At 62.2% G+C, this 55,411-nt stretch carries 52 protein-coding genes, 3 tRNA genes and 3 pseudogenes (2 of these 58 only partly in view); 41 read left to right on the top strand and 17 right to left on the bottom strand.

The genetic code is table 11. The features are described 5' to 3' along the window. The 7 genes from V8Z78_RS17680 to V8Z78_RS17710 form a co-directional block, all read left to right on the top strand. Nucleotides 1–612, top strand: the 3' portion of a protein-coding gene (locus tag V8Z78_RS17680; protein WP_349731823.1) for a head maturation protease, ClpP-related. The gene continues 231 nt to the left of window position 1, outside the view; only the last 612 of its 843 coding nucleotides appear in the window; its start codon lies beyond the left edge, outside the window; it ends in the stop codon at nt 610–612. A 63-nt stretch (nt 613–675) separates the two neighbouring features. Continuing rightward, a complete protein-coding gene (locus V8Z78_RS17685; RefSeq protein ID WP_349731824.1) occupies nt 676–1,914 on the top strand; it encodes a phage major capsid protein in 1,239 nt (412 codons plus the stop codon). A 42-nt stretch (nt 1,915–1,956) separates the two neighbouring features. Then, nucleotides 1,957–2,109: a hypothetical protein gene (locus tag V8Z78_RS17690; protein ID WP_256494444.1), complete on the top strand. Its 153-nt coding sequence runs from the start codon at nt 1,957–1,959 to the stop codon at nt 2,107–2,109. Between the two features lie 2 nt (nt 2,110–2,111). Then, on the top strand, nt 2,112–2,456 hold the full coding sequence (locus V8Z78_RS17695; RefSeq protein WP_349731825.1) for a head-tail connector protein: 345 nt from the start codon (nt 2,112–2,114) through the stop codon (nt 2,454–2,456). Then, entirely contained in the window at nt 2,453–2,782 is a 330-nt protein-coding gene (locus tag V8Z78_RS17700) for a phage head closure protein (RefSeq protein WP_349731826.1), read from the top strand. Before V8Z78_RS17695 ends, V8Z78_RS17700 begins: the two co-directional genes overlap by 4 nt. Further along, complete coding sequence (locus V8Z78_RS17705; RefSeq protein ID WP_349731827.1) at nt 2,779–3,369, top strand: HK97 gp10 family phage protein; 591 nt, start codon at nt 2,779–2,781, stop codon at nt 3,367–3,369. Before V8Z78_RS17700 ends, V8Z78_RS17705 begins: the two co-directional genes overlap by 4 nt. Continuing rightward, complete coding sequence (locus tag V8Z78_RS17710) at nt 3,362–3,703, top strand: DUF3168 domain-containing protein (RefSeq protein ID WP_349731828.1); 342 nt, start codon at nt 3,362–3,364, stop codon at nt 3,701–3,703. The genes V8Z78_RS17705 and V8Z78_RS17710 overlap by 8 nt, the downstream gene beginning before the upstream one ends. Before the next feature lie 198 nt (nt 3,704–3,901). On the opposite strand, the gene V8Z78_RS17715 is transcribed toward V8Z78_RS17710, so the two are convergent. Continuing rightward, nucleotides 3,902–4,303 carry an Arc family DNA-binding protein gene (locus tag V8Z78_RS17715; protein ID WP_349731829.1) on the bottom strand — a complete coding sequence of 134 codons (402 nt, stop codon included), beginning with the start codon at nt 4,301–4,303 and terminating at the stop codon, nt 3,902–3,904. Nucleotides 4,304–4,400: 97 nt separating this feature from the next. Here V8Z78_RS17715 and V8Z78_RS17720 point away from each other — a divergent pair, with 97 nt between their 5' ends. The 3 genes from V8Z78_RS17720 (at nt 4,401) to V8Z78_RS27170 (ending at nt 5,935) form a co-directional block, all read left to right on the top strand. After that, on the top strand, nt 4,401–4,565 hold the full coding sequence (locus V8Z78_RS17720) for a hypothetical protein (protein ID WP_349731830.1): 165 nt from the start codon (nt 4,401–4,403) through the stop codon (nt 4,563–4,565). 73 nt (nt 4,566–4,638) lie between these two features. Next, nucleotides 4,639–5,601 (top strand): phage antirepressor N-terminal domain-containing protein, encoded by a 963-nt coding sequence (locus V8Z78_RS17725; protein WP_349731831.1) that lies wholly within the window; start codon nt 4,639–4,641, stop codon nt 5,599–5,601. A 55-nt stretch (nt 5,602–5,656) separates the two neighbouring features. Continuing rightward, a complete protein-coding gene (locus tag V8Z78_RS27170) occupies nt 5,657–5,935 on the top strand; it encodes a zinc-ribbon domain-containing protein (RefSeq protein WP_502878858.1) in 279 nt (92 codons plus the stop codon). Here the strand turns inward: V8Z78_RS27170 and V8Z78_RS17730 are convergent. Further along, nucleotides 5,916–6,053 carry a hypothetical protein gene (locus tag V8Z78_RS17730; protein ID WP_349731832.1) on the bottom strand — a complete coding sequence of 46 codons (138 nt, stop codon included), beginning with the start codon at nt 6,051–6,053 and terminating at the stop codon, nt 5,916–5,918. The genes V8Z78_RS27170 and V8Z78_RS17730 overlap by 20 nt on opposite strands. Between V8Z78_RS17730 and V8Z78_RS17735 the strand changes: the two genes are divergently transcribed. From V8Z78_RS17735 to V8Z78_RS17795, 13 genes are all read left to right on the top strand, one after another. Beyond that, a complete protein-coding gene (locus tag V8Z78_RS17735; RefSeq protein WP_349731833.1) occupies nt 6,052–6,705 on the top strand; it encodes a phage tail tube protein in 654 nt (217 codons plus the stop codon). The two genes, V8Z78_RS17730 and V8Z78_RS17735, sit on opposite strands and share 2 nt — an antisense overlap. A 2-nt stretch (nt 6,706–6,707) precedes the next feature. Beyond that, nucleotides 6,708–7,103, top strand: a complete 396-nt coding sequence (locus tag V8Z78_RS17740; protein WP_349731834.1) for a phage tail assembly chaperone — start codon at nt 6,708–6,710, stop codon at nt 7,101–7,103. Nucleotides 7,104–7,111: 8 nt separating this feature from the next. Then, nucleotides 7,112–7,417: a DUF1799 domain-containing protein gene (locus V8Z78_RS17745; protein ID WP_349731835.1), complete on the top strand. Its 306-nt coding sequence runs from the start codon at nt 7,112–7,114 to the stop codon at nt 7,415–7,417. 3 nt (nt 7,418–7,420) lie between these two features. After that, nucleotides 7,421–8,236, top strand: a complete 816-nt coding sequence (locus V8Z78_RS17750; protein WP_349731836.1) for a phage tail length tape measure family protein — start codon at nt 7,421–7,423, stop codon at nt 8,234–8,236. Continuing rightward, entirely contained in the window at nt 8,199–10,352 is a 2,154-nt protein-coding gene (locus V8Z78_RS17755; protein WP_349731837.1) for a phage tail tape measure protein, read from the top strand. The genes V8Z78_RS17750 and V8Z78_RS17755 overlap by 38 nt, the downstream gene beginning before the upstream one ends. A 176-nt stretch (nt 10,353–10,528) precedes the next feature. Beyond that, nucleotides 10,529–11,476 (top strand): hypothetical protein, encoded by a 948-nt coding sequence (locus V8Z78_RS17760; RefSeq protein WP_349731838.1) that lies wholly within the window; start codon nt 10,529–10,531, stop codon nt 11,474–11,476. Further along, nucleotides 11,463–12,044, top strand: coding sequence for a hypothetical protein (locus tag V8Z78_RS17765; RefSeq protein WP_349731839.1), 582 nt, complete (start codon nt 11,463–11,465; stop codon nt 12,042–12,044). The genes V8Z78_RS17760 and V8Z78_RS17765 overlap by 14 nt, the downstream gene beginning before the upstream one ends. After that, nucleotides 12,041–12,445: a DUF6950 family protein gene (locus V8Z78_RS17770; RefSeq protein WP_349731840.1), complete on the top strand. Its 405-nt coding sequence runs from the start codon at nt 12,041–12,043 to the stop codon at nt 12,443–12,445. Before V8Z78_RS17765 ends, V8Z78_RS17770 begins: the two co-directional genes overlap by 4 nt. Then, complete coding sequence (locus tag V8Z78_RS17775) at nt 12,430–14,775, top strand: phage tail protein (RefSeq protein ID WP_349731841.1); 2,346 nt, start codon at nt 12,430–12,432, stop codon at nt 14,773–14,775. Before V8Z78_RS17770 ends, V8Z78_RS17775 begins: the two co-directional genes overlap by 16 nt. A gap of 138 nt (nt 14,776–14,913) precedes the next feature. Next, nucleotides 14,914–17,007: a sialate O-acetylesterase gene (locus V8Z78_RS17780; RefSeq protein ID WP_349731842.1), complete on the top strand. Its 2,094-nt coding sequence runs from the start codon at nt 14,914–14,916 to the stop codon at nt 17,005–17,007. A gap of 69 nt (nt 17,008–17,076) precedes the next feature. After that, a complete protein-coding gene (locus V8Z78_RS17785) occupies nt 17,077–17,286 on the top strand; it encodes a hypothetical protein (RefSeq protein WP_349731843.1) in 210 nt (69 codons plus the stop codon). Continuing rightward, on the top strand, nt 17,276–17,896 hold the full coding sequence (locus V8Z78_RS17790) for a glycoside hydrolase family protein (RefSeq protein ID WP_502878859.1): 621 nt from the start codon (nt 17,276–17,278) through the stop codon (nt 17,894–17,896). The genes V8Z78_RS17785 and V8Z78_RS17790 overlap by 11 nt, the downstream gene beginning before the upstream one ends. After that, on the top strand, nt 17,893–18,387 hold the full coding sequence (locus V8Z78_RS17795) for a hypothetical protein (protein ID WP_349731845.1): 495 nt from the start codon (nt 17,893–17,895) through the stop codon (nt 18,385–18,387). The genes V8Z78_RS17790 and V8Z78_RS17795 overlap by 4 nt, the downstream gene beginning before the upstream one ends. A 280-nt stretch (nt 18,388–18,667) precedes the next feature. Here V8Z78_RS17795 and V8Z78_RS17800 read toward each other — a convergent pair whose 3' ends face one another. From V8Z78_RS17800 to V8Z78_RS17810, 3 genes are all read right to left on the bottom strand, one after another. Beyond that, nucleotides 18,668–19,036, bottom strand: a complete 369-nt coding sequence (locus V8Z78_RS17800) for a hypothetical protein (RefSeq protein ID WP_012839614.1) — start codon at nt 19,034–19,036, stop codon at nt 18,668–18,670. A 101-nt stretch (nt 19,037–19,137) separates the two neighbouring features. Continuing rightward, nucleotides 19,138–20,208: an adenosine deaminase family protein gene (locus tag V8Z78_RS17805; protein WP_349731846.1), complete on the bottom strand. Its 1,071-nt coding sequence runs from the start codon at nt 20,206–20,208 to the stop codon at nt 19,138–19,140. A 50-nt stretch (nt 20,209–20,258) separates the two neighbouring features. Beyond that, a complete protein-coding gene (locus tag V8Z78_RS17810) occupies nt 20,259–21,044 on the bottom strand; it encodes a sulfite exporter TauE/SafE family protein (protein ID WP_349731847.1) in 786 nt (261 codons plus the stop codon). Nucleotides 21,045–21,089: 45 nt separating this feature from the next. Here V8Z78_RS17810 and V8Z78_RS17815 point away from each other — a divergent pair. Then, nucleotides 21,090–23,661: pseudogene (locus V8Z78_RS17815) on the top strand (ABC transporter permease). Nucleotides 23,662–23,674: 13 nt separating this feature from the next. Here V8Z78_RS17815 and V8Z78_RS17820 read toward each other — a convergent pair. Next, nucleotides 23,675–24,550, bottom strand: coding sequence for a LysR family transcriptional regulator (locus V8Z78_RS17820; protein ID WP_057093303.1), 876 nt, complete (start codon nt 24,548–24,550; stop codon nt 23,675–23,677). A gap of 216 nt (nt 24,551–24,766) precedes the next feature. On the opposite strand from V8Z78_RS17820, the gene V8Z78_RS17825 reads away from it, so the two are divergent. The 5 genes from V8Z78_RS17825 (at nt 24,767) to V8Z78_RS17845 (ending at nt 30,548) form a co-directional block, all read left to right on the top strand. Further along, complete coding sequence (locus V8Z78_RS17825; protein WP_502878860.1) at nt 24,767–26,251, top strand: MFS transporter; 1,485 nt, start codon at nt 24,767–24,769, stop codon at nt 26,249–26,251. Next, nucleotides 26,241–26,645: a group II truncated hemoglobin gene (locus tag V8Z78_RS17830; protein WP_003065899.1), complete on the top strand. Its 405-nt coding sequence runs from the start codon at nt 26,241–26,243 to the stop codon at nt 26,643–26,645. Before V8Z78_RS17825 ends, V8Z78_RS17830 begins: the two co-directional genes overlap by 11 nt. Before the next feature lie 94 nt (nt 26,646–26,739). Further along, on the top strand, nt 26,740–28,830 hold the full coding sequence (locus V8Z78_RS17835) for a bifunctional 2',3'-cyclic-nucleotide 2'-phosphodiesterase/3'-nucleotidase (protein WP_349731848.1): 2,091 nt from the start codon (nt 26,740–26,742) through the stop codon (nt 28,828–28,830). A 97-nt stretch (nt 28,831–28,927) separates the two neighbouring features. After that, nucleotides 28,928–29,515, top strand: a complete 588-nt coding sequence (locus V8Z78_RS17840; protein WP_003065903.1) for a LemA family protein — start codon at nt 28,928–28,930, stop codon at nt 29,513–29,515. 4 nt (nt 29,516–29,519) lie between these two features. Then, nucleotides 29,520–30,548: a M48 family metalloprotease gene (locus V8Z78_RS17845; protein WP_279088578.1), complete on the top strand. Its 1,029-nt coding sequence runs from the start codon at nt 29,520–29,522 to the stop codon at nt 30,546–30,548. 64 nt (nt 30,549–30,612) lie between these two features. Here V8Z78_RS17845 and V8Z78_RS17850 read toward each other — a convergent pair whose 3' ends face one another. After that, a complete protein-coding gene (locus V8Z78_RS17850; protein ID WP_349731849.1) occupies nt 30,613–31,269 on the bottom strand; it encodes a Smr/MutS family protein in 657 nt (218 codons plus the stop codon). Next, a complete protein-coding gene (gene radC / locus V8Z78_RS17855) occupies nt 31,266–31,958 on the bottom strand; it encodes a RadC family protein (protein ID WP_349731850.1) in 693 nt (230 codons plus the stop codon). The genes V8Z78_RS17850 and radC overlap by 4 nt, the downstream gene beginning before the upstream one ends. A 113-nt stretch (nt 31,959–32,071) precedes the next feature. On the opposite strand from radC, the gene V8Z78_RS17860 reads away from it, so the two are divergent. From V8Z78_RS17860 to V8Z78_RS17880, 5 genes are all read left to right on the top strand, one after another. Continuing rightward, on the top strand, nt 32,072–32,542 hold the full coding sequence (locus tag V8Z78_RS17860; RefSeq protein WP_003052041.1) for an FKBP-type peptidyl-prolyl cis-trans isomerase: 471 nt from the start codon (nt 32,072–32,074) through the stop codon (nt 32,540–32,542). Nucleotides 32,543–32,706: 164 nt separating this feature from the next. After that, nucleotides 32,707–33,696 (top strand): 4-hydroxy-3-methylbut-2-enyl diphosphate reductase, encoded by a 990-nt coding sequence (gene ispH / locus V8Z78_RS17865; RefSeq protein ID WP_003065908.1) that lies wholly within the window; start codon nt 32,707–32,709, stop codon nt 33,694–33,696. 183 nt (nt 33,697–33,879) lie between these two features. Then, nucleotides 33,880–35,196, top strand: a complete 1,317-nt coding sequence (gene serS, locus V8Z78_RS17870; RefSeq protein ID WP_003065910.1) for a serine--tRNA ligase — start codon at nt 33,880–33,882, stop codon at nt 35,194–35,196. A gap of 31 nt (nt 35,197–35,227) precedes the next feature. After that, nucleotides 35,228–35,317, top strand: a tRNA-Ser gene (locus V8Z78_RS17875). Nucleotides 35,318–35,319: 2 nt separating this feature from the next. Continuing rightward, nucleotides 35,320–35,396: transfer RNA gene (locus V8Z78_RS17880), tRNA-Arg, on the top strand. Between the two features lie 123 nt (nt 35,397–35,519). On the opposite strand, the gene V8Z78_RS17885 is transcribed toward V8Z78_RS17880, so the two are convergent. Together V8Z78_RS17885 and xsc are read right to left on the bottom strand one after the other, a co-directional pair. Then, nucleotides 35,520–36,485 (bottom strand): bifunctional enoyl-CoA hydratase/phosphate acetyltransferase, encoded by a 966-nt coding sequence (locus tag V8Z78_RS17885; protein ID WP_057093294.1) that lies wholly within the window; start codon nt 36,483–36,485, stop codon nt 35,520–35,522. Nucleotides 36,486–36,710: 225 nt separating this feature from the next. After that, nucleotides 36,711–38,522, bottom strand: coding sequence for a sulfoacetaldehyde acetyltransferase (gene xsc / locus V8Z78_RS17890; protein WP_003062707.1), 1,812 nt, complete (start codon nt 38,520–38,522; stop codon nt 36,711–36,713). A 134-nt stretch (nt 38,523–38,656) separates the two neighbouring features. On the opposite strand from xsc, the gene V8Z78_RS17895 reads away from it, so the two are divergent. Genes V8Z78_RS17895 through V8Z78_RS17905 form a run of 3 tightly spaced genes read left to right on the top strand, consistent with a single transcriptional unit; the run spans nt 38,657 to nt 42,151 of the window. Next, nucleotides 38,657–39,481: an IclR family transcriptional regulator gene (locus V8Z78_RS17895; RefSeq protein ID WP_057093293.1), complete on the top strand. Its 825-nt coding sequence runs from the start codon at nt 38,657–38,659 to the stop codon at nt 39,479–39,481. Continuing rightward, nucleotides 39,474–40,457 (top strand): AAA family ATPase, encoded by a 984-nt coding sequence (locus tag V8Z78_RS17900; RefSeq protein ID WP_349731851.1) that lies wholly within the window; start codon nt 39,474–39,476, stop codon nt 40,455–40,457. Before V8Z78_RS17895 ends, V8Z78_RS17900 begins: the two co-directional genes overlap by 8 nt. Next, complete coding sequence (locus tag V8Z78_RS17905) at nt 40,454–42,151, top strand: cobaltochelatase CobT-related protein (protein ID WP_349731852.1); 1,698 nt, start codon at nt 40,454–40,456, stop codon at nt 42,149–42,151. The genes V8Z78_RS17900 and V8Z78_RS17905 overlap by 4 nt, the downstream gene beginning before the upstream one ends. Nucleotides 42,152–42,303: 152 nt before the next feature. Here the strand turns inward: V8Z78_RS17905 and V8Z78_RS17910 are convergent. The 4 genes and pseudogenes from V8Z78_RS17910 to V8Z78_RS17925 all read right to left on the bottom strand — a co-directional run bounded on the left by V8Z78_RS17910 (nt 42,304) and on the right by V8Z78_RS17925 (nt 47,028). Continuing rightward, nucleotides 42,304–43,186 (bottom strand): annotated as a pseudogene (locus V8Z78_RS17910) (ABC transporter permease subunit). Continuing rightward, nucleotides 43,179–43,967, bottom strand: a complete 789-nt coding sequence (locus V8Z78_RS17915; protein ID WP_003062702.1) for a taurine ABC transporter ATP-binding protein — start codon at nt 43,965–43,967, stop codon at nt 43,179–43,181. The pseudogene V8Z78_RS17910 and the gene V8Z78_RS17915 overlap by 8 nt, the downstream one beginning before the upstream one ends. Nucleotides 43,968–44,033: 66 nt before the next feature. Next, nucleotides 44,034–45,041, bottom strand: coding sequence for a taurine ABC transporter substrate-binding protein (tauA, locus tag V8Z78_RS17920; protein ID WP_003062701.1), 1,008 nt, complete (start codon nt 45,039–45,041; stop codon nt 44,034–44,036). 564 nt (nt 45,042–45,605) lie between these two features. Beyond that, nucleotides 45,606–47,028: pseudogene (locus V8Z78_RS17925) on the bottom strand (NAD(P)/FAD-dependent oxidoreductase). A 754-nt stretch (nt 47,029–47,782) separates the two neighbouring features. On the opposite strand from V8Z78_RS17925, the gene V8Z78_RS17930 reads away from it, so the two are divergent. Together V8Z78_RS17930 and V8Z78_RS17935 are read left to right on the top strand one after the other, a co-directional pair. Beyond that, nucleotides 47,783–48,181 (top strand): nuclear transport factor 2 family protein, encoded by a 399-nt coding sequence (locus V8Z78_RS17930; protein WP_003062699.1) that lies wholly within the window; start codon nt 47,783–47,785, stop codon nt 48,179–48,181. Nucleotides 48,182–48,370: 189 nt separating this feature from the next. Continuing rightward, nucleotides 48,371–49,807, top strand: coding sequence for an amino acid permease (locus V8Z78_RS17935; RefSeq protein WP_349731853.1), 1,437 nt, complete (start codon nt 48,371–48,373; stop codon nt 49,805–49,807). Between the two features lie 55 nt (nt 49,808–49,862). On the opposite strand, the gene pdxR is transcribed toward V8Z78_RS17935, so the two are convergent. Continuing rightward, nucleotides 49,863–51,386, bottom strand: a complete 1,524-nt coding sequence (pdxR, locus tag V8Z78_RS17940) for a MocR-like pyridoxine biosynthesis transcription factor PdxR (RefSeq protein ID WP_039049719.1) — start codon at nt 51,384–51,386, stop codon at nt 49,863–49,865. A 276-nt stretch (nt 51,387–51,662) separates the two neighbouring features. On the opposite strand from pdxR, the gene V8Z78_RS17945 reads away from it, so the two are divergent. Beyond that, a tRNA-Arg gene (locus tag V8Z78_RS17945) sits at nt 51,663–51,739 on the top strand. Between the two features lie 101 nt (nt 51,740–51,840). Beyond that, entirely contained in the window at nt 51,841–52,407 is a 567-nt protein-coding gene (greB, locus tag V8Z78_RS17950) for a transcription elongation factor GreB (RefSeq protein WP_349731854.1), read from the top strand. Between the two features lie 132 nt (nt 52,408–52,539). On the opposite strand, the gene V8Z78_RS17955 is transcribed toward greB, so the two are convergent. After that, nucleotides 52,540–53,874 (bottom strand): lytic murein transglycosylase, encoded by a 1,335-nt coding sequence (locus V8Z78_RS17955; RefSeq protein ID WP_349731855.1) that lies wholly within the window; start codon nt 53,872–53,874, stop codon nt 52,540–52,542. Between the two features lie 120 nt (nt 53,875–53,994). After that, nucleotides 53,995–55,411, bottom strand: the 3' portion of a protein-coding gene (locus V8Z78_RS17960; protein ID WP_003062694.1) for a RelA/SpoT family protein. The gene runs 839 nt beyond the window's last position; the window shows 1,417 of its 2,256 coding nt (coding positions 840–2,256); the start codon falls outside the window, past its right edge — the gene reads right to left on this strand; the stop codon is at nt 53,995–53,997.

Genomic DNA, 55,411 nt, shown 5'->3' on the forward strand with positions numbered 1-55,411 from the left:
GTGGTGGTCAACATCAACAGCCCAGGCGGCGACTTCTTCGAGGGCATGGCGATCTACAACCTGCTGCGCGAGCACCAGGGCAAGGTCACGGTGCGGGTTCTGGGCATGGCGGCCTCAGTGGCTTCGGTCATTGCCATGGCTGGCGACGAGATCCTGATTGGTGACGGCGCCTTTTTCATGATCCACAACGCTTGGGCGGTGGCTGTCGGCAACCGTCACGACATGCTGGACTCGGCCAAGCTGCTGGAGCCTTTTGATGCCGCGATGGCAGCGCTGTACGCGCACCAGACGGGCATGAGCACTGCCGAGGCGGCCATCATGATGGACAAGGAAACCTGGATAGGCGCCCAGCAGGCTGTCGATGACGGTTTCGCCACAGGCTTACTGCCATCATCCGAGATCACCAAATCCACCCAGGCCAGCACGAAAAGCAAACCGTTGGCGCTGATCGAGGCCTCCATGGCAAAGGCGGGTTTCTCCCGCAATTCACGCCGGGACACCTTCAAAGCCCTGTTTTCTGGCACGCCGGGCGCTGCCGAAGATGCCACGCCGAGCGCTGGCCCTGAAGTCGCAGCCTCGCTGCAATCGCTGCTGAACACGCTCCGCGCGTAAGCAGCAACTCACCCAACCTACAGACCGCCTCAGGGCGGTTTTTTCGTTTCTGAAAGGGCCATCATGGCTAAGCACTATCCCGTTCCACGCGGCGTCATGGCCGTCCGCGCTGAAGGCGCAGCCCCCACTAATGCCGAAGTCAAGGCCTTGGTGGAAGGCGTGCAAGCAGCATTCGCGCAATTCAAGGCAGAGCACACCAAGCAGCTCGAAGAGGTCAAGGCTGGCCGCTCCGGCGCTGACCAGGAGGCCAAGCTGAAAGAGATCAATGGCGCTCTGGACGCCCTGCAGAAGGAAGTTGAGGACGCTCACACCAAGATCGCTGCAGGCCAGATGGGTAGCCCCGGCGCAGGTCTGCGCGACAAGGAGTACACAGAATCGTTCAACGCTCACATGCGCAAGGGCGATGTGCAAGCCGCTTTGAACAAGGGTACTGCTGAAGACGGTGGTTTCCTCACCCCGGTGGAGTGGGATCGCACCATCACCGACAAGCTGCGCGAAGAATCGCCCATGCGCGAGCTGGCCCAGATTCAGCCCACCAGCAAGGCTGGTTGGACCAAGTTGTTCAACATGGGCGGCACTGGCTCTGGCTGGGTGGGTGAAACCGATCAGCGCCCCGAAACCGATACGCCCACCTTGAAGTCCCTGGGCTTCGGGCACGGCGAGATCTACGCCAACCCAGCCGCCACTCAGCAAATGCTGGACGATGGCGAAATCAACATCGAGGCGTGGCTGGCCAGCGAGGTGCAGGCCGAGTTTGCGGAGCAAGAAGGCCTTGCATTCATCAGCGGCGATGGTGTGAAGAAGCCTGCGGGCATCCTCACCTATGTCGAGGGTGGAACCAATGCAGCCAAGCACCCCTTTGGCGCTATCCCTGTGACCAACAGCGGTGCCGCTGCTGACATTGGCTCCGATGCGGTGCTGGATCTGATCTATGGCCTGCCCAAGAAGTACCGCCAGAACGCGCGCTTCCTGACCAACAACCTGACTATCGCCAAGTTGCGCAAGCTCAAGGACGGCCAGGGCAACTACTTGTGGCAGCCCTCTGCCCAGGCCGGCCAGCCTGCCACCTTCCACGGCTACGGCCTGGCCGAAGACGAGAACATGCCCGATGTAGCCGCCAATGCGCTGCCCATCATGTTTGGCGACTTCAAGCGCGGCTATCTGATCATCGACCGAATGGGTGTGCGCGTGCTGCGTGATCCCTTCACCAAGAAGCCCTATGTGCTGTTCTACACCACCAAGCGCGTCGGCGGTGGCGTGCAGAACCCCGAGTGCCTGCGCGCTCTGAAGGTGGCGGCTTAACCGGGAAGGGGCCTCGGCCCCTTCTCCATTTAGGAGAAGATGATGAAAGCAACCAAGCCATTCAAGGGCGTCAAGGACGGCGACATTTACCCAACCGAGTTCAAAGCCGGCGATGAAATCCCGCCCGAGCTGGAGGCCGCTGCTGTCGAGCTGGGCGCGGCTGATGCCAAGAAGGAGCCGGCCAAGAAGGCCTGATCATGCCCATCTTGACCACCGAACAGGCCATCGACCATTGCCGGGCTGATCCTGATGCGGATGCTGCGATGGTCGGGCTGTACCTGGGCGCGGCCATTGACGCCGCTCAGGAATACCTCGGCCGCAAGGTGTACGCCGATAAGGCGGAACTCGATGCAGCAGTGGCAGCGGGCACGGCAGGTGAGCTGCCCATGGTGGCCACCTTCTCGGTCAAGGCCGCGGTGCTGCTGATCTGTGGCCACTTGTTCGCCAATCGTGAGGATGTGGTGGTCGGAGCGCAGTCTTTTGCGATGCCCAACGGGTCACGCGACCTGCTACGGCCACATCGAAAGGTACAGGGCCTATGAAAACGTTTCGCGCCGGCACTCTTCGCGATCGCATCCGCATCCAGCGCCGTTTGCCCGGTGGTGGCTTGGGTCAGCCATCCACCACCTGGGAGGATGCGCTGCCTAGCCCCATCTGGGCCAACATCCGCTTTGCGTCAGGAAGTGAGGCTATCCGATCCGGACAGGTCGCCAGCAAGGCGCAGGCCAGTATCCGCATCCGCAAGCGCTCGGGCATCACTGCCGAGATGCGGGCTTTGTGTGATGGTGTCGAATACAACATCAAGGCAGTCCTGCCTGACCACCAGCACCGCGAATATGTGGATTTGGTCTGTGAGGTGACGGGATGAGCGTTGCTCCGACAAGGCGAGGCGGTGAATTGGTGCTCACCGGGCGCAACACTGTTGATATTGGTGTTGATCTCAGCGGCCTTGATGACCTGCTTAAGGAATGGGGTGATGCTGTGGAGGGCGCCACCCGCCCGGCGGCCCAGGCTGCTGCTCAGGTTTTGTATGACCGCGTAGAGGCCAATGTGGCTGCTATTGGTTACGTGACAGGTAACCTGCGGCAGTCCATCTACCAAGCCTTCTCTGCGACCCATAGCAGTGATGGCATTGCCACGTATCACATCAGTTGGAACCACAAGAAGGCTCCGCATGGGCACTTGCTTGAAAACGGCCACTGGCAGCGGTATGCAGTACGAATCACCGAGGACGGCTGGAGAACGCTGGTTCGCCCGGAGAAGCAGGGCACCGAGAAGCCAGGCCGCCGTGCCAGTCAAGCGGTGAAAGACGCCTACTATGTGCCGCGCTCCGGCGGCCCTGTTTACATTCCCGGCAAGGCTTTCCTGCGCAGGGCCAGCGTGGTTGCGCCACAGGCCACCCATGCGGCGCGGGAGGTGCTGCTGGCTGCAATTGCAGAGGTGAGCAATGGATGAAGTCTTTCACGCGGCCATTGAGGCCGTGGTCCCCAATTGCTTCGGTACTGTGGCGCCGGCCAATGCGCAGACTCCTTACGTGATATGGCAGCGCGTTGGCGGCAACGGCAGCGAATACTTGGACAACGAAGACGCCCAGGTCGAAACCGCTCTAGTGCAGGTGCGCATCTTCAGCGCTGACATCCTGGAGCCAAAGCGTCTGATGCCGCAACTCGTGAGTGCTCTGCGGTCGCATCCTGAGTTGTTGATCCGGCCCAGCGGTGGCATGCGCGATGACTATGACCACGACATGGGGCTATTCAGTGGCGACCAGGATCTTGATGTGTCGTTCTGAGGGCTCTTTTGCTGCAAAAGCCTGAGCAGTCAAATAGCCTGCGTTCCGGCTATTTGATTCAGACCTGCATGGTCAAGTTGACCATACAGGTCATCGCCTTGCCGAGACTTAGGTGTGGCGATGATCACCACACCCACCGCGCCTCATAGGCCACGACCTTGCGATGCTGACCTGGGAAGTCTCGCGCATGAGCATGAATTAATAATCCGAAGACCTGCGAGTGGTGTATTTCTGCATCGCAGACAAGATGGTTGCAATGTCTTGATCGATCACTGCAATTTCTGCTGTGATCTTGTTCACCTCTTCCTGGCTCCTGCCGCTTGACTTAGTTGCGTGCAAGAGAACAGCTAGTGTGTTCCTTTGATCCTGGAGACTGTTTAGGTCCCCTGCGAGCCGGGTTAGTTGGGAGCGTGGGCTCACAAGTGCCGTGATGCCACTGTGATCATTGATAAAAATGTTGGGGGCTGGGTTGAGGCTCTCCTGAAGCCGGGCCACGATCTCCGCATTCATGGATCTTCCTGACTGCTTGGCTGCAGCTTCGATTTGGTCTTTCAGCTCTTGTGGGAGCCTTAATTTGTACTGCGGGTCGGTCTGTTTCATATTCGCCCGAATGATGGACCAAAAAGGTGTTGCATTCAACGGACCAAAAAGGTACATTCGTTTCGCGGACCAAAAAGGTCCGATAGAGAGGTGGATTATGAAAGATCAAAAACAGCAGGGCGAGCAGATGAAGATTCGCGTACCGCTAATGGCCCACGGTTGGCTTAAGCAGCAGGCCGCGCAGCAAGAGCGTTCAATGAACTGGCTGATCAACAAAATTTTGGTCAAAGAGATGGAGGCCCAGCATGGAAAGCAGGCCTGAAAAAGGAAACGCCCCTGGAGGTAGGAGTCCAGAGGCGTTGATTGAAGCAAACCACTTAGCAGAGGAAAGCAACATGTTGGATTCTACGCAAGTCAACGCCAATCGCGCAATCACTGTTCTGTTCCACGGGGCAGATCTGTATGTCGTGGAGCACAACACGCAACCGTATACGCCCATGAAGCCCATCGTAGAAGGTATGGGGATTGATTGGAAAAGCCAACATGCGAAGTTGGCTGCGAATAGTGCTCGTTGGGGTATGGTGGAAATCACCATACCTACGGCTGGCGGCATGCAGGTTATGTCTTGCCTCCCGCTGCGTAAGCTTTTCGGCTGGATGACTGGTCTGCATGTCGGGAAGATCAAAGCGGAGTTGCGGCCGGCTGTGACGATGTATCAAAACGAGTGCGACGATGTCCTGTGGCAGTACTGGAATGAAGGCATTGCGATCAACCCGCGCCAAGCATTCGCAGTTAACCCTGGTGACTCACTGACCGCTGAGGAAGCTGAAACCCTGCGCTTGATGCTCAAGTCTGCGGTTGAGCGGCAGCCAAAAGCAAAGCAGGGCACCTTGATGATGCAAGGCTGGAGCAAACTCAAGGCTCACTTCAAGGTTGGCTATCGCGAAATTCCTCGGCATGAGTTCAGCGAAGCGGTTTCGATCATCGCGCGGCACACCGCTGAATTTGCGGAGTGGGAAGTGGTCGATGGTGTAGCGGGCGGCAAAGAGGAGCGAACCATTAACGTGATGGTGGACGACTTCGTTCGCCAGATAGAGACGCCCAATGGAACGCCTACCCTGCTTTTCATGCCGCTGGTGAACGCAGTGCTAAAAAAGCAAGGGTTCACGTTCTTTCTGCCGAGTGTGCAAGAAAGAGAAATCATGGCTCGCCTTGACAGGTTGAGCCGCCTGTTTCACCCGAGCACCACTCAATTCATGGATGTGACTGGCATCGTGAGGGTGTTGCAGGGCTTGCATCCGAAGCTTGGCACTCAAGACCCGAGCTTCAGGCAACTGGTCTCGCGGATAACTCACTGACCGCGCCAATAGCTTCACTTTGATAGCATCCCCTCCTAATTGAATAGGAGGGGGTATGTCACTTGTAGCCTGTAAAGACTGTGGGACCCAGGTTTCCACTTCGGCAAAAGCGTGTCCAAAATGTGGCGCCAAGGTGCCTAAATTTAAGTGGTGGCTTTGGATTCCGCTTGCGCTGCTGATCTTATTTTTTGCGTTCCCTTATCTTGCGTACTCGCCATCTGAACGTGCCGCGATTTCCGCGCGCGCTGACTGTGAGCGTGTTTTTCCTATGGAGCGAGGTCGAAAATGTGATCAGGTCTACAACGATGCTTTGATCAACGCATCAACAAAATGATCCTTCCACGTTCATAGAGCATGCCGCCCTCGGGCGGTTTTCTTTTGCCCGAAAGGGCTAGCAACCCGCCACGGGCAATCCTGGCGGGTTTTTCTTTGCCTGAAAGGGGCACAACCATGCGTAAAGTTCCTCTGCCCGACGGGGCAAAACTCTATCTGTACACCGCCGCGCTGACGGCGTTGGCCGCCGGTGAAATGTCCAATGCCGCACATGCGGTGGTGACTGTGACCAACACCTTGGAGGTCAACGCTGTGGTGGTCATCACCAGCGATGACTACCCCGAGCTGGAAGGTCGCGTAGCCCGCGCCAAGGCTGTGACGGCAGATAACGTCACTCTGGACGGAGTCGATACCCTTGACCTCGAAAAATTTCCGCCTGGTGGCAGCGTAGCTCTGATTCCCCTGGTCGCCAACGAATGGCAGCGCCTGCCTTATGTGCCGGCCTTTGGCCTGACAGGCGGCGACATCAAAACTGGCACAAGTTCTTACCTGGACGTTCCCGACGATCAGGAATTCAGTACGGGTCGTAATGCGCGCCGCCTGGAATACACCAACAGCTGGAAACAGGATGGTGTGGCCCGTGCTGCTCTGAAGGCTTCTGACGGGCTGGAGTCTGTGCACCGCCTGGACTTCAAGGACGGCTCTGCTAGCTATTACGTGGGCGAGTTGGCCTATGACGATGTGCCCAGTACCGAAAAGGGCGCCGAGATGACCACCAAGTCCACGGTGCTGCTGCGCGGCGCTCCGACCAACCTGCCTAAGGCTGCTTGATCATGAGCGAACAGATTGCACGCCAGATCGTGCTGGGCCAGAGGCCCAAGGGCATCGTCCATTCCCTCAAGATCACCATGCTGGACGGAACGGAGGGACTGCTGCCCGTGACGTTCCGCTACCGCGATCGTGTCGAGTTCGGCGCATTCCTGGACGGCATGTTTGCCGTAGAGCTGCCCAAATTCGATCCCGAGGCCGGCCAACCATCCACGCAGCAGCAGCGGGGCGTTGTCCAGATCAATGGACAGTACCTGCATCTCTGTCTTGAGGGTTGGGGGCTGGATGCTCCCTTCACCCTGGAAAACTGCATTCAGTTGGCAAGCGAGTTGCCTGGGGCAGCCCAGGCAGTGATGAACACCTACAAGCAGCTATGCCTGGAGGGGCGCCTGGGAAACTGATTGCGGCAGTGCGCGCCCGATACACGCAGCTCCCGGATGCCCAGTACCTCAAGGACTGGGGGCTGCCTGTGAGCCAGTACGCCGACATGTTCAGCGTCGAGGTTTGGCCCGAGAACTGGACGGCATGGTGCCTCTTCGAGGCTCTGCAAACGCAGTGGCGCGTCGGCGCCAGCGGGGTTGTGGGCCTTGACTATGGCGTTCTGGCCGATGAACTGCGCGCGCGCGAAATCCCTCATGAAGACCACGACCGGCTGCGCGCCGAGGTTCGGATCATGGAGGGTGCCGCACTTCAAGAAATCTATGCAGAGGAATGAGATATGGCTGATGAAAGTGCAGGCAAACTGCAATTGCCCGTCACGGTCGATTCCACCGGGGCCCGCCAGGGGTTTCAGGAAGTCAGCGATGCGGGCCGCCGCATGGCCGATGACGTGGCAGCCGCTGGCCGTAAAGCCAGCGATGGTCTCAAGCCATTGGAGACTGATCCTCCCAAGGCGGCAGCCGCTGTGTCACGCGCTGAACGCAACATGGTTGGCAGCATTCAGCGTGCCACGGCGGCTCTGCAGTCTGGCGGCAAGGCCGGGGCCGACTATTACGAAATGCTGGCCAAGCAGCGTGGCATCTCCGGTGACGTGCTCAAGCCCTATATCGACCAATTGCGTCAGGCCGAGGCTGCGCAGAAGCGCCTGAGCCTGTCAGGCGACTTTGTGATGAGCGACCGCGCCAGGGCAGCCGCACTGCGCGGCGTCCCGGCACAGTTCACCGACATCCTGGTTTCGCTGCAGGGCGGCCAGAACGCGCTGACGGTGATGTTGCAGCAGGGCGGCCAGCTCAAGGACATGTTTGGCGGCGTGGGTGATGCGGCCAAAGCGCTCGGCGGCTATGTGCTCGGGCTGGTCAATCCCTTGACATTGGCTGCAGCCGCTGCTGGTGTGCTTGCCTATGGCTTCTATAGCGGATCACAGGAGGCTCAAGCCTTCCTTGTTGCGCTTGAGACCACAGGCAATAAGGTCGGCGTCAATGTGCAGCAGCTGCAAGATATGGCTTCTGCAATGGACAAGGTGGCAGGTATCACCCAAGGGGGGGGCTGCAGAAGCTTTGACTACATTCGCGGCAAATGCCGGTGTTGGTGCTGATCGACTTCAGCAGTACACCACGACCGCAATCCAATGGGAAAAAGCAACAGGTCAGGCCGTCAGCGATGTGGCCAAGAATTTTCAGAAGATTGCTGATGATCCGGTTAAAGGACTTCTCGCGCTCCACAAGGAAATGAACTTCCTGACCTCGGCCACCTTGGAGCAAGTCAAGGCGCTTCAGGAGACTGGTCGTGAAACGGATGCCGTGCGCATCGCTCAGGCCGCCTACGACAAGGCGCTGGCTGACGCCACAGGCAACATAACCGCCAATCTAGGGAGCATTGAGAAGGGATGGCGGGCAATCAAAGGAGTAATCTCTGACACGATTGATGCAATTAAGAGCTTTGGCCGAGAGTCAACAACCGCGAGTCGACTTGGCGTTATTACTGGCGAAATGGCGAAGTTGCAGAAGGAAGGCGTTCAGTTCGACCCGACTGCGAACTTTGATTCGCTGACCATCCCTGAAAAGCGTCTCGCTACGCTAAAAGCCGAAGAGGTGCAGCTGCAGAAGAACTTGGTCGCGGATACCAATGCAGCAAAGGCTAAAAAGGCCGCGCAAGATCAGCAGAACACTCTTATTGAGCTGAGCACTGAGGCCACCAAGTACTACGACAAGGAAAAGCGCAAGGCACTGGAGCTGGAGGCGGCGCACAACAAATATGGCGCAGCAGCCAAGACCAGCGCAGAGGCTCAGAAGCAATATGACACCGTCATCGCTGGCATCAACAAGAAGTATGAGGAGAAAGAGGGCAAGGGGCCGAACACAGCCCCCGGAACTCGCCGCCTTGACGTCTCTGAGATCCAGAATGCCGCCCGCGAGGAAGTGCGCATCATCGATGGCAAGCAGAAGGACCTGGAGCGCCTGCGCCAGTCCGGCCTGATCGATGACCAGGGCTACTACAGCCAAAAGCGCTCCCTGATCGAAGAGTCCAACAAGGTTGAGGAAACAGCCCTGCAGGAGCAGATATCCCGTTTGCAGCAGGAGAAGGTCAAAGGCCTTGATGCCCTGGCCGTCAAGAAGCAGATTGCGGATACCGAATCCAAGCTGACCGCCAAGCGGCTGGAGAATGAAGAGAAGCTCAAGGCCCTTTCTCACGAAGAGAAGCTGGCGCTGGATCGACAGCGGATGGCCGTGGAGGCCTTGGCTGCGTCTCACCAACGTGCCATGGAGCAGATGCGTATTCAGCAGCAGCGCACTGTCGACTCAGCCTGGATGGGCAGCAAGGATCGCCAGCGTGCGGAAAACCTATGGGGGATCGAGGACAGCTATCTTGCCGAAGAACGCAGCTTGCGCGACCGGCGCATGTATACAGCGAACCTCTCCAAGGAGCAGCAGGCACAGATTGACCAGCGCTTGGTTGACCTGAAGGCAGAAAAGGAGGAGCGCATCCGCATCGCTGAGGCCACCTATGCAGAGCTGGACCAGCTGCAGACCCGGTGGGAGCTCGGCGCAGGCTTTGCAATGCAGAACTATGCAGACCAGGCTTCGAATGTGGCGCAGCAGACGGCGGATGCTTTTACCAATGCCTTCAAGGGCATGGAGGATGCTCTGGTCAGCTTCGCGATGACCGGGAAACTGGACTTCAAGAATCTGGCCAATTCGATCATTGCAGACCTTTTGCGCATACAGATTCGCGCGCAAATGTCTGGCTTGTTCGGGAATCTGCTGGGCGCGATTGGGATTGGCGGTGCCAAGGTTGGTAACGCAGGCTGGGGCGACTACAGCAGCGCGGGCTTGGCCGCCGCCTTTGGAGCAGTTCCAAATGCGAAGGGGGGTGTCTACGACAGCTTCAGTCTGAGCGCATACCGCAACCAGATCCACGATACGCCGCAGCTCTTTGCATTCGCGAAGGGTGCTGGCGTGTTTGGCGAAGCTGGGCCTGAGGCCATCATGCCGCTGACACGGTCGGCGGATGGGAATCTTGGTGTTCGTGCAATCAATGCAGCAGCGGGTGGGGGCAAGCCAAATGTCCAGATGGTCTTTCAGCCCAGGATCCACATCGACAGCCGCACAGATCGGGCCGAGGTGGAGGCTTTGGTCTTCAAAGGAATGAAGACGGCCAGCGATCAGGCGCAGCAGGAGCTGCTCTACAAAATGTCTCGGAACATGGTATGACCCAACGCATCATTGACTGGCCAAAGCAGCTGCGAATGCGGCCTGGCTCTCAGGAGTGGGAGCTTTTGCAGCCCATGACGGGATCGGTGAGCGCATTCAGCGGCGCGTCTTACGACAAATTGATTGGCCCACCACGGTGGGCCTTTTCAATGGACCTGACGGATGCGCCGGCGTCGATGCTGCCTCAGATTGAGGCTGCATTGCGCCAGCTGCGCGGTGGTCTCAATCTGCTGCGCATCGGCGATATGCGCCGCACCGGCCGTGTGAGCGTGGTGCCGGGCGGTGGCGCCAAGGAGGTGCAGATGCTCCCTTGGTCCAGCCAGTGGACACGTTGGGGCCGCATCGGGCCTGCGCCGGTGGCCATTGCTGGCGAAGAGGTTGAGGTGCGGCAGACCACGGACTATTTTCAGAACGCGACAGCTGCTTTGCGGGCTGGGGTCCCTTATGTGGCGGTGCTGGAGGCTTCGGCCACGGTGTCGGCGCATGTGGCCCTGTCGGTCGCCGGCGCGGGCGTTGCGGAGCCCCTGGGGGCAGTCTTCGACGCCTTAACTGGCGCAGTGGTGAGCCAGTACGGCCCAGTCAATGCCTGTGGGTCGACTGCAGCAGGCGGGCGCTGGCGTTGCTGGCTGACCTTTGGCGGCAAGGCTGGCGATGTGTTGGCACAGGCCTATGCACTGCTTCCGGCCCATGGGTTGATTCATCTCAAGATGCGCCGCCCCATCCTGGCCATGCAGGCGGGCGACCTGCCTCCGGCCTATGTGCCTGCGAATTCGGTCAGTGTCTGGGATGAGTATGGCGTGCAGGTCGATGGCGCCGGTCAGACCGGGTCTACCCTGGCCACACGCAACTGGCCGCCGGGCCTGACTCTGCGTGCTGGGCATTGGATCAGCTACGGAGACGGCATGCACATGCTGCTGGAGGCGGCAACGCCAGATGCGGCCGGCAAGGCTCAGCTCTGGATTGAGCCGCCCATCCGCCGCAGTCCTGCCGATGGCGCGCCGGTGGTGGTGCGCAATGTCACCGGCCTGTTCAAGCTCAAGGTCAGCCCCAAGATTCGGCAGGAGGGGGTGACCGTCAAGGGCCAGACGCTCACCTTTGAGGAAGATCTGAATGCTTACTCCTAACCAGCTGCTGCAGGCGCAGCGGCCGGCAACGGCTGTGGCGCTGCTGGCAGAAATGCAGTTCACCACGGGCACCATGCGCCTGAGTACCTGGGAGGGGAGCCTGCAGGCCCTGGGCCATGAGTGGGCGTATCTTCCCGGGGTGATGGGCATCAGCGGTGTGCAGCAGGCCGAGAACATCGAGTATCCCGCCATCGATCTGACGCTGGCCTTGCCTGACCCCTCCATCCTGGCCCTGGCCGTTGGCAGCGAGAAGACCTATCGCGGTCGATTGTTTCGGCTGTACATGGCAATCATGGATGACGAGCTCCGGCTGGTGGATGACCCACAGCTGCTGTATGTCGGGGTGATGGACCAGGTGCAGATGAGCACGGGGGACGGCGCCGAGGACAAGGGCGCGCTGACTATGCGTTGCGAGCAGCCCGGCAAAGACAGCCGCAATGCCATGAGCCAGCGGCTGACGAATCAGCAGCAAAGCAAGAGATACCCCGGTGACACCGGGCTCAGCCGTATGGCGGAGTTAGCAGGAGGGCCGCAAACATGGCTGACCAAGAAGTTCCAGCAGGTATGAAGCGACTGCCCGACTGGGAGCAGCGCTTGTCCGATCTGGTGGGCCAGCGCCTGGCAGAGCCGTTCGTTTGGGGTGCCAACGACTGCGTGATGTTTGCTGCAGACGGCATTGCCGCCATGACAGGGATAGATCCAGTAGCCGATTTGCGTGGCCAGTGGGCCAGTCGTGGCGAGGCAGTGCGGGTCATCGCGCGGCTGGGCGGCCTGCCGGATGCAGTGGCCGCCTTGGGGCTGGAGGCGGTCGCGCCGCTGTTTGCGCAGCGCGGCGACCTGGTGCTGCACCGAAGAGATGGAACAGATGCCCTGGCGCTATGCCTCGGCAATCAACTGGCGGGCCCGAGCGATTCGGGCCTTTTGTTTTTTGGGCTGGAAAACGGAGTGCAGGCATGGCGCGTAGGCTGAAGCAAATCGCTGCGGCGCTGACCCTGGCCGGCCTGTGCACCCAGGCCAATGCCATGCCGGCAGCCGTGGCCGCTGTCGGGGTCTGGATGGGTGGTGTTGGCGGGGCGTTTCTGATCATGAACGCAACCGCCGTGGCGATTGGCTTGCAGGTGGCCGGCTTCATGGCCTTGGGCATGTACCAGCGCCAGAAGGCCAAGCGCGAGGCGCGCCGGCAACGCGACGCCTACAACGCCAGCCTGACCGATCGCAACACTACGGTGGCCGAGGCATCGCCTGAAGTGCGCCACATCTACGGCCGCGCCACGGTGGGCGGCTCCGTTGTGGCCATGTTCACCCGCGGCGACAAGGATCAAATCAAGGATCTGGTGATTGCCTGGGCTGGTCATGAATGCGATGCCATTGAGGATGTGTTGATCGCGGGCGAGTCGCTGCAGTTGGATGGGAGTGGCAATGCCACGGCATCGAAGTGGGCGAGCACCAGCACCAGCACGGTGGGCACCACTGGCGCATTCAGCCTCTCTGGCGCGTTGAACCTGCCTGCGGATACCCAGCGCCTGGTGTCGATCACCAAAGGCAGCAGCGACGAGGCGATGCAGCTGTGGGAATCGCAGTACACCCAGACCGGCCTGGTGGTGCAGCTCAATCCCGACGCCATGGATGTGTGGGCTGGCCAGTCCGTGAGCATCCAGTACAGCCGCGAGACCACCACCAGCTATGTGCGCGTGCGCCATCACCTGGGGATGGCTGATCAGGGGGCGGATGGCCAACTCATTGCTGACTCTGCCGGCCTACCAGGTGCCTGGACGGCGACGGACCGACTGCGCGGCATCTGCTACAGCGTGATTACGCTGGATCTGAATAATCAGGAGCTGCAGAGCGGCCTGCCGCAATTCACGGCGTGCATCCGTGGCAAGAAGGTATTGGACCCACGCAGCAGCGCAACCGCCTGGAGCGATAACCCAGCTCTGTGCATCTATGACTTTCTGCGCGCTGGGGACTATGGCAAGGGCGTGTTCCCCGAGCAGGTGGAGGGTGTGGTGGCTGCAGCCAATGCGTGCGATGAGCTGGTCGCCATCCCTGGCGGCACAGGTACAGCCAAGCGCTACACCTGCAATGGTGCCTGGCAGTCTGGGACGGACCCGGACAACGTGCTCGAGGATCTGTGCGGCGCCATGGCTGGCTATGCCATCCCGGGCGGAACCTGGGGTGTCCACGCCGGCGTCTATGTGTCGCCCGTGCTGGTGCTGGGGGATGACCAGGCCGCAGGCTCCATCAACATGGTTCCCGCGCCAAGTCGGTCCGAGGCCTGGAACGGGGTCAAAGGCCAGTTCATTGACCCGGCCCAGTTCAACCAGGCGGTGGACTTCGAGCCGCTGCAGAACGCCCAGTATGTTGAGGATGACGGCGGGGAGGTCTGGGGGCAGATCCGTTTGCCGTTCACGGACCAGGGCTGGCGCGCCAGAACTCTGGGCAGCATCAGCATGGAAAAGAGCCGGGCCAAGAAGATTGTTTGGCGCGGCACACTGGCCTGCTTGCGTGCGCGGGTTGGGGATCGGGTGATTGTCAACAACGCGCTGCTGGCATTGAGCAATGCGACATTCAGGGTGATCAAGCGCTCCTATGACCATGGCTCCGCTGCCGTGGAGCTCTCTCTGGAGCAGGACGAGCCGCGCTTCTACCCCGGGGTCAGCAACACGCAGCCGCCGGCGCCAGGTGTTCAGCCCGACCCCACCTACAAGGTCAACCCGCCCACAGGGCTGGTGCTCACCAACCCGGCGCCGGGCCGCATTGGGGTGCATGTCGATCCCAGCATTGACCTGCGTGTAACCAACGGCGGCGCCTTGCTGATTCAGGTGCGCACGGCCGACAGCAGCGCATGGGTCAGCATGCCAAGCGCGCCAGGCAATGCCACGGACCAAGTCATCACGGTTCTGCAGAAGGGCGTCTACGTCGTGCAGGTGGACTGGCGGGCCAGCACCGGGCAGCTGTCCGGGCAGTGGCTGGCCGGCGCCGTTACGGTGACGGAAACGTCATTTGCCACCGGGGACGATGTGAGCAATGCAGTCTCTGGCTACGCCAACAAGGAAAACCCGGTTTTTACGGGCGTGATTGGGCTGCCGGCATACGCCATCGACAACCTGCCTCCAGCGGGCGGCGACAACCGGCGTAAGGCCATCCTGGTCCCGCTGGACCTGGAAGACCGTCCCGCTGTTTGCGTGAGCGACGGTACGGACTGGATCAGTCAGATCACCGGGTTGCCGGTGGATTACGTGGCGCCACCGCTACCACCTCCAGCTCCGCCATCGCCAGCGCCCACACCGGCGCCATAAGCCGGATCAAACCAACCCAGCCGCCCTTGAGGCGGCTTTTTCATGTCCCAAAGGAGGTCGCATGGACAACGCGACGTTTTTTGCCGTGCTGAAGACCCAGGCGCAACTGGCCAAGCAAATCAACGAAGGGGCCCGCCAATGAGCGACGCAACAAACCAGGAAACGGTCGATATCGCCAATCAGATCCTCGCGGAGCTTCAGCAGGCTGCGCGGGATGGGCAACTCATTCAGAACGGGTATTACGAGACTGAGGCTGAAGGCCGTGGCGCCGTGATGGATGGGGACACTTTCAAAGTTGCTGCGCCTGGAAGCCTTGATGCAATACTTCTTTATCGACGTATTAGCTCTGGAACGTCGAAACTGATTGCAGTCCTACCTTCCTCTGCCGGTGTTTCCTCTTCAATAGTACGTGAATCCAGCGTGACAACAGGCACGCACGCTATCGGAGACCTTAATCCATCTGAGGATGGTACTACGCATCAAGTTGGCGTAATGGTTCTCCCGCAAGACATTGACAAAGAGAGAGTGCTTACCCGACTGGAGTGGGTTACTGGAACCAATGCGGGAATGGTTGTTGCCATCTATGCTGTGCCCGATGGGGTTGTTAACGACGCGGCGTTCACTCGCGTTCGCAGATGGGCCTTACCCAGTCGTGTCGGTCGCAATATTCTCAATGCTGATGATCTCCCAAAAATCGTCATTCCTGCCGGACACGTTCTTGGAATAGCTGTCACTAGTGGTGCCAGGTATGTAAACAATACTGCGTCTCCGACGCCGTACTTTAATATCGGCGGGGAATCTGGCACGCTTGGCACACTGGTGGTTTCTCGTCGTGTTGCACTGAGAATTGATACTGTCGATTCGGGATTGTTGGGCTCTGGTAATGCAGAGGCGAGAGCAAACGACTCAAGGATTCAGGTCGATTCTCTTGGTGATGTTCCGCAGTACATCGGGCGTAAAAATTTTGACTGGGCACCTTCCAACAGTACAGAGGTCAATGGAACCGCCGCATTCGCGGAGCCTGTAAAACGCCGAAGCCGTATTAATCGTGTTCGCGCCAACGTGAGAACCAACCACATCACACTGGCCGTTTATACGTTGTCAGGCGGTGATGGGTATGGCAATAGCACTATCCACGGGCAGACAACATACGTTCGTCGCCTTGTTCAAGACATACCTGTTACTCCTGGCCTGGTTGATCTGTCTGGGAGCCAGATTCCAGAAATGATTGCAGAACCTGGAGAACTGATAGGCGTTTATGTGGACGGCTACATGGATGTCAGCACCGAGGTTGTGCGATCGACACCCTGGCATTCCGTAGTGGGTGCAAGCGGCAACTTGCCCGGCCCGAATCCTGACAAACGTATTCAAATCTCTGTGGAATTGAGAAGTGTTGCTGACGACTCTGCTGCATCAATTCAGCGAGCTGTTGCCCTAGCAGCTTTGAATGGGTCGCAGACGCAGGACACAGGCGGATTTATTCTGGTGTTCGGTGTTGGGCAGTCGAATCTTGCCGGACGAGCTACAGCGGCAAGCAAGTTCACTGTTGGTGCCAACCGTTCATACAAGTGGTCACCTGCGAGTTCCGCGCTTGTCACATTAACCGAGCCTACGGGCACAGATTCAACGGCGTTGACTGGCAGAACATCGCTTGGGTCTGCAATGGCGAGGGCTGTGCTTGACATGACGCAGGGCCGCGTCGGTGTGATCTTTGTAAATGCGGGCGTCGGTGGTACGCGCATAGATACCCATTGGTCTGCCTCTGGTAGTTCGTGGGCAGCGGCGGTTGCTATGTTCAACGCGGCGGTTGCAAACAGCAAAACCCAGAAGCTCAACATCGTGGGTTCGTGCTGCGTTTTTGTGCAGGGAGAGAGCAATGGCGATGTGGGGACAGACGTGGCCACGTACAGATCAGCCTTTGCGGATCTTGCCGCACGCGTTCGCGCATTGATGGGTTCGGAGTCCATCCCAATCATCATGTCCCAGACGGGTATCGACAACGATCCCACAGCGCCTGCTGATTACGCGGTGATCCGCACGGCTCAGTCTGAAATCGCCGCAACGTCTGCAAATGTCTTCATGGCACATGCCGGAGCCAAGTGGTTTGCAGATAGAGGCTGGATGATGGATCGCTACCACTACACGGCACCGGGATACGACGACCTTGGATCGAGCTTGGGTGCAGCGGTCGCAGCGCATGCCATGGGCGTCCACCCTCTAGTCACTGGATAGTCAATCAGCCCGCTTCGACGGGATTTCTTATGGCCACCTTCGGGTGGCTTTTTCGTGCCTGGGAGGGCTATGAACGACAACGAAACCAAGGTGGCGGCGTTCAAGATCACGCTGCTGACAATGGCTGGAGCCGTGGCTGAGGTCACGCTGGAGCGCTGGCTGACCATCGCAATTTTGGTCTACACGCTGGCCCAGCTCTATTTTCTGGTCCGCGACAAGTGGTGGCGGGATCCGGCGCGCGTCAAGAGCCAGGAGGGGCAGCAGCATGATGATCAATAAAACAAGGGTCGCAGCAGCGGCCCTTTCTCTTTCTGCGGCTGCGGGTGCAGCATGGATCGCTTCTGAGGGCGATGGCCCCAAGAGCGTCAGCAAGTCCGGAGAGGTCCTGCTGCATCCGTATGTCCCCACTCAGGGTGATGTGCCCACTATAGGCCACGGCTCTACGCACTATGAAGATGGCCGACGCGTCACGCTAGAGGATCCGCCGATCACGCGCCAGCGGGCGGTTGAGCTGGCGCTGGGTGAGCTCGATCGCACTTATGCGCAATGCGTGCGGGACAGCCTTGGCCAGACGCTGGTGAATCAAACTGAGTTCGACAAGGCCGCAGACTTCGCGGGCCAGTACGGCTGCAGCGCTTGGCGCGGCTCCAGCATGCTGGCCAAGACCAAGGCGGGCGACTATGCCGGCGCCTGCCGGGCATACCTGGGCTACAAGTTCATGACGAGCTCTCGACAAGAGGGCCCGGGCTGGACGGCCTATCAATGGGACAAAACGGGCAATCCAGCTCGCTGGCGCTTTGACTGCAGTACCCCGGGCAACAAGGTATGCCGCGGCGTCTGGACGCGCCAGCAGGGGCGCTACAGCGCTTGCATGGAGGCCCAGCCATGACCGGCGCGTCCCGCTTCTGGCCCTGGCTGGCCTTGGCCCTTGCCCTGCTGCTAGCCCTGCAGACCCAGCGGTTGGCCAAGTTTGAGACTTCACACTCAAAAGCTGCGGCTGCTCATGCTCAGAAAGCGCAAGCTGCTACAGAAAAGAAAGCCGAAGCCGTGATCAGTCACGGCACTGCCCAACAGGAAAACACCCATGACTACACGCAAGAAATGGCCCGCCTGGAGGCTGGGCGCACTGCTGATGCTGCCCGCATTGCAGGCCTGCAGCACGACATCAGCAGTGCGGCAACCCGCAACGCACAGCTTGCCAATGACGCCGCTGCCTGCAGAGATCTCGCAGATCAGCACCAGCGACTCGCAACCCTTGCTGCAGAAGGCGCGGGCGTGGTTGGCGAGCTTAGCGGCCTGGTCGAAAAGCGAGACGCCCAAGTAGGGCTGCTGAGCGGGCAGATTGCCGCAGACCGCAGGCTGCTCGAGCAGATCCAATAAAGACAAAACGCCCCGATACCAATCACGGTATCGGGGCGTTTTTCTTGTTTGGTGTGGCTGAAATTTTGCGGGAGACCGGAAAGACCCGCAACGTGTCACCTAACTGATGGTTAAGTGATTGATTTTATTTGTGTGAAAAACACGCTATCAACAGGCTCCAACTCCTGTGCGATTGATGTTGCAAGATGTTGATTTGATTGATTAAATGCCTGTTATTAACTCGTTTTTGCGTGTCCGCTTCCGGTGCAGACCATGAGAACGCGAACGGGTTTGGCGGCAGTCATGGCTGATCTTTCACTGTGGCTTGTACTTCGGCCATCCTGGTTTCCAGTGTGCGGATCTGGGTCTTGAGCTGGCGCATGCTGCTTTGCATGGTCACGCCCAGCAGGCGACGCATGCCTTCGAAGAACAGCACCATGAAAAGCACCACGGGCAGGACACCCCAGCGCAGCCAGGGCGAAGCCTGGTTGATCCAGGCGACGGCGCAGACCACCACGGCCATGGCGACAGCAAGATAGTTCCATTTCCTCGAGCTTTGCATCTTGCTTTCGTACTTCTGCGCGGTGGCTTCGAGCTGCTGTTCGGTGACTCTGAGTTTGGCAATGGACGCCTGAATCTCTTCAAGGCTGGAGGGCTTGTCTGACGGCATAGGGCAGATGGTCGTTAAGAGAAGAGGCGGGTGTTCTGCCTGCTTGAATTGATTTTGATAGCTGAAGGCACTTTATGGGAAAGCGCTGCAGCGATATTTGATTAGAAGTGGTGTGTGCTGCTCAATGCATCGAACTCTGCGCTCCACTGCTGGCGCAGGCTGCGCTTTTCGCTCTCGTCTATCCAGGCCGCATCGATGCCGTTGAGCATGAAGTCCCTGAGGTCGGCAATCGAAAAACCAAAGTCGCTGACCATCTTGGTCCAGGCCCCTGTGGGGTCCACATGGTGCAGCGTGGGGTCGTCGGTGTTGGGATGCACGCGAAGGCCCAGGCCGGGCATCTGGCGTATCGGGTGGTCCAGCGCCCAGCGCTCGGGTGCCAGCGTGCGCAGGTAGTAGGAATTGGTCGGCACCACGGTGAACACAATGCCCAGATCGGCGCAGCGCCGGGCCAGCTCGGGGTTGTCGATGACGGTGTAGCCGTGGTCGACGCGGTCCACCTTGAGAGTCTCTATGGCCGTTTGCAGATTGTTCCAGGGCAGGCCGAACTCGCTGGCATGGGCCGTGGTCTTGAGGCCGTTGCGACGCGCCAGCGCATAGGCTTCGACAAACAGCTCGGGCGGGCGCTCGTTTTCGCGGTAGTCGATGCCGATGCCGGGCACATCTTCATGGCGGTTGTCCAGCATCCATTGCACCATCTGCACGGCGGCCTTGGCCGGGGCTTCGCGGTCGATGGACGGCACCAGGCGGCCACGTATGCCGCAATCCTTTTGCGCGGCTGCGGCGCCGGCCAGGATGGCTTGCTGGGCGGCGGCATAGCTCATGCCCGAGCATTGCACCGTGCCCGTGGGGTTCCAGAAGAATTCGGCATAGCGCACATGGTGGGCTGCGGCATCCTGCAGATATTCATAGGTAATGCGCTCCAGATCGGCCGGCGTCTGCAGCAGCCACTCGTCGAGTGCGCGCAGCACGCGCAGCACGCCCACGGGCTTTTCGCCGCGCGTGTAGAAAGCCTCGATCTCTTCGGCAGTCAGCGGCGCCTTGGCGCGCTGCACCAGTTCGATGAAGGTGTTTTTTCTGACCGTGCCCAGCAGATGGCAGTGCAACTCCATCTTGGGGATGGCGTGGGCAAAGGCGGTCAGTTCAGGTGTGGGGGCAGTAGGCGCGGCATTCATGCCGCAGATGGTAGTGGCTTGCGATCAGCCTTGCCGTAGGCAGTTTTACGTTACGGTGCCAGGAACAGCCGCGGCACGGACGCCACCAGCATGGCGATGCCCGAGCAGGTCAGCAGGCTCAGCACGATCTGGCGAAAGCGGGCATCGCTGACGCCTTTGTAGACGCGGGTGCCGAAGATCACGGGCACCAGCACGGCCGGCAGCACGATGGCGAACGAGGGCCACATGGCGGGCTTGACCAGGCCGGTGGCCAGATAGCTGGCCATGGTGACGGCCAGCACCGAGAGGTTGAAGTTCTGGATCACCGTGCGTTGCACATGGCGCTCAAAGCCGCGCAGCGTGCACCACAGCGTGGGCACGGTGCCGCTGAAGCCGCCCAGCCCGCCCATGGCGCCGCCGATGAGCCCCGCAATCGCATCGCTGCAGCGTGCCAGCAGGCCGCCTCCCAGCGTCAGCCGGGGCAGGTGGGCGCTGAGCAGCATGGTGGGGCACCACAGCACCAGCAGGCAGCCCAGGCCGAACTTGAACCAGTCCATATTGAGATGCGGCATCACGGCCACGCCTATGGGAATGCCGGCCAGACCGCCGGCGATAAACGGCAGCAGCGACTTCCAGTGAAATTCGCGCCGCACGGTGAAGGCCGCAATGATCTGCCCCGTCAGCGAGCCGAACACCGAGAGCACGGCGGCCAGCTGCGGCTCCAGCACCCAGGCCCAGAACGACATGGCCACCATGCCGAAGGCAAAGCCCGACAGCCCTTGCACAAAGCCTGCCACCGCGGCCCCCAGGGCCACCACCAAGATCACTTCCACGTTCTGGCCTCCGTCTGAAGGCATCGATTATCGTCCCGCTCCAGCAGGGCATTGCCATGCAGTTCTGGCATGGCGGCAGGCCGCTGCGCTATCGTGCAGACCATGCAAGCATCATCTGTCTGGATTCTGGGGCTGCGCAATCTCTGGCGCGATCTGCGCGCTGGCGAGCTGCGCCTGATCATCGTGGCCGTGCTGCTGGCCGTGGCGGCACTGAGCTCGGTGGGTTTTTTTTGCCGACCGCCTGCAGGCCGGCCTGCAGCGTGACGCCCGCCAGTTGCTGGGCGGCGATGTGGTGGTGGTCAGCGACAACCCCGCTCCCGCGGTTTTTGTGCAGCAGGCCAGGCAGCAGGGGCTGCAGACCGTGGCCACGGCCAGCTTTCCGACCATGGCGCGGGCCGCTCAGGAGCAGGGTGGTGCCAGCCGTCTGGTGGCGCTCAAAAGCGTGGAGCCCGGCTACCCGTTGCGCGGCGTGCTGCATCTGAACCAGGGGACGGGCCAGCCGGATCTGGAAGTGCGGGCGATTCCTGAAAACGGCCATGCATGGGTCGATGCGCCGCTGCTGGAGGCGCTGGGCCTGAAGCTCGGCGACAGATTGCTGCTGGGCGATGCGAGCTTTCATATCTCGCACATCATTGCCATCGAGCCCGATCGTGGCGCGGGTTTCATGAGCTTTGCCCCGCGCGTGATGATCAATAGCGCCGACCTGCCCGCCACGCGCCTGGTGCAGCCGGCCAGCCGCATCACCTATCGACTGGCCGTGGCTGCGCAGGCAGACGCCGGGCGCGGCGCAGAACGGGCTGCGCAAGACTATCTGGGCTGGGCGCAGGAGCTGGCCAAGAGCCTGCATGGCGTGCGTGTGGAATCGCTGGAAAGCGGCCGCCCCGAAATGCGCCAGACCCTGGACAGGGCCGAGAAGTTTCTGAGTCTGGTGGCGCTGCTATCGGCGTTGCTGTCGGCCGTGGCCGTGGCACTGGCGGCGCGTGCTTTTGCCAACAGCCATCTCGATGCGTCGGCCATGCTGCGCGTGCTCGGCCAGAGTCAGCGCCGTATTGCGCTGGCCTATGTCGTGGAATTCGTGAGCATTGCCCTGGCCGCCAGCGCGGCCGGCGTGCTGCTGGGCTGGGCCGTGCACCATGTGTTCATCTGGCTTCTGGCCGGACTGGTCGAGTCCGCCCTGCCTGGCGCGAGCCTGTGGCCCGCATTGTTCGGCATGGGCATGGGGCTGACCCTGTTGCTGGCGTTTGGCCTGCCGCCCGTGCTGCAGCTGGCCCAGGTGCCACCGCTGCGCGTGATGCGGCGCGATCTGGGGGCGCTCAAACCCGCCTCATGGCTGGTGCTGGGCGTGGGCGTGACGGGGTTTGCGGCCTTGCTGATGGTGGCTAGCCGCGACATCAAGCTGGGCCTGATTGCCGTGGGCGGCTTCGCCGTCGCCGTGTTGTTGTTCGCGGGCCTGGCCTGGCTGGCCGTCAAGCTGCTGCGCCAGGTGGTCAATGAGGCCACGGCGCCGCGATGGCTGGTAATGGCCACGCGCCAGGTCTCGGCCAAGCCCGTGTACGCCGTGGTGCAGGTCAGCTCGCTGGCCGTGGGGCTGCTGGCCCTGGTGCTGCTGGTACTGCTGCGCACCGATCTGATTGCCAGCTGGCGCAAGGCCACCCCTGCCAATGCGCCCGACCGCTTTGTGATCAATGTCCAGCCCGATCAGGCACAGGACTTTCAGGCCGCGCTGAAAAAGGCTGGCGTGCACAGCTATGACTGGTATCCCATGATTCGCGGCCGGCTGATCGCCGTTAACGACAAGGCCGTCAGCCCCGATGATTATGAGGAGGATCGCGCCAAGCGACTGGTGGACCGTGAGTTCAATATCTCCACTGCCGAAACCATGCCGGATCACAACCAGATCGTGGGCGGCCGCTGGCAGGCGGGCGAGCAGGGCGCGATCAGCATGGAGGAAGGCATTGCCAAGACCCTGGGCTTGAAGCTGGGCGATACACTGCGCTTCGATATCGGCGGCGAGGAAAGCGAAGCCCGCATCACCAGTCTGCGCAAGGTGGACTGGAGTTCCATGCGCGCCAACTTCTTTGTGATCTACCCCGTGCAGCACCTGGATAACGTGGCCGTGACCTATCTGGCGGCCTATCGCGCGCCCGATATCAAGGGCTTTGACAATGCGCTGGTCAACGAATTTCCCAACATCACCAATGTCGACCTGAGCAGCACGCTGGCCCAGGTGCAGCAGGTGATGGACCAGGTCATACGCGCCGTGGAGTTCCTGTTCGGCTTCACGCTGGTGGCGGGGCTGGTCGTGCTGTTTGCTTCCGTCACCGGCACGCGTGAGGAAAGAGCGCGCGAATACGCCATCATGCGCGCCGTGGGAGCCAGGTCGGGCCTGCTGCAGCAGGTGCAGAGCGCCGAGCTGGCCGGAGTGGGCCTGATGGCCGGCTTTCTGGCCAGCTGCGTGGCCCTTGCCGTGGGCTGGGCGCTGGCGCGCTGGGTGTTCGATTTCGAGTGGAATGTGCTCTGGTGGGTGCCCCTGGTGGGCGCGCTGGCGGGCGCATTGCTGGCCTGGCTGGCCGGCTGGTGGGCCTTGCGCGAGGTGGTCAGCCGCCCCGTGATGATCACGCTGCGCCAGGCGGCGGAATAAGAGTGTTCTAAGGCTAGCCCTTGAACAGCCGCTCGCTCGCAAAGTCCACAAAAGCCCGGACCTTGGGCGAGAGCTGGCGGCTGGAGGGCCAGAGTGCCGAGAACTGCCCGCTATGCGTGAGCTGCTCGGCCAGCACCTGCTGGAGCTCGCCACGCGCCAGTGCGTCGCGGGCCAGGAAGTCGGGCATATAGGCCAGGCCCAGGCCTGAGACGGCTGCGCCCAGCATGGCTTCCATATTGTTGCAGACCAGGGCGATGGGCATGGCCGGCAGCCCGGGCAGCATCCACTCCTCGAGCTTGCCGCTGTTCAGAAAGCGATAGCGCAGGCTGCTGTGTCCGGCAAGGTCGGCCGGTGTGAGCGGCACGCCGCGCTCGGACAGATAGGCCGGCGAGGCTGCCAGAATGAAGCGAAACGGCCCGAGTCGGCGGGCCACCAGCCGCGAGTCGGCAAGCTCGCCGCTGCGGATGACCACATCGAGGCCGGCTTCGACGACATCGACCAGATGGTCGTTGAAGTCCAGATCCAGCTCCACCTCGGGATAGCGGGCCTGAAATTCGGGCAGCACGGGCAGCAGAAAACGGTAGCCGATGGTGGGCAGGCTCACGCGCAGCCGGCCGCGTGGCGCCTCGGCAGCGGCCTGCATGGCGGCGCGTGCATCGTGCAGCTCGTCGAGTATGCGCCGGCAGCGCTCGTGGAACAGAGTGCCTTCCTGCGTCAGACGCACCTGGCGTGTGGTGCGATGGAACAGGCGCAGGCCGAGCTGCTGCTCCAGGCGCGCCACGTTCTTGCCCACGGCGGAGGCCGAGATGCCGAGTGCGCGGCCGGCCTCGGCAAAGCTCAGAAGATCGGCGGCACGTACAAAGGACTCAAGTCCGCTGAAGCTGTCCATGGTAATTGGCAACCTTTGGTTGGTATTGTTGGGAGTGCTAAAGCTATTTTCGTTTGATTGGAGCGCTTTTATCGTTCATGTCTGATTGATTCACGAAGCCAGCCCTCCATGTCTTGCTCCACTTCTCCATCCCGCCTGCAGGCGGATCTTCCTGTTGGCGCCCGCCGCGCATCGCCTGTCTGGGTGCTGCTATCAGTCTGCCTGGCCGCTCTGGCCATGCCGCTGAGCTTTACCGGGCCGGCCGTGGCACTGCCGGCGCTGCGCGAGGCACTGGGCGGCGGCCCTCTGGCGCTGAACTGGGTCACCAATGCCTTCATGCTGAGCTTCGGCGCCACACTGATGGCGGCAGGAGCACTGGCCGATGTCTACGGGCGGCGGCGCGTGTTTCTGGCGGGGCTGGCCGTCGTGGCGGGCAGCGTGCTGCTGCAGGTCTGCCTGCAAGGCAAGAGGGCCATCATCGGCTTCGATCTGTTGCGGGCGCTGCAGGGACTGGGCGCGGCTGCTGCACTGGCGGCAGGCACGGCAGGCCTGGCCCAGGCCTACGATGGTGCCAGGCGTACCCGGGCCTTCAGTTTCGTGGGCACCTCCTTTGGTGTTGGGCTGGCCTTCGGGCCATTGCTGTCGGGTTGGTTGCTGCAGAGCTGGGGCTGGCGCAGCGTGATGCTCAGCGCAGCCGCCGCGGCATTCGCTGCGCTGCTGCTGGGTCTGCGCCATATGCCGGAGTCGCGCAATCCGCAGGCACAGCGGCTGGACCTACCGGGCGCGCTGTCGTTCACGCTGGCGCTGGCCCTGCTGACCTGGGGCATGCTGCAAGTCCCGGAAACGGGCTGGTCGCATGGCCGCACTTGGCTGCCGCTGGCGGCCGCCCTGCTGGCGGCAGCGGCCTTTGTACAGATCGAGCGCCGCAGCCCCCATCCCATGCTGGATCTGTCGCTGTTCCGCTATCCGCGCTTTGTCGGCGTGCAACTGCTGGCCGCTGCGCCCGCGTATGGCTTTGTCGTGCTGCTGGTGCTGCTGCCTCTGCGTTTTATCGGCGTGGAGGGCCTGGCGCCGCTCGCGGCCGGGCAGCGCATGTTCGTGCTGTCGCTGCCCATGCTGTTCGTACCGCTGCTGGCGGGCTGGCTCTCGCGCTGGCTGTCGGCGGCCCTGCTGTGCGGCGCGGGGCTGCTGGTCTGCGCCGCGGGCTTGCTGTGGCTGGGTCGCTGCCCACCCGGCGCGGAGCTGGCGCAGATGGCCGCGCCGCTGCTGCTGATCGGTCTGGGCATAGGACTGCCCTGGGGACTGATGGACGGGCTGGCCGTGACGGTGGTTCCGCGCGAGCGTGCCGGCATGGCCACGGGCATCTTCAGCACCGTGCGTGTGGCAGGCGAAGGCATTGCCCTGGCCGTGGTCGGGGCGGCGCTGGCAGCGCTGCTGGCGGGGGAGCTGGCGGTCATCTGGCCGTCCATGCCGCATGGCTCGGCCGTGGCCCAGATGCTGGTCACCGGCAATATGCAGGGAGCGCTGGCGCTGATGCAAGACGCATCAGTCGCCGAGCTGCTCAAGGCCTATGGCCTGGCTTTTTCCAGCTTGCTCGATGTGCTGGCGGGCGTGACGGTGCTGACGGCCGTCGGTGTTTTCGCATTCCTGCGCTCGGGTACGGACATGCAGCATGTCCGACAATCGGGACTGACTCGCAAAGCCGCTACACATGCAGATTGAAGAAAAGCCCCCGTTTGACACCCCCTACGAATGGATAGGCGGGGAAGAGAAAGTCCAGCAACTGGTGACCCGCTTCTATGACCTCATGGATCTGGAGCCCGGCTACAAGGAGCTGCGCGCCGCCCATGGCAGCACGCTGGCCGACGCGCGCCAGAAGCTGTTCTGGTTTCTCTGCGGCTGGCTGGGCGGCCCCGACTATTATCAGGATCGTTTCGGCCATCCGCGTCTGCGCATGCGCCATATGCCGTTTTCCATCGGCATCCAGGAGCGCGACCAGTGGGTGGCTTGCATGGATCAGGCCATGGGCGAGACCGAGGTGCCCGAGGCCTTGCGCACGCGTCTCAAGGCCAGTTTCATGAACACGGCGGACTGGATGCGCAATCGCGGCGCCTGAGTTCTTGCCCTCGGCTTCAAAGCGTCAAATTTCCTTCACGATGCTGTAAGAAGCCCTGCCGACACTGCCTGTTTTTCAACAAGCAGGGTCAACCATGCAGGATTTCGATTTGCCTGGCGCAAAGCTGCGTTCAGGCGGTTTCTTCTCGGTATTGCAACAACGCCGCCATGTGCTGACGGCCGTGGGCTGTGCCGCCTTGCTGGCCGCCTGCGGCGGCAGCGACGACAGCAGCACAACGCCTGTCAGTGCGCAGCCTGCCACGGCGACGCTGGCCGTTCTGGAGACCACGGACCTGCACTTCAATGTGCGCAGCTATGACTATTTCAAGCTGGCCGAAGACAAGACCTATGGTTTCGAGCGCACGGCCACGCTGATCCGTGCGGCTCGCGAGGAATTTGCCAACACGCTGCTGGTGGACAACGGCGACACCATCCAGGGCACGGCCCTGGCCGACTACGAGGCCGAGGTCAAGCCCATCCCCTGCACGCAGCAGCTGTCCATGTACAAGGCCATGGGCGCGTTGAGCTTTGACGCGGGCACGCTGGGCAATCACGAATTCAACTACGGCCTGCCCTTTCTCAACCAGGTGCTGGGCGGCGGTCTGGATGTGGATGGCGTGGATGCCAGCCAGAAATGCGCGGGCAACGGCTATCCAGCCGTACTGGCCAATGTCTACAGCAGCAAGACCAGGAAGCCGCTGGTTCAGCCCTATGCCGTGCTGGAGCGCACCATGGTGGCCAAGGGCAGCGATGGCAAGGAAGTCAAGCTGCCCATCAAGATCGGCGTGATCGGCTTCACCACGCCGGGCATCATGAACTGGGACAAGCGCTATCTTGAAGGCAAGGTCTACACCGAGGGCGCGGTGGAGGCTGCCGGCAAATACGTGCCAGAGTTGCGCGCCAAGGGCGCCGATGTGGTGGTGGCGCTGCTGCATGGCGGACTGGACGGATCGGCCTATTCGGCGACCATGGAAAACCCCGGCCTGTATCTGTCCAAGGTGGCGGGCATCGACGCCATGGTCATGGGTCACCAGCACAGCGTGTTCCCCGATCTGTCGGCCAAGCCAGCCTACAGCCAGAGCGGCGTGGACAATGCTGCCGGCACCATCAACGGCGTGCCTGCGGTCATGGCCAGCTCCTGGGGCAAGGCGCTGGGCGTGATCCAGTTGCCGCTGCAATGGGACGGCAAGAAGTGGAGCGTGGCCAAGACCGGCAGCAAGAGCGAGCTGCGCAACATCCAGAACAAGGATGCCGCGGGTGCCACGGTGTTTGTGGATGCCGACCCGGCAGTCGCGCCGCTGATCGAGGCACAGCATCAGGCAGCCATCAGCTACGTGAAGACGCCCATTGGCAGCACTGACTTCCGCATGAGCACGCTGTTTGCCGATGTGGGCGACCCCGGTGCCATCCAGATCGTCAACCAGGCCCAGCAGGCCTATGTGGCCAGCTACATCAAGGCCAATCTGCCTCAGTACGCCAGCCTGCCTGTGCTGTCGGTGAGTGCGCCGTTTAAATCCGGCTTCCAGGGCGGCAAGGACTTCACCGATGTGGCTGCCGGCTCGCTCGCCATCTACAACGCGGCCGACCTGTATCTCTACCCCAACACCGTATACGCGGTGAAGGTCAACGGCGCCGACATCAAGAGCTGGCTGGAGGCTGCAGCCAAGCGCTTCAACCAGATCGACATGAACAAGACGGCGGAGCAGCCCTTGATCAGCAGCTTCCCGGGCTACAACTTCGATATGTTCACCACCGCCGATGTGCAGTACGAGATCGATGTGACCCAGCCGCTGGGCAGCCGTATCAAGAACCTCAGCTATCTGGGCAAGCCCATCGATACGGCGCAGGAGTTTGTGATCGCCACCAACAACTACCGGGCCACCAGCGGTGCCAGCTTCATCCCCAAGCTCGACGGCTCGTCGGCCATCTGGGCATCGCCCGATGCGAACCGTGATGTGGTGATCGAGTATGTGCGCAAGAATCCGCAGATTACCAGAGCGGCCAATGGCGCAGCCAAGAGCTGGCGCTTTGCCAAGGTGACGACGGCCGGCCCGGTGGTGTTCAGCTCCGGCACCAATGCCTTGAGCGTGGCCCAGGCGGCAGGCCTGACGGGAGTGTCTGTGCTGGCGGCCGATGACGGCTCGGGCAAGGGCATGAGCAAATACCAGCTCGATCTATCCAAGTAGGCGGCGTTGCCGCAATGACTGCCGCCGTGGCTCCAAAGGCCACGGCGGCTTTTTTCTGGGACTGGCTATGATGCGAGAAAATTTTCAGGGAGAGGGTATGACGGCATATATCGCGCTGGCAGTGGTTGTGGTGATCGTGATCTGGGCAGTTGCCCTCTACAACCGCTTGCGCACGCACAAGAACCAGGTGGAGAACGCGTTTGCGCAGATCGACGTGCAACTCAAGCGCCGTCATGACCTGATTCCCAATCTTGTGGAGGTCGCACGCGGCTATATGCAGCACGAAGCCCAGACGCTGGAGGCTGTGATTCGCGCACGAGGCGAGGCCGTCAGCGCTGCCGACAAGGCCCGTCAGTCGCCGGGCAAGGCGCAGGCCATGGGGGCTCTGATGGCAGCGGAGCAGGTGCTGGGCGGTCAGGTAGGCCGTCTGATGGCGCTGGCCGAGGCCTATCCCACGCTCAAGGCCGATGCCCGCATGCAGCAGCTCAGCGAAGAGATCACCAGCACCGAGAACCGCATCGGTTTTGCGCGTCAGTCCTATAACGACGAGGTGCTGGAATTCAACAATCAGGCCGGACAGTTCCCGGATCTGATCGTGGCGCGGCTGGTGGGTTTTGTGCATATGGACATGCTGGCTTCGACCCAGAGCGAGCAGGAGCGCGCCGTTCCTCAGGTCAGGTTCTGAGCGCATGCGTTTCTGGGAGCGACAGCGCCAGGCCAGGCGCAGCACGCGCTGGTTGCTGCTGGTGTTCGGCCTGTGCGTGCTGGCCGTGGTGGCATCGGTGCACCTGGGCCTGATGCTGGCCTGGTGGCTGGGCACTCTGGCATTCGGAGGCTGGGACTATCCCACGGGCTTTGCGGCTGTGAATATCGGCGTGACCTTGCTGCTGGTGCTGGGCGGCTGCTGGATAGAGCTGGATCAGCTGCGTCACGGCGGGCGCCAACTGGCTCAGCGCGTGGGTGCGCGCGAGGCTAGGCCCGGCAGCTCGCTGGCCGAGCAGCAACTGTGCAATATCGTCGATGAAATGTGCATTGCGGCGCACTGGCCTGTGCCCCAGGTCGCGGTGCTGGCGCGGACCGAGGCCATCAATGCCTTTGCGGCGGGCTGGGATGCGGAAGACGCCGTCATCGCCGTGACCCAGGGTGCGCTGGACCAGCTCAGCCGTGAGGAAATGCAGGGCCTGGTGGCGCATGAGCTGTCCCATCTGCGCGAGGGCGACACGCGCCTGAACATGCAGCTGGCCGGCATGGTCTACGGGCTGGAGCTGATTCACAACTTCGGCCAGAGCCTGCGCGAGCGCGACAGCATTCTTACGCAATGGTTCGGCCTCTTCATCCAGGCTGCGGGCTTTGTCGGCTGGCTCGGCGGCCAGTTGCTCAAGGCCGCCGTATCACGCCAGCGTGAATTTCTGGCAGATGCCCGCGCCGTGCAGTGGACGCGCAGCAAGGACGGCCTGGGCGGCGTGCTGCGCAAGGTGCTTACGCAGCGTGAGCTGGCCGAGCAGCAGTACGGCAGCTGGCAGCAGGACACGCGCAGCCACCAGGGGCTGGACAAGCGCATCGTGCAGCATATGCTGCTGGCCGAAACACCCCATGCCAGCCGCCTCGAAGACTGGCTGGAATCCCACCCCACGGTGTCCGAGCGCATACGCCGCATCTACGGCCGCGATATGCGGCCGCTGCCCTTGCCGCTCAATACCGTGCTGCAAGGGAGATAAACCTTTTGGGCTCAAGCCCAATGGAGATAGACGCGAGCAGCTATCGGATTGGAAGCGATGGGGCTCAGAACAGCTTGCGCTTGCCCGGCTGCAGCAGCACCACCAGCGCGCCCGCGCCACCCTCGGCCGGGCGGGCCTGGACAAAGGCCAGCACTTCTTTTTTCTGGACCAGCCAGCGCTGCACCTTGCCCTTGAGCACGGGGGTGCGGCCCGGCGATCCCAGGCCCTTGCCGTGGACGATGCGCACGCAGCGCACGCCCGTGCGGTGCGACAGCCGGATGAACTGGCCCAGCGCCTCGCGGGCTTCGTCCGAGCGCAGGCCGTGCAGGTCCAGCTGGCGCTGAATGCTCCAGTGGCCGCCACGCAGCTTGCGGGTCACGTCGAGACCGATGCCGGGGCGGCGAAAGCTCAGCTGATCGTCCACGTCCAGCAGGGTGCTGACGTCGAACTCGTCGCTCATGGCTTCGCGCAGCACGTTCTGTTCGTCCAGCACCATCTGCAGCGGCAGCGGGGAGGGTGCCGGCTCCAGAAAGCTGACTTCGTTGCGCGAGCGCAGTGGCGTGACCTTGCCGACGCTGAGCGCAAACAGATTGTGTTCACGCTCGCGCGCTGCACGCGCCTCGGTCTGCGCTAGGGCCAGTGCTTCGGCCTGTTCGCGCATCTGCTTGAGATGGCGGGAGATGCCGGCCAGATCCTGCAGCGAGCGGTGTGCGTGGCTCATAGCAGACCCTCCTCGGCCATGGAGCAGGCAGCGCCCGGCCCGACGATGATGTGGTCGAGCACGCGAACATCGATCAATGCCAGGGCGGCCTTCAGTGTGGTGGTCAGAGAGCTGTCGGCACTGCTGGGCTGCACGTTGCCGCTGGGGTGGTTGTGCGCGAGGATCACCGCGCCGGCCTGATGGTGCAGGGCGCGCAGCACGACTTCACGAGGGTAGACGGAGGTTTGCGTCAAGGTACCGCGAAACATTTCTTCAAGAGCCAGCAAGCGGTTCTGACTGTCCAAAAACAGCACGGCAAACACCTCGTGCGGCCTGGCCGCCAGATGCAGCTGCAGATAGTGCTTGACGGCTTCGGGGGAGGAGAGCACTTCCCGCTCGCGCAGCTGCTGTGCCGTGGCACGGCGGGCCAGTTCCAGCACGGCCATCAGCTCGGCGCGCTTGGCCGGGCCCAGGCCTTTGACGGCTGTCAAAGCCTGGTAGTCGGCGGCCAGCAGCCCGGCCAGACCGCCTGTTCCCTGGTGATCACCGGGCAGCTCCAGCAGCTCCTGCGCCATCTGCAGCACCGTCTTGCCGGCCATGCCGGTGCGCAGAATGACGGCCAGCAGCTCGGCATCCGAGAGCGCAGCCGCGCCCCGCTGCGCGAGCTTTTCGCGCGGCTGGGCATCCAGGGGCAGGTCTTTGATGGGCATGGGCGTCAGTGCTCGCTTGCACAAGGGGGGAGGGGCGGGCCGTCCAACTCAACGCAGCCGCGAAGAGGTTATAGGCTCGCTCTTACAATGCAGCCCAGTTTATCGGGACTTTCATGACCACAAGCGCAACCCCTTCGGATCTGCCCGTCGTGCAGGCAGGCTCTTTTCTCACGCTGCATTACCGCCTGGCGGGCCCTGCGGGCGATGTGATCAATACCTTCAACGAAAAGCCGGCGACGCTGTCGCTGGGTGCGGGCGAGCTGTCGCCGGCCATGGAAGACAAGCTGATCGGCCTGGCCGAGGGCACGCACACCACTTTCGAGCTGCCCGCTGGCGAGGCTTTTGGCGAGCGCAACCCCGACATGATGCAGTGGGTGGCCCGCAAGCTCATGAACGAGCTCGGCGACCCGCATGAGCAATACACCGCAGGCGATGTGGTTCAGTTCCCCACGCCCGACGGCAGCGGCAGCTACGCCGGCGCCGTGGTGCAGGTGCGCGAGGACGGCGCCGTGCTGTTCGACTTCAACCACCCGCTGGCCGGCCAGCCCGTGACGTTTGAAGTGAAGCTGATCGGGGTACTTTGAAATGACACACCCCCTGAGCTGCTGCGCAGCTTCCCCCTTCAAGGGGGACGACGGCCTTTGCTGCGGGGCGGCCCTTGCTGGGGTCGGCCCGTGCCGCCGTCCCGCGCTTCAAGCGCGCCAGTGTCATGCCGTGCGAGTGGTGCGTAGCGCCAGGGGGTATTGAAATGGTGGGTGCCAAGGAAGTCCTGCTGGCCGAGCCGCGCGGCTTTTGCGCCGGGGTGGATCGCGCCATCGAGATCGTGGAGCGGGCGCTGGCCAAGTTCGGCGCGCCCATCTACGTGCGCCACGAGATCGTGCACAACACCTTTGTGGTCAACGATCTCAAGGCCAAGGGCGCCATCTTCATAGAGGAACTCGATGAGGTGCCGCCCGGCGCCACGCTGATCTTCTCGGCCCACGGCGTCTCCAAGGCCGTGCAGCAGGAGGCCGAGCGCCGCGGCTTTGCCATCTTCGATGCGACCTGCCCGCTGGTCACCAAGGTGCATGTGGAAGTCGCCAAGCTGGCCAAGGAAGGCTACGAATTCCTCATGATCGGCCACAAGGGCCATCCGGAGGTCGAAGGCACCATGGGCCAGCTCTCCGAAGGCATTCATCTGGTCGAGGACGAGGGCGATGTGGCCAAGGTGGCGCCGCGCCAGACCGAAAAGCTGGCCGTGGTGACACAGACCACTTTGTCGGTCGATGATGCCGCAGGCATCAAGGCCGCCATCAAGGCACGCTTTCCACTGGTGCGCGAGCCCAAGCAGCAGGACATCTGCTACGCCACGCAGAACCGCCAGGACGCCGTGAAGGTGCTGGCACCCCAGGTGGATCTGGTCATCGTCGTCGGCAGCCCGACCAGCTCCAACAGCAATCGTCTGCGCGAGCTGGCCGATCGTCTGGGCACGCCCGCCTATATGGTGGACAACGCGCTCGAGCTCAAGCAGGAGTGGTTTGCCGATGCGGCCCGCGTGGGCCTGACCGCCGGTGCCTCGGCGCCCGAAGTGCTGGTCGACGAGGTCATCGCCCGCATCCGGCAACTGGGGGCCGTCGCCGTGCGCAAGATGGACGGCATCGAGGAAACCATCAAGTTCCCGCTGCCCAAGGGTCTGAAGATCGACGCGGCCACGGGCCTGGAGATCGAAGTGCGCAAGGCGCCCGAGACCGGACATTGAGTCATGGCAAGCTGACTGCTTGCAACTTCATAGCGCCTTGCGCATGGTATTCAAAGATTACAGATGGTTTTTTATCTGAAAATCTATGAATAGCCTGCGCAAGGCGCTTTGCTTTTGATAGCTGACTGCTGTCATCCCCCGTGTATCGGCCGGGTGCGGCCAGTCGCTCTAAAATCCCCCTCTATGCTCGACATTCAACTTCTCCGCAAAGACCTGGATTCAGTCGTCGCCCGACTGCAAACCCGCAAGAACCCCCAAGCCTTCCTCAACGTGGAAGCCTTCAAGGCGCTGGAATCCGAACGCAAGTCCATCCAGACGCGCACGGAGGAGCTGCAGTCCAAGCGCAACCAGCTGTCCAAGCAGATCGGCATGCTGATGGGCAAGGGCGAAAAGGACGCCGCCGAAGCCGCCAAGGCCGAAGTGGCCGCCATGAAGACCGAGCTAGAGCAATCGGCCACGCGCCTGGACCAGATCCAGACCGAGCTGCAGGCCATGCTGGCGGCCGTGCCCAATCTGCCTCATGAGTCCGTGCCCGTGGGCGCTGACGAGGAAGGCAATGTGGAAGTGCGCCGCTTCGGCACGCCCAGGAATTTCGACTTCGAGATCAAGGATCACGTCGATCTGGGCGCGCCCATCGGCCTGGACTTCGAAGCCGGCGTCAAGCTCTCCGGTGCCCGCTTTACCGTGATGCAGGGCCAGATCGCGCGCCTGCACCGTGCGCTGGCCCAGTTCATGCTGGATCTGCAGACCGAGCAGCATGGCTACACCGAATGCTATGTGCCTTACATCGTCAACAGCGATTCGCTCAAGGGCACGGGCCAGCTGCCCAAGTTCGAAGGCGATCTGTTTGCGGCCCAGAAGGGCGGCCAGGATGCCGAGCCCCTGCCCGACACCGCGGCTCTGTACCTGATTCCCACGGCCGAAGTGCCGCTGACGAATCTGGTGCGCGACGAAGTGCTGGCCGAAGACCGCCTGCCCATCAAGCTGACCGCACACAGCCCCTGCTTCCGTTCCGAAGCTGGCTCCGGTGGTCGCGACACGCGCGGTCTGATCCGCCAGCACCAGTTCGACAAAGTCGAGATGGTGCAGATCGTGCATCCCGAAAAGAGCTATGAAGCGCTGGAAGAGATGACCGGACACGCCGAAGCCGTGCTGCAGAAGCTGGGTCTGCCCTATCGCGTGATGAGCCTGTGCACGGGCGACATGGGCTTTGGCTCCGCCAAGACCTACGACCTCGAAGTCTGGGTGCCGGCACAGGGCACCTATCGCGAAATCAGCTCGGTCTCCAACTGCGAAGCCTTCCAGGCGCGTCGCATGCAGGCCCGTTTCAAGAATGCCCAGGGCAAGAACGAACTGGTACACACGCTCAACGGTTCTGGCCTGGCCGTGGGTCGTACGCTGGTCGCCGTGCTGGAGAACTATCAGAACGCCGACGGCTCGATCACCGTGCCCGAAGCACTGGTTTCGTACATGGGCGGCAAAACTTTGCTGAAGGCCTGATTTTTTAGGCTACAATAGATGCTTCGACACAGGAGAGGTGGCAGAGTGGTCGAATGTACCTGACTCGAAATCAGGCGTACGTGCAAACGTACCGTGGGTTCGAATCCCACCCTCTCCGCCAATGCGGCTGTAGCTCAGCTGGATAGAGTACTTGGCTACGAACCAAGGGGTCGTGGGTTCGATTCCTGCCAGCCGCACCAAACGTTAAGCCTCAGAGTAGAAATACTCTGAGGCTTTTTCGTTTCTGGCGTCTGCCCGATATAGGCGATTGAAGAAAGGCCCGGCGAGCGCAGTGTCCGGCCGGGCCTTGATCAGGTCTTGCTCTATGCCTGCATTCCTGCGCTGGCCAGCACGGCCAGGGCGCAGGAAGCGATGCGGCTTGCCACGGAGTCTGAGCGGCTGGTCAGCACGATGGGCACGCGCATGCCCAGAACCAGGCCCGCGCATTCGGCGTCGGCCATATAGACCAGCTGCTTGTAGATCATGTTGCCGGCTTCCAGGTTGGGGGCCAGCAAGATATCGGGGCGACCGGCGACATCGGAGACGATGCCCTTGTTGTGCGCCGAGTGCAGGGAGATGGCGTTGTCGTAAGCGAGCGGGCCGTCAAAGATGCCGCCCGTGATCTGGCCGCGGTCGGCCATCTTGCACAGGGCTGCCGCATCGATGGTGCCGGGAATGGCCGGGTTGACGGTCTCCACCGCCGACAACAGGGCCACGCGTGGCTGGACTATGCCGATGGCATGGGCCAGATCGACCGCGTTCTGGGCGATATCGCGCTTTTCCATCAGGCTGGGAAAGATGTTGACCACGCAGTCGGTCATCAGCAGCGGGCGGTCGTAGCCGGGGATGTCCATGATGAAGACATGGCTTGCCCGGCGGCTGCCGCGCAGACCGGCTTCGCGCGCCACGGCCGCGCCCAGCAGATCGTCGCTGTGCAGGCTGCCCTTCATCAGGGACCGGGCCTGGCCATCGCGGCACAGGGCTGCGGCCTGGGCCGCCGCGATGCGAGGGTCGTCCGCCGTGGAGTGGATCTCGGCGGCAGACAGATCGAGACCCGCAGAGCGAGCCGCGGCTTCGATACGCTGCTGTGGACCTACCAGCAGTGGCCTGATCAGGCCTGCCTCCGCCGCTTGCAGGGCCGCCTGCACAGAGCCGCTATCGCAGGGGTAAGCCACGGCCACGGCGACCGGACCTTTGGCGCGGGCGAGCTCCTGCAGATGCTGCAGATGAGGGCGAGGCGTGGCGGGCGCATCGTCGGCGGCCACGGCAAGAGAGAGTGGGGGAGTCATGAATGCTCCTGCGGGAAGTACAGGGCCCGGCGCGAGCAACGCAGGGGGTCTGGGAGTCGGCTTTCGAGGGCCTTGAGCTTTACCCAAAGCGCATGGAGCTGGCGCGGCCCAACCCAGGGACACCGAGGAAGGGCCGCCCCGCACCGAGGGTGTCGTCCCCCTCCCCCGCGAAGCGGGTAGAGAGGGGGAAGGCGCGCAGCGCCTCAGGGGGGGTGTCAGACGGCGTCAGACAAAGTCCTTGTACTTGTCCAGCATGCGCACGGGCTTGGACAAGGCGTCGCGGCGGAAGGGATCGCCGAGCTCGCGGGTGCACATGATCTCGATCACGCAGGTCTTGCCTTCCTTCATCTGCATGTCGATGGCTTTTTGCAGTGCCGGGCCCACGTCCTCGATGTGATCCACCACGATGCCTTCGGCGCCCATGGCCTTGGCGATGTCGGAAAAGCTTTCGCTCTCCAGCTCGCCGGCCACGAAGCGGCGGTTGTAGAAGTCCACCTGGTTCTTCTTTTCCGCACCCCACTGGCGGTTGTGGAACACCACGGCGGTCACGGGAATGTCGTGGCGCACGGCGGTCATGATTTCCATCATGCTCATGCCCCAGGCGCCGTCACCGGCGTAGGCAATGGCCGGGCGATCGGGTGCTGCGCACTTGGCGCCGATGATGGTGGGCAGGGCATAGCCGCAGTTGCCGAAGCTCATGGGAGCGAAGAAGCTGCGCGGTTCGTCGAAGCGCAGATAGCTGTTGGCCACCGAGTTGATATTGCCGATGTCGGTGGACACCATGACGCGCGCCGGCATGGCTTTTTCGAGTTCGCGCAGCACCTGGCGGGGATGCAGATAGCTGCCGCCGGTCGGCGTGCGTTCGCCCTTGGCCTCTTCGATCATGTCCAGGCTGTAGGGGTCGCGCTCATGGGTCCAGCCGTCGAGCTCCTTCTCCCAGGCGGCTTTTTCCGTGGCGATGGTGTCGGCGCGCGCTGCCTTGGTGGCATCGCAGCCCAGTGTCACATCGGCCAGGCGCCTGCTCAGTTCGGCCGCCACGGCCTTGGCATCGCCGTTGATACCCACGGCGATCTTCTTGACCAGGCCCAGATTGGTGTGGTCGGCCTCGATCTGGATGATCTTGGCGGTCTTGGGCCAGTAGTCCATGCCATGCTGGGGCAGGGTGCCGAAGGGACCCATGCGCGAGCCCAGCGCAATCACCACGTCGGCCTGGGCGATCAGCTTCATGGCGGCCTTGGAGCCCTGGTAGCCCAGAGGGCCGGCCCACAGCGGGTGCTTGGCAGGGAAGGCGTCGTTGCGCAGATAGCCTGTGGCCACGGGTGCGCCCAGGCGCTCGGCCAGTTGCTTCGCTTCCTCCACGGCATCGCCCATGACCACGCCACCGCCGGCAAGGATCACCGGGAACTTGGCAGTCTTGAGCAGCTCCACGGCGGCCTGCAGGCTGGCTTCGCCGCCATGGCCGCGGTCCACGCGCATGGGCTTGGGGATCTCGCACTCGATCTCGCCGTAGAAGTAGTCACGCGGAATATTGAGCTGGGTCGGGCCCATCTCGGACATGGCGCGGTCGAAGACGCGGCCCGTGAACTCGGCCATGCGCTTGGGGTTGCAGACATGGCCCTGGTACTTGGTGAACTCCTGGAACATGGGAAGCTGATTGGCTTCCTGGAAGCCGCCCAGGCCCATGCCCATGGTGCCGGTCTCGGGGGTCACGATCACCACCGGGCTGTGCGCCCAGTAGGCTGCGGCAATCCCGGTCACGCAGTTGCTGATGCCGGGGCCGTTCTGGCCGATCACCACGCCGTGGCGACCCGAGACGCGGGCATAGCCGTCGGCCATATGGGCCGCACCTTGCTCATGCACCACCGGGATCAGGCGAATGCCTGCGGGGGCGAAGATGTCCATGGCATCCATGAAGGCGGAACCCATGATGCCGAACATCTCGCTGACGCCATTGGCGACGCAGGTTTCCACGAATGCTTCCGAAGGGGTCATCTTGTGAACGCCTTCAACCACTTTACGATTGTCCGTTGCAGCCATCTCTGTCTCCTTGAAAATTTGAAACCTATGGTTCCGAAAAAAGAAATAACGATGTCAGTCTATGGCATTTTTTTGTTTTCGTGCAAATAAATTTCTTTTTATGGAATAAATTGACTCGAAAAATGGAAATTAATATGATCGACAACGATATGAAGCACAGCGAAGACACCCCCTCGGCTCGCCTGGACGGAGACACGCCCAATCTGCGTTTGTTCGCGCTGCTGGAGGCCGTGGCGCAGAAGAGCCAGCCCTTCACCTTGCAAACCATGGTGGAAGAGACAGGCTTGCCCAAGCCGACCATGCACCGCATGCTTGCGCAGCTGGAGGGCGCCGGAATCCTGCAAAGAGATGGCAACGGTCGCCACTACGGCACGGGCCAGCGGCTGATGCGGCTGGCGGAGAACGTGTTGCTCAACAACACCACGCATGGCGCGCGGCATGCGGTGCTGACCCAACTGGTGCGCGAGCTCGGCGAGAGCTGCAACATCACGGCTTTTTCAGGTAGCGAGGTGCTGTATCTGGACCGCGTGGAGACGCCGGCGCCGCTGCGCTTTTATCTGCATCCGGGCTCGCGCGTGCCCGCGCACTGTTCGGCCACGGGCAAGCTGTTCCTGAGCCAGATGTCGCCTGCTCAGCGCCGCCGGCTGCTGGCCAATGTGCCGCTGGAAGCGTTCACCGGCAATACGCTGACGACCTTCGAGGCGCTGGACCAGGAGCTCGATCAGGTGCGCGCCCAGGGCTATGCCTTCGACAACGAGGAATTTCTGCCCGGGCTGCTGTGCCTTGGCGTGCTGGTGCCGGCACCCCAGGGCCACTCCAATATGGGGCTTGCCGTGCAGGCTCCCATCATGCGTTTTTCCAAGGAGAAGGCCTTGTCCTTTCTTCCCAAGCTGCAGGCGGCCGTCGCGGCGATCGCCCGCATTAACGATGACGTTCCACCGGAAACCGATGATGACTGACCTGAGCCAGCTGCAGCCCACCCGCACCGTCAGCGTGCGCGATGTATTTGGCATCGACACGGACATGACCGTGCCGGCTTTTGCCGAGCCGGGCGAACATGTTCCCGCCATTGACAAGGCCTACCGGCTGAATCCGCAGGTGACGCAAGCCATTCTGGCTGGCTTCTCGCACAACCGGCGCGTCGTCATTCAGGGCCTGCACGGCACGGGCAAATCCACGCATATAGAGCAGGTGGCCGCCAGGTTGAACTGGCCCTGCGTGCGCGTGAATCTGGACGGTCATATCAGCCGCCTGGATCTGGTGGGAAAGGACAGCATCGTGCTGCAGGAAGGCAAGCAGGTGACCCAGTTTCAGGAGGGCATTCTGCCCTGGGCGCTGCAGCGGCCCGTGGCCATGGTGTTTGACGAGTACGACGCCGGACGCCCCGACGTGATGTTCGTCATCCAGCGGGTTCTGGAGCGTGAGGGCAGCTTTACCTTGCTCGATCAAAAGCGCGTGATCCAGCCGCATCCCTACTTTCGGTTGTTTGCCACCATGAACACCCTGGGACAGGGCAATCTCAACGGGCTCTATCACGGCACGCAGCAGCTCAACCATGCCCAGCTCGATCGCTGGAATCTGGTCACCAGCCTGAACTATCTGCCCCCGGCCGAGGAGGCTGCCATCGTGCTGGCGCGTGTGCCGGAGCTGGCCACAGCCGATGGGCGTCGCAAGGTGGATGCCATGGTGGCGCTGGCCGGGCTGACACGCAAGGGCTTTGCAGTGGGCGATCTGTCCTTGCTGATGTCTCCGCGCACGGTGATTACCTGGGCCGAGAACATCGCCATCTTCCATGACCTGAAGCAGGCCTTCGAGCTGTCATTCCTCAACAAATGCGAGCCTGCAGAGCACGCCATCGTGAGCGAATATTTCCAGCGCTGCTTTGCCCAGGAGCTGATGCAGCCCGCAGAACCAGCACTGGCGTTTCTGGCATGAGCGCCGGGACCTCCGGCCCTGCCTCGCTGTCTTGCATGGAGGCCTGGGGCGGCGCCATGCTGCGCGCCGTCACCGGCGACGTCAGCCTGCAATGGAGCGGTCAGACGCTGTACCGCGGCACCACACCCATACCCCAGGCGGCGGCCCATCATAGCCAGGTGCCGGCGCAGCAGACGGATCAGCGCGGCATGCTCGACAGCATGGGGCTGCGTCTGCATTGGAGCGACCAGGCACTGTTCCAGGCTCATCAGCCCCAGGACCCGGTGGAGCGCATGGTGTTCGAGCTGCTCGAGCAGTTGCGCGTGGAGAGCCTGGTACCCGAGGCCTGGCCCGGAGCGCGAGAGAACATGCGCCAGCGCTTTGTGAACTGGTGCCAGGCGTTCGTGGATTCAGGCCTCACGGAAAGCAGTTTGGGCATCTTGCTGTTTACGGTGGCCATCACGGCCTGGAGCCGACTGACAGGGCATGAGATACCGGAACGCATGGCCGATCTGGTGGAGTCCACGCGGATGTCCATGGCTTCCCCGCTGGGCCGGCACTGGGATCGGCTGCGGCGCTTCAGAGACCGGCAGCAGCAGTTTGTCGAGCCTGCCCTGGCCGTCAGCCGCTGGGTCGGCATGGCGGTGCGTGCGGCGCAGGAGGATGTGCCACGCGGTGCCGGCAGCGCCAGGCGGCGCAGCAGTTTTGCCCTGCCTCTGCACTTTGAATCCCAGAGTCAGGACGGCATGCCCGTGGCGCAAAGCGGCGACAGCCGGGCCTGGGCCGGCACCGCGCAAAGCTACCGGGTGTTCACGCGCGAGTTCGATAGGGAGGTGCAGGCCGCTGAGCTGATCCGTGCGCTGCAACTGGCCCAGTTCCGGGAGCAGATGGACGAGGAGCTGGCGCGCTCGGGATTGCTGCAGGCCGGGCGGCTGGCGCGCTATCTGCAGCAGCGCCTGGCCAGCACGCAGCGCAATGGTTGGAACTTCGGCCTGGAGGAAGGCCATCTGGACGGCAGCCGCCTTTCCCAGCTGGTGACGGACCCGCAGCAGCGTGCGATCTTCAAGGACGAAATGCAGCGCCCCGTCAACGAGACCGCAGTCACCATTCTCATGGACTGTTCGGGCTCCATGAAGACCTTTGCCAAGCCCCTGTCGCTGTTGCTCGACGTGCTGGGGCGGGCGCTGGAGATGGCTGGAGCGAGCGTGGAGATACTGGGTTTTTCCACGCAGGCCTGGAATGGCGGCAGAACGCGCCGCCGCTGGCAGCGCGCCGGCCAGCCGCAGTTTCCGGGGCGTCTGAACGAGCGCCTGCACATTGTCTTCAAGGACGGGGCCAAGCCCTGGCGCCACGCCCGGCATGGCATTGCGGCGCTGCGCAAGCCCGACATCTTTCGTGAAGGCATCGATGGCGAGGCCGTGGAATGGGCGTGCCAGAGGCTGCGTGCAAAGACCGCGCAGCGCCGCATCCTGCTCGTGGTCTCCGATGGCTGTCCCATGGACACGGCGACCCATCAGGCCAATGACGAGCATTATCTGGATCAGCATCTGCGGCAGGTTCTTGCCGCCCAGGAACGCACGGGAGGCGTGAAGGTCTGCGCCCTGGGCCTAGGACTGGACCTGGGGGTCTTCTACCGTCAAAGGCTTGCCGTCGATCTGCAGCACGATATCGACGAGACCTTGCTGTTTTCGGTGGCCGAGATGCTGTGCCGATGATGACCGGGGTGGCGCGTGCGACAGGTATCGCACAAGGCCGAGCAAGCTCAGGCGACAAGCCGAAAAACCGGAAAACAGAAAAGCGGGAAGGCGCAATGCCTGCCCGCTTTCTGCTTGCCGGAGCCATCCCCGCCGGGGGGGGGCGGCAGCACTTACATGCGTCCCTTCCAGGGAACCAGGCGCTTTTCGACCCAGCGCATGAACAGGTCGAACACATAGGCGATCACACCGATGACGATGATGCCCATGATCACGATGTCCGTGCGCAGGAAGTTCGAGGCGTTGAGCACCATCTGACCCAGACCCACGTTCGCCGCCACCATTTCGGCGGCAACCAGAGTCGTCCAGCCAAAGCCGATGGCAATGCGCATGCCCACCAGAATGTCGGGCAGGGCCGCCGGCAAGATCACATGGCGGATCACCTGGAAGTAGCTCGCTCCCATCGAATAGGCGGCGTTGATCTGCTCCTGTGCTGCGCTGCGCATGCCCGAGCGGGCCGCCAGAGCCAGGGGGGCAAAGCAGCTCAGGAAGATCAGCAGAATCTTCGGCGTTTCATCGATGCCGAACCAGATGATGATCAGCGGCAGATAGGCCAGCGGCGGCAGGGGACGGTAGAACTCGATGGGGGGGGTCGAAGATGCCGCGTGCAAAGCGTGACATTCCCATCGCAATGCCCAGCGGAACGGCAATCATGAAGGCCAGCCAGAACGCCACGGTCACGCGCAGCAGACTTGCCGAGAAATGCTGCCACAGCGGTTTGTCGTTGGCCTGCCCGGTCAGGTATTCATAGAACTGCTGGAACACAGCTTGCGGGCTGGGCAGGAACAAGGGCTTGATCCAGCCGAGATTGGTGGCGGCAAACCACAGTGTCAGCAGCAAGGCCACGGTGACGATGCTGATGCCGAGGCTGGAGCCTTCGCCGGGGGTCTTGAAGCGACTGGTCTTCACCGGTCCCGACGCCTGCGGGGCAGTGGTCTTGGGCTGCACGCGCGCTGTCGTGGCGGGCAGATGGTTGATTTGGACTGCTTCAGACATTGGCAGGCTCCCGGTGGTGAATCAGACTTAGAACTTCCTCGCGCATCCTGATGAAGTCGGGGCGCGACTTGACGGCACGCGCATCGCCGGTGCGCAGAAACTCATGGCAGAACGGCATATCGTCGTAGACATGGGAGATGCGGCCCGGGCTGGGGCTCATGACGATCAGCCGGCTGGCGAGAAACAGCGCCTCTTCCACCGAATGGGTGATGAAGAACACCATCTTGTGGGTGGCATGCCAGACACGCAGCAGGATTTCCTGAACCTGCTCGCGCGTGAAGGCGTCCAGGGCGCCCATGGGTTCATCCATCAGCAGCAGGGCTGGATCGTTGGCCAGCGCACGGGCAATGCCGACACGTTGCTGCATGCCGCCAGACAGTTCATAGACGGCACGCCTGGCGTAGTTCTGCAAGCCCACGAGGCCCAGTTTCTCTTCGGCGATTTGCGTGCGCTGCTTCAGATCCATGCCGCGCATGCGCAGTCCCAGTGCGACGTTGTCGATCACATTGAGCCATGGCATCAGCGCATGCTTTTGAAACACCACCCCTTGGTTGGCTCCGGGGCCCTGAATGGGTTTTCCGTCCAGCAGGATCTGGCCGCTGGAAGGCGCCAGAAAGCCTGCCATGCAATTGAGCAGCGTGGTCTTGCCGCAGCCCGATGCCCCCAGAGCGACCACGAAGTCGCCTTCATGCATGGTCAGGTTGACGGGTGCCAGGGCTTGCAAGTGTCCGCCCTTGACCTCGTAATTGACGGTCAGGTCGCGTATATCCAGAGTCGGCATGACATTGCCCTCCTATGTGAAACAAAGCTGGGAGCCACGATGGGGTTGGCCGTCGTGGGCGGGCAGTCAGCGGCCGAGAGCCTGCTTGACATAGCTGCTGGTCACGTACGCGGCGTAGTCGGGCCTGACCTCCTGGATTCGTCCCTGCGACTTCAGAAACGTTGCGGTATTGGTCATTGCCTTGGCCGCACCGCCTTCCAGCCACTGCACGCCGAGCTGCTCTTCAGCACTGGGGAAGCGGTAAAGCGCCATGGCTGCGGGCACGTCCTTGGGGTCGGCCTTGCTCCATTTGGCAATCGCCTTGATCTCGGGCGAATCGGGAGTCCACCTGGCCAGGTTGTCGCGCACCTGGGCGCTGGCCCGATTCAGGGCCTTGATGAAAGCCACCATGAACTGGGGATTTTCCTGGGCGAACTTGCTGCTCACGGCAATGCCCTCGAAGGTGGGATAGCCCATCTGCGCAATGGAGCCGGAGGTGGCAATCACCTTGCCCTTTTGCTTGACCTTGGCCAGTACCGGATCCCAGACAAAGGTGGCATCGATATCGCCGCGTTCCCATGCCGCGGCAATCTCTGGCGGGCGCATGTTCATGATGTTGACCTTGCGCGCGTCGACGCCTTCCTTGCCCAGGGCAGCGACCAGCTGGTAATGCGCGGTGGAGACGAACGGCACGCCTATGCGCTTGCCTTCCATGCTCTTGAAATTGCTGATGCCGCCGCCATCGCGTGCCACCAGGGCTTCGGCACCGGCGATATCCGCGGAGATCCAGAGCAGCTTGATGTCCTGCCCCTGGCTGGCGGCAGCGGTCAGCGGGCTGGATCCCACCTCTCCCATCTGCACGTCGCCCGAGGCCATCGCCCGTATCACGTCGCCGCCGCCCGAGAACATGCGCCAGTTGATCTTGTAGCCCGTCTCCTTTTCCACCTCGCCCGACTCCATGACCAGGCGCAGAGGCACCAGCATGTCCTGGTTGGCGAAGGTCACGGTTTTCTGCTGCGCCAGCGCGAAGCCGGTCATGGCCAGTGCTGCTGTTGCGGCACCCGCTTTCAGCATCCATCGTTTTTGCATTTTCATTGCCAATTTCTCCATGGTTAGAGCGATATCGGTTGAAGACTTAGACCAGAGAACCCTTGCTGGGCTCACTCTTGCTGACTTGCTTTCCCATTCCCGCTTCTGGCTGAACCGGTAGAAAGCCGCATCGCGAGGCTCAAAGAGCTTTCTGAGCGGATCGTAGTGAGCAACCTTGCGCAGCCAGTAGGGCCAGTTGCTGTGAATCGTTAGGTCCAGTCGCGCACGGCCTGGGATGGGGCGCGCAGCATGGGTCGGCATGCACCGCGACCGTGCATTGCAAAGCCTTGCATGGCGCGGCTTGCGCGGTATATCTCGGTCCTGGTGAAGGGCGTTTTTGCGGCATCTGCATGGGCTTAGGTGGTTTCACTGATCGCAGACAGATGAGGGAGGATTGGGCTGTCCGAGAGGCATGAATGCTTGCGCAATATGCGTGCCAGAGAGGCGGTTTTTCCTGTGGCCGGGGCTCCGGGGTGTGCACCGCACCGCATCCGTAGATAGCATGAAAAAAGCACCTTCCTGGCGGAAGGTGCTCTTCGTTGCGTGAAGCCCGAACGGCTGCTGGCAGGGTCAGTTCTTCTCGTCGTTCATGTGATACCAGTGGTAGAGAAAGCGCTGCCCCATGCGGCGAAATGGTGCAAATGCCTCCGAGCGCACCATATTGAACACATTCGGATATTCGAGCGATGAGTTGTAGATTGGCAACTCGAAGGCCTTGAGGTTCTGGCCTGCGATGCGCTGGGCCATGCGCCGGCCTGCATGCGCAGAGAACGACACGCCGTTGCCACCATAGCCGACCGCATAGAAGACGCTTTCCCTTGGATCGGGCTGGGTGATGCGCGGCATCATGTCGTGGCTCACATCGACCCAGCCCCACCAGGAGTAGTCCACCTGGATTCCCTTGAGGGCCGGGAACTTGTGGTGCAGGCCCTCGACCAGCTTGGCCATATGGACCGGATTGGGCGCATCGGCGCCGGTGACGGCGCTGCGGCTGCCGATCTGCACGCGGTTGTCGGGCAGCTTGCGGTAGTAAAAGCGCAGCGTGCGCGTGTCGGTGATGACTTGCGTGGTCTTGAAATTGGTGGCGGCCAGCTCTTCTTCCGTCAAGGGTCTGGTGACCAGCGAGTTCGAGAGAATCGGCATGATCTTGGAGCGCAGGCTGGGGTGCAGGCCGTTGCTGGTATAGCCGCCGGTGGCAAAGCCGACGGCGCGTGCCTTGACCGTGCCTCCCGGTGTCTGGAGGTAATGCACGCCGTTGCGTGTCTCCATGCCCAGCACGGGACTGGCGGGATGCACCTTCACTCCCAGCTCGCGGGCCTTGCGCAGATAGCCGAATGCCAGCTTGAGCGGATGCACGCCAATGCCGTCGGGCTCATGCATCGCGCCACGGCAGTCGGCGTCATCGACATAGTCGCGGCGCACAGCATCGACGCTGAGTATGCGGGCGTCGTAGCCGAAGACTTCGCGCATGACGCGGGTCTCGTTGCGCAGAAAATCCATTTTTCTGTCGCGGTGGGCAATATACAAATGCCCTCCCGGTTGCGGCTCGCATTCTGGAAACTCCGCAACCAGTTTCTTGAACGTGTCGAATCCTTCGCGGATCTCCGCATCCAGCTTCAGGGCTGTGTCCTTGCCCCAGCGCTCTATCCACTGCGAGCGATAGAGGCGGCCGCTGGCATTCTGGCCCTGGCCGCCGTTGCGGCTGGTGCAGCCCCAGGCGCTCTGGTTGGCCTCGAGAACCACGGCGCGAATGCCGTGTTCGCGGGCCAGAAACAGCGCAGTGGACAGGCCCGTGAAGCCCGAGCCCACGATGACCACATCGGCTTCCATGTCGCCGCAGACCGGACCATCGTCCTCGGGGGGGGCGGCCTGCCGTTCCTACCCAGTAGGTCGGAGCGTAGCCGGCGCCATGTCCGGGGTTTCTTGCCACCAGGGGGTCGTACTGCGGGTCGTATGGATTCAGATGGCTGGGGCGGATGTCCTCGGCTTTCATGGCGGTCGTCTCCTGGTGTGGCTGCGTTTGAAGCGGCGCTCTATTGCTATGGAATTGATGGACGCAAAGTCAATGCAGATGCACTGCTTGCGATGTCCAGAGCAGCATAGCCAGCCCCTTGTGCAGCTGGTTAGGGCCACGGCACAGGTTTTGATGGAGCCAGCGCGCAAGCCTGGCCATCCGAATCTCGGGATTGCCGCAGACGGGCGGCAGCGAGTCTCCTGCAAACCGGGCGCCCCACCGAGTCGCGCTCGCCGGGCGGGGCTGCGCGCCGGCCTGCTTCAGATCGGCATGACACAGGCTGTGTCAGCCGCAACCTCAGGGGGATGCATTGGAGTCCACCGCCCCCTGTGCAGACAGCGGGCGTGGCCGTGAACTGCCCCTGCGCCTGTGGCAGCGATGACCGCATTGAGCGTGTTGATGTTCTCCTATCGTTTTCACCTAAATGAAGCGGCAGAAGAGGCATTTGCCGGCGGGCTTCGGTCTGCATCCGCAAGAGCTGGGGCAGAGCGTCGCGCTCAGAGGAGAAGCGGACTTTCTCAAGGCATCTTTCGGTGCGCGCCGCCGTCATCTCGCGAGGGATCACTGTCTTGCGCGGCAAGGCCTTGGACTTAACGATAGCCGGCAACTGGCCCTACGAAATGGAGCCAGTGCTACCTACCATGAGTCATCGGAATTTCAGGCATTTTTCGATAGAAAGGGGGCGCTTTTGCAATGGTCGCCCCCCATGACATGACAGCAATCTGGAGAGCATATGAGCAAGCAAGAATCCCAACCCGATGTCCAGTTTCTGGCGCGTTTCTCCGACGCGTGGAATCGCCATGACATTGACGCATTGATGGACTTCATGGCCGACGAGTGCGAGTTTCATGCCGTTGCCGGCCCTGATCTGATGGGACGCAGCTTCGTGGGTCGTGAAGCCGTGCGTGAGGGCTTTCAGCTGGCCTGGCAGGCATTCCCCGATGCGGCCTGGGTGGATGGAGAGCATTTTGTGCAAGGCACGCGCGGTGTTTCGGAAAGCACCTTCAAGGGGACCAAGGCCGACGGCCTGCGTGTAGAGGCACGCATGGTCGATGTGTTCACCTTCCGCGACGGCAAGATCGCCGTCAAGAACGCCTACCGCAAGGATCGTCCTCCAGTGGCGCTTTCCTGACACACGGCGGGCCTGCGTGCGCACCTTCTTGCCTTACGGTGGGAGGCGTTGCACGCAGGGCTCCTCACGACAATTTTCAAGCAGATAACTGAACGACCACGGCAGCGGCCTGCACGAGCGGCAAGGCACGACCCGATACATAAAGCCGTGGCGACCGGTATTCCCATGCCGGCAAGACAGGAGACAAAAATGATTGGAAATCCGCATTCGTCGCCGGACGGGCTGTCGCACAGCCTCAAACAGCGGCACATGACCATGATTGCCCTGGGCGGCGTCATCGGAGCCGGGCTGTTCGTCGGCAGCGGCGTGGTCATCAAGTCGGCCGGGCCGGCAGCCGTCATCTCTTTTCTGATCACCGGCCTGCTGGTGGTGCTGGTGATGCGCATGCTGGGCGAGATGGCCTGCTCCATGACAGGCGGCTCGTTTTACGAGTACGCCCGCGAAGCCTGGCGCGACCGGCCCGCCGTGGGGCAGCTGGCGGGGTTTCTGACGGGCTGGATGTACTGGTATTTCTGGGTCATCGTCGTGGCCATCGAAGCGGTGGCGGGGGCCGAGCTGGTGCGCTACTGGCTGCCCGACGTGCCGGCCTGGAGCATCAGCCTGGTCCTGCTGATCATGATGACGCTGACCAATCTGGTCTCGGTCAAATCCTTTGGCGAGTGCGAGTTCTGGCTGGCATCCGTGAAGGTGGCCGCCATCGTGGTGTTTCTGTTCATTGCCGGTGTCTATGTGCTGGGCCTGACACCGGGAGGCAGCGGAATGCATGTCGCCAACCTGAGCCAGAACGGCGGCTTCATGCCCAACGGCATTGTTCCGGTGCTCACGGGCGCCGTGGCCGCAACCGGCTTCTATTTCGGCGCTGAGATCGTGACGATTGCGGCCGCCGAAACCGCCGAGCCCCAGAAGGCCGTGGCCAAGGCCACGAATTCGGTCATCCTGCGCGTGCTGGTGTTCTATGTGGGATCGGTGCTGCTGGTGGCCTGCCTGGTGCCATGGAACTCCATCGGTATGTCCACGCCCTATGTCAGTGCTCTCGATGCCATGGGCGTGCCGGCCGCTGCCCAGATCATGAATGCCGTGGTGCTGACCGCCGTGCTGTCGGCGCTCAACTCCGGGCTTTATGCCTCTTCGCGCATGCTGTTTGCGCTGACGCGACGCGGCGATGCGCCCAAGGTGCTGGCCCAGGTCAGCCGCAACGGCGTGCCCGTGTACGCGATTCTGGTGGCCACCTTGTTCGGCTACGGTGCCATCGTCATGTCCTATCTGTCTCCCGACAAGGTGTTCGCCTTTCTCGTGAACTCCTATGGCACCGTGGCAATCTTCGTCTACATCCTGATTGCGATTTCCCAGTTGCGCCTGCGCTATCGATTGGAGAACGAGGCTCCGCATCTGCTCAAGGTGCGCATGTGGTGCTTTCCTTATCTGACCTGGCTGGCGATTGCGGGCATGCTGTCCATCGTGGTGGCCATGGGCTTCATTCCCGAACAGCGCACTCCGCTGGCTCTGGGTGTGGCCAGCCTGTGCATCTTGCTGATTGCCTATCGCGTGCGCATGGCGTTGCGGCGCGGAATCAGTCCCGAGGGGCTGCTCGACGAGCTGGCTCCGCCCAAGCTGCGCAAGAATTGATGAGAACGACAAAAAAGCCCCGGACCCTGAGTCCGGGGCTTTTTGTTTTGCGCCTCTACATGCAGTGCATGGCTTCTGCCAGGGCCTTGATGCCCTGGGCGATTTGTCCCGCGGGAATGGACTGATAGCCCAGGCGTATGAAGTTGCCCGTGTTGCGAGGGGAGGTGAAGAACACATCGCCGGGCTCGATCAGCACTCCATGCTCGGCGGCCTGGCGTGCCAGTGCCTGTGCGGGCACATGGTCGGGCAATTGCACCCAGCACGAGCCGCCGCCGCGTACCGGCGTGATGCGGCATTGGGGCAGGTAGCGAGCCATGGCTGCCGTCAGCTCGGCATGACGCTCTTTCTGGGCCTGGCCGAGGCGGCGCAGCTGGGCCTCGTAGTGGCCCAGCGAGATGAACATGGCCAATGTGCGCTGGATGAAGGTGGAAGGATGGCGGATCATCAGACGGCGCAGCGCGCGCAGCTCCTTGATCAGTTCGGGCGGTGCCACGATATAGCCCACGCGAAGGCCGGGTGCCAGGCTCTTGGAGAGGCTGCCGATATAGATCACGCGGTTGTTGCGGTCCAGGCTTTTGAGTGCCGGGATGGGTTGTTCGTCGAAGCTGCTTTCGCTTTCGTAGTCGTCCTCGATGATGATGAGATCGTGCTTTTGTGCGGCCTCCAGCAAGGCTTCGCGCCGCTCCAGCGGCATGGTGACGCCCGTGGGGCACTGATGGCTGGGCGTGACGTAGAGGTACTCGAGCTTGCGCATGGCATTGACGATAGGCAGTCCATCGCCATCCACGCCAATGGGGATGACCTGCGAGGTGCGGCTGCTGAAGATATTGCGCGCATCGGGGTAGCAGGGGTTTTCGATGCCGATGGAGGTGCCCTCGCGCATCAGCAAATCGGCCACCATGTACAGCGCATGCTGGGCGCCGACCGTGATGATGATTTCGTCGGGTGACGCCCAGACGCCGCGGCGCGGCAGGATCTTGGTCTGCACCTGCTGGATGAGGCTGTCGTCGTCGCGGGTGATGTGATCGGGCGCCCACATGCGGATGTCCACCACGCCCAGGGACTTGAGGCAGCATTCGCGCCAGGCGGCCGTGGGAAACAGCTCCTTGTCGAACTGGCCGTAGAGAAACGGATAAGGGAACCGCTGCCAGTCGTCTTCCTTCACGATGCTGCGCTGCAGGCTGGGGCGCAGCCACAGGCGGCGCGACCAGTCCGTGTGCGCCTCGGCGTCCGTGCTCCTGCCGCTGCCCGGCGTGCGCTCGGCCGTGCGGCCCTGCAGCACATCGGGGTGTATGAAATGGCCTTTTCTCTCGCGGCTCAGCAAGAAGGCCTCTTCGGTCAGCTGCTGGTAGGCCATGACCACGGTGATGCGACCCACGCCCAGCAGCTTGGCCAGTTCCCGGCTTGAGGGGATAGCGTCGCCGGGCGCGAGAATGCCGCTGAGGATGGCATCGACCAGCATTTCGCGAATCTGACCCTGAAGGCTCAGAGAGGGCCTGGCGCTGCGGCGAAACAGCTGCTCCCACATGGCCACGGATGGAGGAATCGAAGGCGAGGCCTGTTGTCTGTCTGTCGTCATTGATGGTTCTGAATGCACTGCCGCAGCGTGCGGCGGCCTGGAGCGACCGGCTGCCCTGACGCGCGGGGGCTGGCTCTTTGGGGTCCATGAACGCGGCATTGCAGAGGCCGCCAGCAGCTTGCTGGCGGACCGGTTTCAACGCTCAAGATTAGCGCATATGCATGTGCTTGGAATCAGGCTTTTCATGTGGTCGCAAGCCTGAAGCAGCGCGCGGGATCCGAAATTCCTGGAGACCTTTTCTGCAGGCTCCAAAAACTGTATATAATTTGAGGCTTAGCGGCTGTAGCTCAGCTGGATAGAGTACTTGGCTACGAACCAAGGGGTCGTGGGTTCGATTCCTGCCAGCCGCACCAAACGACAAGCCTCAGAACTGCAAGGTTCTGAGGCTTTTTCGTTTCCGGGCTTTGACGAGCCATGCTCTGATCAGGCCCGGATCTGTGTGAAGATCGGCTTCATGAGCAAGGCTTTCACCAAAGAATCGGACGGCGACGACGATGATGACGTCGGCGCTTTGCCGCCATTGCCCGCCGGCGGCAAGAACTACATCACGCCCCAGGGCTACCAGCGCATCAAGGACGAGCTGCTGGATCTGATCGACAACGAGCGCCCCAAGATCGTGGAGATCGTGCACTGGGCGGCCAGCAACGGCGACCGCTCGGAGAATGGCGACTATCTCTACGGCAAAAAGCGTCTGCGCGAGATCGACCGCCGCATCCGCTTTCTCACCAAGAGACTGGAGATTGCCGAGGTGGTCGACCCTGCGGTGCATGCGGGCAGCGACCAGGTCTTCTTTGGCGCCACGGTCAGCTATGTCGATGACGAGGGCGTGGAGCGCACCATCACCATCATGGGCATTGACGAGGCGGACAGCACGCAGAACCAGGTCAGCTGGATTGCCCCGGTTTCGCGTGCGCTGCTCAAGGCGCGCGTGGGCGACGAGGTGGCCTTGCCCACACCGGCCGGTGTGCGCATGCTGGAGATTCTGGACGTCAGCTATCCGCAGCCCACAACTCGATCCTGATTTCAGGGGCAACAAAAAAGCGCGGCTTCCACATCGGAAGCCGCGCTTTTATTTTGTGAGCTTCACTCGCTTGATGTTCAATGATTTCAGATGGTTTTAGTATTGAAATCATTGATTAACAAGCGCTAAAAGCTATTGTTTTTGAGATGGGTTGCCAGCCTGCAGGCGTTGCAGCAGCTCCAGCGTGGGGTAGCCGTCTGCCACCAGGCCCTCGCTTTGCTGGTATTGGCGCAGCCCGGCCCGGGTGGCCGGACCCATCACTCCGTCGGCCGCTCCGGTGGCAAAGCCGCGCTGGCTGAGTGCGGTCTGCAGCGCCCGTGTCTGCTCACGTGTGAGTGCGCCGAGATCGCGCGGCCATTCGGCGCTGACACCGCCATTGCCTGTCAGTTGCGATGCGAGCAGGCTCACGGCCAGTGCATAGTTGGTGGAGTTGTTGTAGCGCAGGATGGCGCGGAAGTTGCTGCCCACCATGAAGGCCGGACCACGGGCACCGGCCGGTGCAATGATGCTGGCTCTGGCCATCGCAGGCAAGGCCTGAGCGTTCATGCTTTGCACGCCTTCTGCAGCCCAGGCACTGCTGTTCTGGCGCGTGGAAAGCTCGGTGCGCGCGTAATCGAAATTGGCTGGCAGGCGCACTTCCACACCCCAGGGCTCGCCGGGGTTCCAGCCCGAGCTTGCAAGATAGTTGGCCGTGGAAGCGGCCACATCGGCCATGGAGCCCCAGATGTCGCGGCGGCCGTCTCCATCGGCATCGACTGCATACTGCAGGAAGACCGAGGGCAGAAACTGGGTGTTGCCCATGGCACCGGCCCACGAGCTGATCATATGGGCGGCGTCGATATCGCCGTTGTCGATGATGCGCAGCGCGGCAATGAGCTCCTTCTGCGCCCATTCGGCACGGCGGCCGTCGAAGGCCAGAGTGGCCAGTGCATCCACGGCCGAGAAGCTGCCGAAGTTGCTGCCGTAATTGCTCTCCATGCCCCAGATGGCTGCAATCACGGGCGCCGGCACGCCATATCGCTGGCTGGCCGCTTGCAGACTGGCTGCGTATTCCTGCATCTTGAGCTTGCCGGTCCTGATGCGTTGTGCGGAGACGGCGCTATCCAGATACTGCCAGGGCGTGCGCGTGAACTCGGGCTGGGAGCGGTCGAGCTTGACGATGCTGGGCTGGAGTCTGGCACCGGCCAATGCGCTGCGCAGCGTGCGCTCCGAAATGCCTGCTGCGCGTGCGCGTGGGGCAAATTCCTGCTTCCAGTGTGCGAAGTTGCTGGCCTGTATGGGACTTTCCATCGCTGCTTCGTCAGTGCCTTGCTCTGCTTTGGCAGGCGGTGCCGGTTCGGACACCGCCGCTGCTGGGGGCTCGGACCGGGTGGCGCAGCCTGCGAGCAGGGCTGCTGCGATGGCGGTGATCAGCAGCGGCTGACGGACATTCAGAAGCGAAGGTGCGGTTTGGAGCATGAATGCCATTGTCGCTTGCTGCCGTGGCCTGGGGACTGTTGCATGGCGGGATAGCGCCCGCAGAATGCAACAAAATCTTTCGCCCATGAAAAAGGCCGCCCGAGGCGGCCTTGTGGAGCATGTGGGAGGTCAGGCCATGACGCGGCTGGCACGAATGACCGAGTGCAGGCGGCGCAGATTGCGCAGCGCATTCTCCAGCTGAACGCTGTTCTGCACGGAGATGACAAAGCGCAGGTCGGTGGTGCCGATCGCGGCTTCATCGGTCATCTCGACGCGCACGATATCGGCTTCGGCATTCGATAGCTCGGCCGCCACACGGGCCAGCACGCCCTTGTTGTTTTGCACCGTGACCACGATGCCTGCCTCGAACAGGCGTGTGATGTCGTCGGACCAGTCCACGGTGATGAAACGGTCGGCATCCTTTTCACGCAGCTTGATGGCATTGTTGCAATGGGCGTGGTGCACGACCAGGCCCTGACCGCCCAGGTAACCCAGAATCGGGTCGCCAGGCACGGGGCGGCAGCAGTGCGAGTAATAGACCGAACTGCTCTCGTCGCCGTTGAGCGTGACCGCACCCTGGAAGGGGCGGTTGTGCGTATTGAAGCGCTCCTGCGTGATGAGCAGGGCATCCGGGCGCACCCCCTGCTTGGTCATGAAGGCGGTCATGCGCGCCGCCACCAGCGAGGCGATGCGGCGGCCCATGCCGATATCGACCATGAGGTCTGCGGGCGTGCGGTTGCCCGTGATGCGCAAGATTTCGTCCCAGACGTTCTTGTTGGCATCGTCCTGCGCCGGTACGCTGTCAATGCCTTCGGCACGCAGAGCCTGGGCCAGCAGCGTTTCTCCAAGCTGACCGGCTTCGGTCTGGGCCGCATTCTTGAGGTAGGAGCGAATCTTGGAGCGCGCGCGTCCGGTTTTTACAAAACTCAGCCAGGCCGGGTTGGGCGTGGAGGTTTCGGAGGTGATGATCTGCACCACATCGCCGCTCTTGAGTTCGGTGCGCAGCGGCACTTCCTCGTCATTGATCTTGGCCGCCGTGGTGCGATGCCCGATCTTGCTGTGGATGGCGTAGGCAAAGTCCACCACCGTGGCACCGCGCGGCATGGCCATGATCTCGCTCTTGGGCGTGAACACGTACACGGCATCGGGGAAGAGATCGACCTTGACGTGATCCCAGAACTCCGCCGCGTCGCGGGTCTCGTTCTGGATGTCGAGCAGGGATTGCAGCCACTGGGTGGACAGATGCTCGGAGTCATGACCTTGCTGCGCCTTGTACAACCAGTGGGCCGCGACGCCGGCCTCGGCCACGATGTTCATCTCTTCCGTTCGAATCTGGAATTCGATGCTGACGCTGGAGGGACCGACCAGCGTGGTGTGCAGCGACTGGTAGCCATTGCTCTTGGCGATGGCGATGTAGTCCTTGAAGCGGCCCGGCATGGGCTTGTACTTCTGGTGCAGCACGCCCAGGGCGGTGTAGCAGTCCAGCGTCTTGGGGACGATGATGCGAAAGCCGTAGATGTCGGTGACCTTGGCAAAGCTCAGCTGG

The organism is Comamonas sp. wu1-DMT (assembly GCF_040187805.1).
GTDB lineage: Bacteria > Pseudomonadota > Gammaproteobacteria > Burkholderiales > Burkholderiaceae_C > Comamonas > Comamonas thiooxydans.

Coding starts and splice junctions, on each gene's coding strand:
- V8Z78_RS17825 (WP_502878860.1), top strand. CDS start 24,767: ATGCCGCTGAGCTTTACCGGGCCGGCCGTGGCACTGCCGGCGCTGCGC.
- V8Z78_RS17710 (WP_349731828.1), top strand. CDS start 3,362: ATGGATGAAGTCTTTCACGCGGCCATTGAGGCCGTGGTCCCCAATTGC.
- V8Z78_RS17835 (WP_349731848.1), top strand. CDS start 26,740: ATGCAGGATTTCGATTTGCCTGGCGCAAAGCTGCGTTCAGGCGGTTTC.
- V8Z78_RS17885 (WP_057093294.1), bottom strand. CDS start 36,485: ATGACTCCCCCACTCTCTCTTGCCGTGGCCGCCGACGATGCGCCCGCC.
- V8Z78_RS17740 (WP_349731834.1), top strand. CDS start 6,708: ATGAGCGAACAGATTGCACGCCAGATCGTGCTGGGCCAGAGGCCCAAG.
- V8Z78_RS27170 (WP_502878858.1), top strand. CDS start 5,657: ATGTCACTTGTAGCCTGTAAAGACTGTGGGACCCAGGTTTCCACTTCG.
- V8Z78_RS17715 (WP_349731829.1), bottom strand. CDS start 4,303: ATGAAACAGACCGACCCGCAGTACAAATTAAGGCTCCCACAAGAGCTG.
- V8Z78_RS17900 (WP_349731851.1), top strand. CDS start 39,474: ATGACTGACCTGAGCCAGCTGCAGCCCACCCGCACCGTCAGCGTGCGC.
- V8Z78_RS17860 (WP_003052041.1), top strand. CDS start 32,072: ATGACCACAAGCGCAACCCCTTCGGATCTGCCCGTCGTGCAGGCAGGC.
- V8Z78_RS17955 (WP_349731855.1), bottom strand. CDS start 53,874: ATGGCATTCATGCTCCAAACCGCACCTTCGCTTCTGAATGTCCGTCAG.
- V8Z78_RS17685 (WP_349731824.1), top strand. CDS start 676: ATGGCTAAGCACTATCCCGTTCCACGCGGCGTCATGGCCGTCCGCGCT.
- radC (WP_349731850.1), bottom strand. CDS start 31,958: ATGCCCATCAAAGACCTGCCCCTGGATGCCCAGCCGCGCGAAAAGCTC.
- V8Z78_RS17790 (WP_502878859.1), top strand. CDS start 17,276: ATGATCAATAAAACAAGGGTCGCAGCAGCGGCCCTTTCTCTTTCTGCG.
- V8Z78_RS17775 (WP_349731841.1), top strand. CDS start 12,430: ATGGCGCGTAGGCTGAAGCAAATCGCTGCGGCGCTGACCCTGGCCGGC.
- V8Z78_RS17725 (WP_349731831.1), top strand. CDS start 4,639: ATGTTGGATTCTACGCAAGTCAACGCCAATCGCGCAATCACTGTTCTG.
- V8Z78_RS17780 (WP_349731842.1), top strand. CDS start 14,914: ATGAGCGACGCAACAAACCAGGAAACGGTCGATATCGCCAATCAGATC.
- greB (WP_349731854.1), top strand. CDS start 51,841: ATGAGCAAGGCTTTCACCAAAGAATCGGACGGCGACGACGATGATGAC.
- serS (WP_003065910.1), top strand. CDS start 33,880: ATGCTCGACATTCAACTTCTCCGCAAAGACCTGGATTCAGTCGTCGCC.
- V8Z78_RS17850 (WP_349731849.1), bottom strand. CDS start 31,269: ATGAGCCACGCACACCGCTCGCTGCAGGATCTGGCCGGCATCTCCCGC.
- pdxR (WP_039049719.1), bottom strand. CDS start 51,386: ATGACGACAGACAGACAACAGGCCTCGCCTTCGATTCCTCCATCCGTG.
- V8Z78_RS17695 (WP_349731825.1), top strand. CDS start 2,112: ATGCCCATCTTGACCACCGAACAGGCCATCGACCATTGCCGGGCTGAT.
- V8Z78_RS17810 (WP_349731847.1), bottom strand. CDS start 21,044: ATGCCTTCAGACGGAGGCCAGAACGTGGAAGTGATCTTGGTGGTGGCC.
- V8Z78_RS17750 (WP_349731836.1), top strand. CDS start 7,421: ATGGCTGATGAAAGTGCAGGCAAACTGCAATTGCCCGTCACGGTCGAT.
- V8Z78_RS17830 (WP_003065899.1), top strand. CDS start 26,241: ATGCAGATTGAAGAAAAGCCCCCGTTTGACACCCCCTACGAATGGATA.
- V8Z78_RS17845 (WP_279088578.1), top strand. CDS start 29,520: ATGCGTTTCTGGGAGCGACAGCGCCAGGCCAGGCGCAGCACGCGCTGG.
- V8Z78_RS17935 (WP_349731853.1), top strand. CDS start 48,371: ATGATTGGAAATCCGCATTCGTCGCCGGACGGGCTGTCGCACAGCCTC.
- tauA (WP_003062701.1), bottom strand. CDS start 45,041: ATGAAAATGCAAAAACGATGGATGCTGAAAGCGGGTGCCGCAACAGCA.
- V8Z78_RS17895 (WP_057093293.1), top strand. CDS start 38,657: ATGATCGACAACGATATGAAGCACAGCGAAGACACCCCCTCGGCTCGC.
- V8Z78_RS17800 (WP_012839614.1), bottom strand. CDS start 19,036: ATGCCGTCAGACAAGCCCTCCAGCCTTGAAGAGATTCAGGCGTCCATT.
- V8Z78_RS17690 (WP_256494444.1), top strand. CDS start 1,957: ATGAAAGCAACCAAGCCATTCAAGGGCGTCAAGGACGGCGACATTTAC.
- V8Z78_RS17770 (WP_349731840.1), top strand. CDS start 12,041: ATGAAGCGACTGCCCGACTGGGAGCAGCGCTTGTCCGATCTGGTGGGC.
- V8Z78_RS17805 (WP_349731846.1), bottom strand. CDS start 20,208: ATGAATGCCGCGCCTACTGCCCCCACACCTGAACTGACCGCCTTTGCC.
- xsc (WP_003062707.1), bottom strand. CDS start 38,522: ATGGCTGCAACGGACAATCGTAAAGTGGTTGAAGGCGTTCACAAGATG.
- V8Z78_RS17720 (WP_349731830.1), top strand. CDS start 4,401: ATGAAAGATCAAAAACAGCAGGGCGAGCAGATGAAGATTCGCGTACCG.
- V8Z78_RS17905 (WP_349731852.1), top strand. CDS start 40,454: ATGAGCGCCGGGACCTCCGGCCCTGCCTCGCTGTCTTGCATGGAGGCC.
- V8Z78_RS17765 (WP_349731839.1), top strand. CDS start 11,463: ATGCTTACTCCTAACCAGCTGCTGCAGGCGCAGCGGCCGGCAACGGCT.
- V8Z78_RS17700 (WP_349731826.1), top strand. CDS start 2,453: ATGAAAACGTTTCGCGCCGGCACTCTTCGCGATCGCATCCGCATCCAG.
- V8Z78_RS17930 (WP_003062699.1), top strand. CDS start 47,783: ATGAGCAAGCAAGAATCCCAACCCGATGTCCAGTTTCTGGCGCGTTTC.
- V8Z78_RS17820 (WP_057093303.1), bottom strand. CDS start 24,550: ATGGACAGCTTCAGCGGACTTGAGTCCTTTGTACGTGCCGCCGATCTT.
- ispH (WP_003065908.1), top strand. CDS start 32,707: ATGGTGGGTGCCAAGGAAGTCCTGCTGGCCGAGCCGCGCGGCTTTTGC.
- V8Z78_RS17840 (WP_003065903.1), top strand. CDS start 28,928: ATGACGGCATATATCGCGCTGGCAGTGGTTGTGGTGATCGTGATCTGG.
- V8Z78_RS17795 (WP_349731845.1), top strand. CDS start 17,893: ATGACCGGCGCGTCCCGCTTCTGGCCCTGGCTGGCCTTGGCCCTTGCC.
- V8Z78_RS17760 (WP_349731838.1), top strand. CDS start 10,529: ATGCTGCCTCAGATTGAGGCTGCATTGCGCCAGCTGCGCGGTGGTCTC.
- V8Z78_RS17705 (WP_349731827.1), top strand. CDS start 2,779: ATGAGCGTTGCTCCGACAAGGCGAGGCGGTGAATTGGTGCTCACCGGG.
- V8Z78_RS17915 (WP_003062702.1), bottom strand. CDS start 43,967: ATGCCGACTCTGGATATACGCGACCTGACCGTCAATTACGAGGTCAAG.
- V8Z78_RS17785 (WP_349731843.1), top strand. CDS start 17,077: ATGAACGACAACGAAACCAAGGTGGCGGCGTTCAAGATCACGCTGCTG.
- V8Z78_RS17735 (WP_349731833.1), top strand. CDS start 6,052: ATGCGTAAAGTTCCTCTGCCCGACGGGGCAAAACTCTATCTGTACACC.
- V8Z78_RS17730 (WP_349731832.1), bottom strand. CDS start 6,053: ATGGTTGTGCCCCTTTCAGGCAAAGAAAAACCCGCCAGGATTGCCCGT.